This window comes from Enterobacter cloacae complex sp. P40C2, from assembly GCF_014930695.1.
In the GTDB taxonomy this organism is placed as follows: domain Bacteria; phylum Pseudomonadota; class Gammaproteobacteria; order Enterobacterales; family Enterobacteriaceae; genus Enterobacter; species Enterobacter pasteurii.
Genome location: NZ_JADBRP010000009.1, coordinates 114395 through 172065 on the forward strand (window position 1 = coordinate 114395; position 57671 = coordinate 172065).

Sequence of the window (57671 nt, forward strand, 5' to 3'; positions counted from 1 at the left end):
AATATAAATGATAATCATTATTGCTTCTTTTATCATTTTGAGGAGGATGATATGGACACGTCCCTGGCTGAGGAAGTTCAGCACACCGCGACCGCGCTGCAATCAGACAGCTTTTTCTTTATGTCGCCTTACCGCAGTTTTACCACCTCAGGCTGTTTTGCCCGCTTCTCCGAATCCGCCGTCGGCGGAGACGACCCGTCGGGTCACTTCCAGCAGAAATTGGCTCAGGCTTTCCGTCACGCGAAAGACAGCGGCATTGCTCACCCGGTGATGGTAGGGGCAATTCCCTTCGATACCCGCAAACCCTCGTCGCTGTTTATTCCGCAGCGCTGGCAGACCTTTTCGCGCCCGGCGCGCCAGCAGTCGGCACGCTACGCCTCCGGCGCACAGACGCTGAACGTCCGGCAGCGCACCGAAATTCCGCCGCAGCCGGTTTTCGAAGAGATGGTATCCCGCGCCGCGTCGCTGACCGCCACGCCGCAGGTGAACAAGGTCGTGCTGTCGCGCCTGATTGATATCGCCACCGACAGGCGAATCGATAGCGGCGTGCTGATGGAGCGTCTTATCGCCCAGAATCCGGCCAGCTTCAACTTCCACGTGCCGCTGGAAGACGGCGGCGTGCTGCTGGGCGCCAGCCCGGAGCTGCTGCTGCGTAAAGAGGGCGCCCACTTTAGCTCGCTGCCGCTGGCGGGCTCCGCGCGCCGTCAGCCTGACGACGTGCTGGATCGCGAGGCGGGCACTAAGCTGCTGGCCTCCGAAAAGGACCGCCACGAGCACGACCTGGTGACGCAGGCGATGAAGGCCGTTCTGGAGCCGCGCAGCCATCATCTGAGCATGCCCGCTTCCCCGCAGCTCATCACCACGCCAACGCTGTGGCATCTGGCGACGCCGGTAGAGGGTGAAGCGCGTGAAAACGAGAACGCCCTGACGCTGGCCTGCCTGCTGCACCCGACGCCAGCCCTGAGCGGTTTCCCGCACCAGGCGGCAAAAGAGCTGATTGCCGAACTGGAGCCGTTCGACCGCGAGCTGTTCGGGGGCATCGTCGGCTGGTGCGATAGCGAAGGTAACGGCGAGTGGGTGGTGACTATCCGCTGCGCGCGTCTGCACCAGAACACCGTTCGCCTGTTTGCCGGGGCGGGTATCGTGCCGGCCTCCTCGCCGGTGGGCGAGTGGCGCGAAACCGGCGTGAAGCTCTCCACCATGCTCAACGTTTTTGGTTTGCACTAAGGAATACCCATGACCATCCCCTTTACCCGCTGGCCTGAGGATTTTGCCCGCCGCTACCGTGAGAAAGGCTACTGGCAGGATCTGCCGCTGACCCACATTCTGACGGATCGCGCGGACAGCGATGCGGTCGCGATTATCGACGGCGATCGTCACATGACCTACCGCGCGTTTCATCAGGCGGTGAACAACCTGGCGTCTGCCCTTCAGGCGCAGGGGCTGCACCGCGGCGAAACCGCGCTGGTGCAGCTCGGCAACGTGGCCGAGTTTTACGTTACCTTTTTCGCGCTGCTGCAGATTGGCGTCGCGCCGGTCAACGCGCTCTTTAGCCATCAGCGCAGCGAGCTGAACGCCTACGCGGCGCAGATCAGGCCCGCCGTACTGATTGCCGACCGCGGCCACGCGCTGTTCGCGGGCGATGAGTTCCTCAACGCTTTCGTGGATGAACACCGCTCGGTGCGCGTGGTGCTGCTGCGCGGTGACAGGGCCAAACATGCGCTTGAGGCGGCGATTGCCCGCCCGGCGGACAATTTTATCCCCAACCCCACGCCTGCCGACGAGGTGGCGTTCTTCCAGCTCTCCGGCGGCAGCACCGGCACGCCGAAGCTGATCCCGCGCACGCATAACGACTACGACTACAGCATTCGTCGCAGCAACGAAATCTGCGGCATTACCGCCGAAACCCGTTACCTGAACGCGCTCCCGGCAGCGCATAACTACGCCATGAGCTCGCCGGGATCGTTAGGCGTGTTCACCGCGGGCGGCTGCGTGGTGCTGGCGAACGATCCGAGCGCCACGCTCTGCTTCCCGCTGATCGAACAGCACCAGATTAACGTCACCTCGCTGGTGCCCCCGGCGGTAAGCCTGTGGCTGCAGGCGATTGCCGACGGCGCGGGAAACGCGCAGCTGAGATCTCTGAAGCTGCTCCAGGTGGGCGGGGCAAGGCTTTCCGCCACGCTCGCCGCGCGTATTCCGGCGGAAATCGGCTGCCAGCTGCAGCAGGTGTTCGGCATGGCGGAAGGACTGGTGAACTACACCGCGCTCGACGACGCGCCGGAACGCATCATCAACACCCAGGGCCGCCCGATGTGCCCGGATGACGAAGTGTGGGTGGCGGACGAGCACGGTAACCCGCTGCCGCGCGGTGAGGTCGGGCGTCTGATGACGCGCGGGCCGTATACCTTCCGCGGCTATTTCAACAGCCCGGAACACAACGCCAGCGCCTTTGACGCCAACGGCTTTTACTGCTCGGGCGATCTGATCGCCATTGACGAGCAGGGGTACATCACCGTGCAGGGGCGCGAGAAGGATCAGATCAACCGCGGCGGGGAGAAGATCGCCGCCGAAGAGATCGAAAACCTGCTGCTGCGCCACGACGCGGTGATCCACGCCGCGCTGGTGAGCATGGAGGACAGCCTGCTGGGCGAGAAGAGCTGCGCGTATCTGGTGGTGAAACAGCCCCTGCGTGCGGTCGAGGTGCGCCGCTTCCTGCGCGAGCAGGGCGTTGCCGAATTTAAACTGCCGGACCGCGTGGAGAGCGTGGACGCGCTTCCGCTAACGCCGGTCGGCAAAGTCGATAAAAAACAGTTGCGCCTGTGGCTCGCTGAACGCGCCCGGGGCTGAGGAACAGAGAATGGCCATTCCAAAATTATCCGCATACGCGCTGCCAACCGCCGCAGACCTGCCGACTAACAAGGTGAACTGGGCGTTTGAGCCGGAGCGCGCCGCGCTGCTGATCCACGATATGCAGGAATATTTCCTGAACTTCTGGGGCGAAAACAGCGCGATGATGCAGCAGGTGGTGGCGAACATCGCCAGACTTCGCGCATTTTGCAAGGAACACCATATCCCGGTGTACTATACCGCGCAGCCGAAAGAGCAGAGCGATGAGGACCGCGCCCTGCTGAACGACATGTGGGGGCCGGGCCTGACCCGCTCGCCGGAGCAGCAGCGCATCGTAGCCGAACTGACCCCGGACGAAGCGGACACTGTGCTGGTGAAGTGGCGCTACAGCGCGTTTCACCGCTCGCCGCTGGAGCAGATGCTGAAAGAGACCGGCCGCAACCAGCTGCTGATCACCGGCGTTTATGCCCACATCGGCTGCATGACCACCGCCACCGACGCCTTTATGCGCGACATCAAGCCGTTCTTTATCGCCGACGCGCTGGCGGATTTCACCCGCGACGAACACCTGATGTCGCTGAAATACGTGGCCGGGCGCTCGGGCCGCGTGGTGATGACCGACGAACTGCTGCCGTCCGTACCGGCGACCAAAGCGGCGCTGCGTGAGCTGATCCTGCCGCTGCTGGACGAGTCCGACGAGCCGATGGATGACGAAAACCTGATCGACTACGGTCTGGACTCGGTGCGCATGATGGCGCTGGCCGCCCGCTGGCGCAAAGTGCACGGCGATATCGACTTCGTGATGCTGGCAAAAAATCCTACCCTCGACGCCTGGTGGGCGCTGCTCTCCCGCGAGGTGAAGTGATGAGCTTTGACTTCACGGGTAAAACCGTCTGGGTGACGGGCGCGGGCAAAGGCATTGGCTATGCGACCGCGCGGGCGTTTGCGGAGGCGGGCGCGCGGGTGACCGGGTTCGACATGGCCTTCCCGCAGGGCGATTATCCGTTTGCCACCGAGACGCTGGACGTAGCGAATGCCGCGCAGGTAAGTGAGGTGTGCGGGCGCCTGCTGGTCTCGCTTGAACGTCTGGACGTGCTGGTCAACGCCGCCGGCATTCTGCGCATGGGGGCCACGGACCAACTCTCGCAGGAGGACTGGCAGCAGACGTTTGCGGTCAACGTTGGCGGCGCGTTTAACCTGTTCCAGCAGACGATGGGCCAGTTCCGCCGTCAGCAGGGCGGAGCGGTGGTGACGATAGCCTCAGACGCGGCGCATACGCCCCGCATCGGCATGAGCGCGTATGGCGCCTCGAAAGCGGCGCTCAAAAGCCTGGCCCTGACCGTCGGGCTGGAGCTGGCAGGCAGCGGCGTGCGCTGTAACCTGGTGTCGCCCGGCTCAACGGATACCGACATGCAGCGTACCCTGTGGAAAAGCGACGACGCGGAACAGCAGCGCATTCGCGGCTTCGGCGAGCAGTTTAAGCTCGGCATTCCGCTCGGCAAAATCGCCCGTCCGCAGGAGATTGCCGCCACCGTGCTGTTCCTTGCGTCCGACGCCGCCAGCCATATCACCCTGCAGGATATCGTGGTGGACGGCGGCTCCACGCTGGGGGCGTAATGATCTGGAAACGTCATTTATCGCTTGAGGCGCTGAACGCCACCAGCCAGAACACCATGGTGGCGCATCTGGGCATCGTCTATACCCGCCTCGGGGACGACACGCTGGAAGCCGAGATGCCGGTGGATGCGCGCACCCACCAGCCGTTTGGCCTGCTGCACGGCGGCGCGTCGGCGGCGCTGGCGGAAACGCTGGGATCGATGGCCGGTTTTCTGATGACCCGCGAGGGGCAGAACGTGGTGGGCACGGAGCTGAACGCCACGCATCACCGCGCGGTGTCTCAGGGAAAGGTGCGCGGCGTTTGTCAGCCGCTGCATCTGGGGCGTTCCAGCCAGAGCTGGGAGATTGTGGTGTTCGACGAGCAGGGACGGCGGTGCTGCACGTGCCGGTTGAGTACGATGGTGCTGGGTTAATTTTGTGCGGTCTGTTGCCCTCACCCCTCACCCCGGCCCTCTCCCCAAAGGGGCGAGGGAGAAAAGAGGGCGCTGAGCCGTCCCCTCTCCCCTTTGGGGAGAGGGTTAGGGTGAGGGGTAGGGAAAACCTTAGAGCATCGAAACGACCCGCTTCAGTAACCGAATTCGCGGCGCAATGGACGCTTTATCCAGCCACTCCGCGGGGCTGTGGAACCCGGCGCCAATCGGACCGAAGCCGTCAAGCGTCGGGATGCCGAGCGCGGCGGTGTGGTTGGCATCGCTGCCGCCGCCGACCGCCTGCCAGGTAATGGTGATACCCTCCTCCTTTCCGGCCGCTTCAACCAGACGCATCAGCGCCTGAGTGTCTTCACTCGCGGCCATCGCCGGTTTATGGTTAACCCGCGTCAGCGTGGTGGTCACGCCGTCTGAAAAGCCTTTTTCGCATAATGCTTCAAGCGCCTGGTTCACCCGGTTGTACTCGTCGTTTTCCCAGAAGCGGACGTCGAGTTCGGCCACGGCGTGGTCCGCCACCACGTTGGCCGCGCTGCCGCCCTGTATAACGCCAACGTTCAGCGTGGTTCCCCGATCCCAGTTGGTCAGCGCATTGATGGCGATAATGCTGTTTGCCAGCGCGGTAATCGCCGAGCGGCCTTTTTCCGGGTCGTTACCCGCGTGTGCCGCCACGCCGCTGAAGGTGAGATGATAGCCCGCCATCCCCTTACGCGCCTTCACCAGCGAGCCGTCCGCTCTGGCGGCTTCGCATACCAGCACGCAGCGGGAACGTTTAGCCAGCTCGCCGATCCATTCGTGGGAGTAGACCGAGCCGGTCTCTTCATCCGGGTTCATCGCGACGGCAATAGCCAGACGATCTTTGTCTGCGGCATCAAGCTCGCGCATCGCCCACAGTATATTCAGAAGTCCGCTCTTCATATCCGAGACGCCGGGGCCGTACAGCCGGGTATCGTCTTCGCTCATCGGGCGCCCGGCGACGGTGCCGGGCGCAAACACGGTATCCAGATGCCCCACCAGCAGCACGTCAAACCGTTCAGCCTGAGGTTTGTTGCTGACAAACACGCCGGGACCAACCTTTTCGCCAAGATCTACCCGTTCAGTATGCCAGCCTTCGCGCTGCCACAGCTGCTGCATGATGTCCGCCACGGTTGCGACACCCGCAAGGGTCTGGGTGCCGCAATCCACGTTCACAAGGGTCTTCAGCTCTGTAATATAATCATCAAGTTTCATATTCACGTCCTGTTCAGAGAATAATGCGCATCAGCAGCATGGCTAAGAAAGCGTTGATCGCCGAGATGGCGATCATCAGCGGAATACGTTTGGCGCGCGTGCCGATCACGCCCAGAATGCGGCCCAGATACTGCACCTGCGAGCCCATCAGGTAGATAGCGGGCGCCAGGATAGCCAGGTGCTCGCCGGTAAGAATGCCCTTATCAAACAGGCCGATGGCAACGCCGATCCCGCCGCCCATCGACATCCAGCCGCCAATCAGCACGGCGGCGGCCTCACCCGGCAGGCCAAACAGCCCCATCAGCGGGGCGAAGACCAGGCCCAGCCCTTTCAGGGCTCCGGTAATTTCCAGCGCCTTGATGATGATAAACGCCATCACCACGTTGGGCAGGGTGCTGCTGGTGGCAATGCCCCAGCCTTTGCGCGCGCCTTCGATAAACACATCGGTAATGACGGGATTAGACTGTGGGGCACTCATGCGGCGTCTCCTTTACCGGTAAACGACAGGAACAGTCGGAGCAGATTTGCGCCCACGATTTTCATGATGAACATGACGGCAATGCAGGCGCCGATGGAGGCGGGAACCGCTGCCGTGCCGTCTGCGGCCACCAGCGTAAAGAGGATTGCACCCGATGAGAAAAAGTTGGTGATCATCGCTCCGGCAGAGAACTGGAACATAGCGAAGACGTCTTTCTCTTTTTCGCTTATTTGCCCTTCATCAGACAGGTTGCGGGTGAGGGACGCGCCCACGTCGGTGCTTTGCAGGCTGCCAATCAGCGCCAGCCCGGCGGTGCCGGGAATGCCCAGCAGCGGGCGCAGCAGAGGGGTCAGGAGCTTGCGGGCGGCGCGCAGGGCGCCGTAGTGCTCCAGCACGTTGATCGTCCCCAGCGCAAACATAACCGCCGGAATTAAACCAAGCGCGAAGAGAAAACCGTCCATCGCGCCGCTGCCGCCGGTGCCGCGAAAGGCGCTACTGGCGGTTGTCAGGGTGCCATCCTCCAGACTGGCTTTACTGACCACTTTGCCAAACGCGCCGTTGAGGGTGGTGAAATCAAAGACGCCATACCACTCCTTTCCGCCCAACAGGCCGGAGAAGAAAACGGCTGCAAACGCCAGCGCGAAGTACGCGCCGGGCCCGACCTTACTATCCTGAGGTACTGTACTGTTCATATCCTTTTCCTTGTATGCACGCGATTGCGCAGGATCATTCTGGCGAGGTTATGACCAAAAAAAATGATACAAATCATTCCGTAAGACGGTGCCTGGACGAAAAAGGCAAAAGTGTGACGGATGACGTCACGAAAGTGATCGGCTTAACACTGTGGTGTAAATCTCTGGTTTGACCACGCATTATTGCGTTTCAAAGTTGTTAAATCTTATCCGTTGTTCTAGAAACAAAATGTAACATCTCACCGTTTCACAACACCGGACAACAGCTATGAATAACTCAGGGAAATACCTTACATGGGCGGTGCTCTCCGTTGTGGGAGCCTTTGCCCTGGGCTATATCGCCCTCAACCGGGGGGAGCAGATCAACGCGCTGTGGATCGTCGTTGCCTCCGTCTGCATTTATCTGATCGCGTATCGTTTTTATGGCCGCTATATCGCGAAGAACGTCTTAGGGGTTGATGCCACGCGCATGACGCCCGCGGTCCGTCATAACGACGGGCTGGACTACGTGCCGACCGATAAAAAGGTGCTGTTCGGTCACCACTTCGCGGCCATCGCCGGAGCGGGCCCGCTGGTGGGGCCGGTGCTGGCGGCGCAGATGGGCTACCTGCCGGGAATGATCTGGATCCTCGCGGGCGTGGTGCTGGCGGGCGCGGTGCAGGACTTTATGGTGCTGTTCGTCTCCACCCGCCGCGACGGCCGTTCTCTGGGTGAGCTGGTGAAAGAGGAGATGGGCGCAACCGCCGGGGTGATTGCGCTGGTGGCCACCTTTATGATCATGGTGATCATCCTTGCGGTGCTGGCGATGATCGTGGTGAAGGCGCTAACCCACAGCCCGTGGGGGACGTATACCGTAGCCTTCACCATTCCGCTGGCGCTGTTTATGGGGATCTACATTCGCTATCTGCGTCCTGGCCGCATTGGTGAAGTGTCGGTGATTGGCCTGGTGTTCCTCGTGTTCGCCATTATCTCCGGCGGCTGGGTAGCGGAAAGCCCGACCTGGGCACCGTTCTTCGACTTTACCGGCGTACAGCTGACATGGATGCTGGTGGGCTACGGCTTCGTGGCGGCGGTGCTGCCGGTGTGGCTGCTGCTGGCCCCGCGCGACTATCTCTCAACGTTCCTGAAAATCGGTACCATCGTCGGGCTGGCGATCGGCATTCTGATTATGCGCCCGACCCTGACCATGCCTGCGCTGACTAAGTTTATCGACGGCACCGGCCCGGTCTGGACCGGCAACCTGTTCCCGTTCCTGTTTATCACCATCGCCTGCGGCGCGGTCTCCGGCTTCCACGCGCTGATTGCCTCGGGCACTACGCCGAAGATGCTGGCGAATGAAAATCAGGCCTGCCTGATCGGCTACGGCGGCATGCTGATGGAGTCCTTCGTGGCGATCATGGCGCTGGTCTCCGCCTGCATTATCGATCCGGGCGTCTACTTCGCGATGAACAGCCCGATGGCGGTGCTGGCCCCGGCCGGAACCGTTGACGTGGTTGCCTCTGCCGCACAGGTGGTGAGCGGCTGGGGCTTTGCGATTACCCCTGAAACGCTGACGCATATCGCTAACGAGGTGGGCGAGCAGTCGATTATCTCCCGAGCGGGCGGGGCGCCTACGCTTGCGGTGGGTATGGCCTACATTCTCCACGGCGCGCTGGGCGGGCTGATGGACGTGTCGTTCTGGTATCACTTCGCCATTCTGTTTGAAGCGCTGTTTATCCTGACGGCGGTGGATGCGGGTACCCGAGCGGCGCGCTTTATGCTCCAGGATCTGCTGGGGGTGATCTCCCCGAACCTGAAGCGCACCGATTCGCTTCCGGCTAACCTGCTGGCGACGGCGCTGTGCGTGCTGGCGTGGGGCTACTTCCTGCATCAGGGGGTGGTGGATCCGCTGGGCGGGATTAACACCCTCTGGCCGCTGTTCGGTATCGCCAACCAGATGCTGGCGGGCATGGCGCTGATGCTCTGCGCGGTGGTGCTGTTCAAGATGAAGCGCCAGCGTTACGCGTGGGTGGCGCTGGTGCCTACCGCGTGGCTGCTGATCTGTACCCTGACGGCGGGCTGGCAGAAAGCCTTCAGCCCGGACAACAAGGTGGGCTTCCTGGCAATTGCTGACAAGTTCCAGGCGATGATCGACAGCGGCGCGATCCCGCCGCAGTATACGGAGTCGCAGCTGTCGCAGCTGGTGTTTAACAACCGTCTGGATGCCGGGCTGACCATCTTCTTTATGGTGGTGGTTGTGGTGCTGGCATTGTATTCTCTCAAAACCGCGCTGGCGGCGCTGAAAGTCGACAAGCCGACGGCGAAAGAGACACCGTATGAGCCGATGCCTGAAAACCTGGACGAGATTGTGAGCCAGGCTAAAGGGGCGCATTAATTTACCAGATTTACCCCTCACCCCGGCCCTCTCCCCAAAGGGGAGAGGGTGTTGTAAGTTCCCTCTCCCTTTAGGGAGAGGGTTAGGGTGATGGGAAAACAAACGAGAAATGACCTATGTTCGACACCCTTTCCAAAGCAGGTAAGTACCTGGGCCAGGCCGCCAAAATGATGATTGGCGTGCCGGACTACGATAACTACGTTGAGCATATGCGCGTCAACCATTCGGACCAGACGCCAATGACGTACGAAGCATTTTTCCGCGACCGCCAGGACGCGCGCTACGGCGGCAAGGGCGGGGCGAAGTGCTGTTAACCCTCTTTCGGTAAGTAGAGGCTGATCTGCTCCTGCTTACAGCCGTAAATCGCCGCCAGCTTCTCACGGGTGCGCTTTTGCGGACGGGAGTCCAGCGCTTCCAGCTGTGACACGGCGGACTGGCTGATGCCGAGTTTCTCCGCCACCTCCTGCTGCGACATGCCGCGCAGGATGCGCCATGCGGCCTGCAGGCTGACGTTTTGGCTGTGCATTACGTTGCAGACCTCTCCCGGTAGGCCTACGTTATCGTAGATGTCTGACTCATAAGGAATATCCTCCCAGTCGTTTTCATCGTCGTCGTCGTACTCCAGCATGGCTAAGCGCATACGAAAGTATTCACCGTAAGGAATGACGACATACTGGTTTTTTCCTTCTTCATCCTTTATGAACTGAATAGCCATATTCCGTATGTTCCTCATGAAGGTAGGTGGTAGTTGTTCGGCGTTTTACTGCCACTACGTAGCAGGTATCGCCCGGCGGATCCCCAAAGGTGTAGATGACCCTGTAATCACCTAAACGCAGCCTGCAGTGGTTTTCGGGAGAAGATAATTTCTTGATATCCGATACAGGTGAAGCTTTATCGTCCATCTTCTCCAGCCTGAATTTAATGCGGTTCTGATACCGGTTATCGATTTTAGAAAATTGTTTCTCTGCCGTTTTTGACCAGACAATCTTCATCCATACCTCCACTGTACGCCCACACAAAACATAAGGAAATAATAAGACTATTAGATAAATTCCGAATTTCTTATGGGGGACTGTAGACCGGACAAAAAGCGGAAAAAAGGGGCAAAACGCAAACCGTCGGGGCGGCTCGAAAACGCCTCTGCCGGGCGACAGAGGCTTACAGAAAATGTGCGATCAGGCGTTCAAACCGCCGTCCACGTCCAGCCCCGTACCGGAGATCTGTCCGGCGGCCGGGCTGGCGAGGAAGGTGACCGCCGCCGCGATGTCTTCCGGCTGGCCGTAGTGACCGACGGCAATCATCCGGCGCTGGGCTTCCGCCTGCTCCCCATCCTCCGGATTCATGTCGCTGTTTGTCGGTCCCGGATGAACAAGGTTAACGGTGATGCCGCGCGGGCCTAAATCGCGCGCCAGGCCGCGGGTAAGGGAGTTCAGGGCAGATTTGGTCATGGAGTAGACGGCAATGCCGGGCTGCGCCACGCGGTTCGCCAGACAGCTGCCGATATTGATGATGCGCCCGCCGTCGGACATGTGCACCAGCGCTTCCTGAATGGCAATCACCACGCCGCGAATGTTGACGTTGATAAGCGCGTCGATGTCCGCCAGCGTCATGGACTCCAGCGGGCCACCGCGCGCAATCCCGGCGTTATTGACCAGAATATCCAGCCCGCCGAGGGAGCGTGCCGCCTGGGTGACGGCGTCCTGAATCGCCTGCGCGCTGGCGCTGTCAGCCTGAATGGCCTCGCCGTGCCGCCCCAGCGCTTTTATCTCATCGGCGACCGCCTGGGCTTTATCGACGGACTTTTCATAGGTGATAACCACATCGGCACCGGCGCGCGCCAGCGACAGCGCGATAGCACGGCCCAATCCCCGGCTGGCGCCGGTAACCAGCGCTTTCTTACCTGATAAATCGATCTGCATGATGACCTCGTTGCGAGAGTGGTGAGAATCATCATTAGGTATAGCCCGTCGGCGCGATTAACGGCTGAAGGATTCCACCTTTTCAAACGCGGCGCGCAGAACGTCTGGCGTTAATGTCACCGGCAGATAATGAATAGACTCCACCGGGCGCAGGGTGTGGGCAATGACCTTGTCCAGCTCGTCGCGGTTATGGATATCGACCTCCAGCGCGCGAAGCGTGGTCGGCAGGTTAAAGCGCTGATAGGCCGCTACCAGCTGGCCCAGCACGTCGTCCTGGCCGAGCAGGGCGCTCTGCACCAGAATGCCGTAGGCCACCTTCGTGCCGTGGAGGTATTTTTCCGTCTGCGGCAGCACGGTTAAGCCGTTGTGCACCGCATGTGCCGCCGCCACGCGGGTATAGCGTTCGCCCAGACCGCCGACCATACCGCCACCGGCGATAACGGCGTCCACCACGTCCCGAAACGCCTGCGTCTGGTCGCCGCGCTGCTGGTCGGCCAGCGCCTCTTCGCTGCGCTCCAGTAGCACGTCGCGGATCGCCAGCGCGGCGTTGAGGCCAAGACGCACGGTCAGCGGCAGGTTTTCAGGCTGCGGCGCGAGTACGACCGCCTCATACCATTTCGCCAGCGTATCGCCGATCCCCGCCAGCAGGTACTCCGCCGGAGCGTTAAGGATGATCTGCGGCTCCACCAGCACCAGGAAGTTGGCGTCGTCAAAAATCTCGAACTGCAGCGCCTGACCGGCATCGTTGTACCAGACGGAGAGCGGCGTCCACGCCGCACAGGTAGCGGCAATAGTGGGAATGCCAACGAACGGCACCCCTAAACGACGCGCCACGGCCTTAACGGTATCCATCACCGCACCGCCGCCGATGCCGATCGCCACGCGGGTATCGCTGCCGGCGTCGTTCACCAGACGGGTGACGTCGCGCTCGCTGCAGTGGCCCTTAAACAGCAGGTGCTTTGCTCCCGGCGCGCTAAAGCTCTCCGGCAGAAAAGGGCGCGCGCCTTCGATAGCGCGCTCGCCGTAGATCCACACCGCGCGGGAAAGCTGCTCCGGGGTAAAAAAGTCATTCAGACGCGCAAGGCTTCCAGGGTGCGAGAAGTAGTTCGCCGGGCCGGGTACGACGTGGATATCGGTATTGCTCATGAGGTTGTCCTTTTTTAGCAAGCGCTAACCCGATGTTATGTCTGGACATCCGGACGGCTAATAATATTTCGCTTTATCTTATGCCTTTTCCGTCGTTGTCAGTCAACCGGAGCTGTGAAAAATTCGATAAATCAGAAGAGTAATGAAGGATTTACGCGGATGGTTTCCAGTCGCCTTGAGATGCGCGGTATCAGCCTGGCCTTTTCCGGCTTTCAGGCGCTGTCGCGCGTGGACTTTACCCTGAACGGCGGATCGGTGCATGCGCTGACCGGCGCCAACGGCGCGGGGAAATCAACGCTGATGGCGGTGCTGTGCGGAACGCACGGTCATTACGAAGGCGAAATCTGCATCAACAACCAGCCGGTAAGCGTGCGTGAACCGCTTGACGCGAAGCGGCTGGGCATTCACCTCGTGCAGCAGGAGGTGGACGTGGCGCTGATCCCGGGGTTAAGCATCGCCGAGAACATTATGCTCGACCAGCTGGCGCAGCCGGGGCACCGCTACAGCTGGCGCGCCGTTCGTCAGCAGGCGCGGCAGGCGCTGGCGCAGCTCGACGTGGCGCTGGACGTGCGCCGTTCCGTCGACGGCTGTTCGCTGGCCGAAAAGCAGCAGATTTTGCTGGCGCGGGCGCTGTCGCACCACTGCCGTTTTTTAATTCTTGATGAGCCGACCGCGCCGCTGGACGCGCACGAAAGCGAGCGCCTGTTTGCGGTGGTGAGGCGCTTAAAGCAGCAGGGTATCGGCGTGGTATTTATTTCTCACCGCATCCACGAGCTGAAGGCCATCTGCGACACCCTGACGGTGCTGCGCGACGGCAGGCTGATTGAGTCTGGCCCGATGGCGGACCTCAGCGGCGAAGCGATCGTCGAGAAAATGCTCGGCCACGTGCTGAGCGATATCTATCCGCCCGCGCGCCCTCCGCACGGTGAAGAGACGCTGCTGCGGGTGGAGGGGCTGCATGACGACGCGCTGCTGAAAGATATCTCCCTGCACCTGCGCAAGGGCGAAATCCTCGGGATTGCCGGGCTGGCGGGCGCGGGGAAAACCGAGCTCTGCAAGGCGCTGTTTGGCGCCACCAAAAGCCGCACGGCGCGCGGCGAGCTGAATCATCAGCCCTGGAAACCACGCGATCCGGCCGACTCTGTGCAGCGCGGGCTGGCGCTGGTGCCGGAGGAGCGGCGCAAGGAAGGCATCTTTATTGACGAGCCGGTGAGCATGAACCTTGCCGTGTGCGCCGATAACAGCTTCTCGCGCTGGAGCCTCTTCGGCCATCGCCAGGCGTGGCGCTGGGCGGAAGAGGTCATTGCCCGCGTCGGCGTGCGAACGCGCGGGCCGGGGCAGGTGCTGCGTCGTCTTTCCGGCGGCAACCAGCAGAAGGTCGCGATCGGCAAATGGCTGCGCAATGATGCCAGCGTGCTGATCTTCGACGAGCCGACCAAGGGCGTGGACGTAAAGGCCAAAACCGATCTGTTTCAGCTGATCGACGGCCTGGCGCGGGAAGGCAAAGGGGTGATTTACGCCTCCGGCGAGTTTGCCGAGCTGGTGGGGCTGTGCGATCGCATCTGCGTGCTGTGGGACGGGCGCATCGTGGCGGAAATCGCCGGAGCCGAAGCCCGGGAAGAGACACTACTTTTTTATTCAACCGGAGGAACGGCGTCGTGAGCAAGGCCCTTTCAGTAACGGCGACAGTATCTGGCCGTCAGCAACTTTTCGACTTTCTCTACAGGTGGGGCATGCTGCTTACCGTCGTCGCGCTGGTGGCCATCTTTGGCCTGGCGTCGGACAGCTTCCTCGACCCGAACAACATCATCAACATTCTGCGCTCGATCGCCATCGTGACGGTGATCGCCGTCGGCGTGTCGATTTCGCTGACCGTTGGCGGGTTCGATCTTTCCGTTGGCTCCACGGCGTCGCTGGCGAACGCGCTGGTGATTTCGCTGTTCGTCTGGCACGGCTTCGGCACCACCGAGTCGATCCTGATCACCCTCGCGCTCTGCACGCTGGTCGGCCTGTTTAACGCCTTTCTGATCGTCATCCTGCGCATCCCGGACATGCTCGCCACGCTTGCCAGCCTGTTCGTCATTCAGGGCGTGGCGATGACCTACAGCTACGGCGGCTCGATTACCGAAAACATGGTGCTGCCGAGCGGCGACATGGCGGAAGGCACCATTCCGGCAGCGTTTGGCCTGCTGGGGCAGGTGCCAACCATCGTCATCATCATGCTGGCGGTGACGCTTCTGGCGCAGCTTGGGCTGTCGCTGACCACGCACGGCCGACGCATGTACGCCATTGGCGGCAACCCGGAGGCCGCGCGTCTCTCCGGCATTCGCACCACGCGCTACAAGGTGACGGCCTACGTGATTGCCTCGCTGCTGGCGGGGCTGGGCGGCATTCTGCTGGCCTCGCGCATCGGTTCGTCGCAGGTGAATGCGGGCGGTGGCTATCTGATGGACGCGGTGGCGGCAGCGTGGATCGGCTTTTCGCTGGCCGGGTCCGGCAAGCCGAACGCGCTGGGGACGCTGGTGGGGGCGGTGATCCTCGGCGTGCTGTCGAACGGGCTGGTGATGCTCTCCGTGCCGTATTACGCCATGGACATTATAAAAGGGCTGGTGCTCGCCGTGGCGCTGGCCATTACCTACATACAAAAACGCTGACAACGCAACGGGATAAAAAATGAAAAAGATTGCACGCTCTCTGGTAGCGCTTGGGTTACTCACTTCTCTGCCGGGCTTTGCTGCCGTGCCGGTGCCGGCGGCCATTGCGAACCACGACGGCCCGATCCGCATCGCGGTGATCCGCAACCTTGGCTCCGACGACAACACCACGCAGTTTGTCGCCGGGGCCATTCAGGAAGGGAAGAAGCTTGGCTTTAAGGTCAGCACTTTTTTGAGCAACGGCGATGACGCCAAATTCCAGGACTTTGTGAACCAGGCCATCAGCCAGAAATATGACGGGATTATTCTCTCTCAGGGACGCGACCCGTACTCGACCGCGCTGGTGAAGAAGGCGGTGGATGCGGGGATCAAAGTCGCCGTGTTTGATACCGCGGTTAACGGCGACATCCCCGGCGTAACCGTCACCCGGCAGGACGATGCCTCCCTGACGACTCTCTCCTTCGGCCAGCTGGCAAAAGATTTCAACGGCAAGGCCAATATCGTCAGGCTGTGGGTGGCGGGCTTCCCGCCGATGGAGCGCCGTCAGGCGGCGTATAAGGAGCTGCAAAAACAGTACCCGGACATCAAAGAGCTGGAGTCCATCGGCGCGGTCTCCTCTGACGTGCAGGGTGATACCGCCAACAAGGTGGGTGCGATCCTGGCGAAATACCCGAAAGGCAAAATCGACGCTATCTGGGGCACCTGGGACGCCTTCAGCCAGGGGGCGTACAAGGCCCTCAAAGAGAACGGCCGCACCGAGATCAAGCTCTACAGCATCGACATCTCCAACCAGGATCTGCAGCTGATGCGCGAGCCGGGCAGCCCGTGGAAGGTGAGCGTGGCGGTGGATCCGAAGCTGATTGGGGCGACCAACGTGCGCCTTATTGCCAACAAGATTGCAGGGGAAGCTACGCCTGCGACCTACGACTTCAAGGCCGCCGCGATCCCGCAGGCGCTGCTGACCGCCCAGCCGGGCGCGGTGAACGTGGCGTCGCTGGGGAAAATCATTCCGGGCTGGGGCCAGACGGAAGATTTTATTGCGCCGTGGTTTGCGACGCTGGAAGCGAAAAATAAATAAACCAGTTCCGGTGGCGTCAGGTGCAGCCTGATGCCCGCATCCTGGCCTCTTCGACAGGGAGAGGGGCAAAACCAACAGGAGCTAACGGTGACGACACTGCCACCCCCAGAGTACAGCCGCAATATGCGGCTGATTGGCCATAGCGACCAGGGCGGTCGACCGGACGGCGTGCAGCTGATGGTGCATCGCGGTTTCGCCTATATCGGCCATATGGTGTCGCAGGGCTTTTCCATTGTGGACGTGCGCGACCCAAAAAATCCAAAACCCGCGGGCTACGTGCCCGCGCCGCCCGGCACCTGGAACGTGCACCTCCAGGCGCACGACGATCTGCTGCTGGTGATTAACGCCCGGGATCTGTTTGCCGATGCCCGCTTCGCTGACGAGAAGGTCTACTACACCCGTCAGGTGGGGGAGACGGTCAGCGACGTGCAGGACAAAGGCTGGAGCGCGGGCCTGCGCGTATTTGACATCTCCGTGCCGGACGCGCCGCGTGAAATCGGCTTTCTGTCGCTGAGCGGCATTGGCATACACCGTATCTGGTACGTCGGCGGGCGCTGGGCGTACGTGTCGGCGCTAATCGACGGTTTTACCGATTACATCTTCCTGACCATCGACCTGGCGGATCCGCGCAGGCCCGAGGTGGCGGGGCGCTGGTGGCTGCCGGGGATGAATCAGGCCGAAGGTGAACGGCCTGACTGGCCGGAAGGCAAACGCTACGCGCTGCATCACGCCATCATCGCCGGGGATACCGCCTACGGCAGCTGGCGCGACGGCGGCCTGACGCTGCTGGACGTGAAAGACCGCGCGCAGCCGAAGCTGATTAGCCATCGCAACTGGAGCCCGCCGTTTGGCGGCGGGACGCACACCGCGCTGCCGCTGCCGGACCGCTCCCTGCTGGTGGTGCTCGACGAAGCGGTGCTGGATAACCAGCAGGACGGCGAGAAGCTCATCTGGCTGTTTGATATCCGCGAGCCGGCTAACCCGGTGAGCATCTCCACCTTCCCGCAGCCGGATGAGCGTGACTATGTGGCAAAAGGCGCGCACTTCGGCCCGCATAACCTGCACGAAAACCGGCCGGGGAGCTTCGTCAGCTCAACGCTGATTTTCGCGACGTATCAGAACGCGGGCGTGCGCGCGTACGACATTTCGAACCCGTACCGGCCGGTAGAAACGGGGGCGCTGGTACCTGCTGCTCCTGAAAGGATGATGGATACGCGCCCGAACCGTCCGCAGGTGATCCAGTCGTGCGACGTGTTTGTGGATGCGCAGGGGATTATTTACAGCACGGATTATAATGCGGGTTTATCGGTGATTGAATATTTGGGATAAAAAGGAAGGAGGCTGAAATATATATTTGGTGAATGATTATATTTATGGATTCTTAAAATAAACGCACCGACTTTATCTTTAAGTCCTGATACGTACTATGGCTCTTTTTTATTCAAGGATGAATGTAATGAGCCTGAAAAAATGTGCAGCCTGGTTGCAAATAGCACTGCAGCTGCTTCCGCCGTCGTTATTTTCGCTGGGAGCGACGCCCGTCGCCGCTCAGGATAAGGTATCCGAGCCGCAAAGCACCGAGCGGGTGGTAGCGCAAACCGCCGTGCAGGCGGGGTCGCTGCTGGAGAGCGGCAGCGGCCGTTCTGTCGCCAGCGCAATTACGTCCCAGGCAACAAATACCGCCACGCAGGAAATTGAGTCCTGGTTAAATCAATTTGGTACCACGCGTCTGAATATTGTTACCGATGAGCATTTTTCCATTCAGGACGCGGAGCTGGATCTGCTTATCCCTTTATATGAGCAACAGTCCTCGCTGGTGTTCACCCAACTGGGCGGGCGTCGTCACGATGACAGAAATATCGTTAATGCCGGATTGGGCTACCGCGAATTTAATTCCAGCTGGATGTGGGGCGTGAACGCCTTTTACGATCGTCAGGTGTCGGCGAACCAGCATCAGCGGCTGGGCGTGGGGGCTGAGGCTGGCTGGGACTATCTGCGGTTTTCTGCGAACGGCTATTATCGCCTGAGCGACTGGATGTCGTCTTCACGCTATCAGGATTTTGACGAGCGCGTGGCGAACGGTTTTGACCTGCGTGCAACCGGCTATCTTCCAGCCTATCCGCAGCTTGGGGCGAACCTCATCTACGAACAATACTATGGCGAGCACGTCGGGCTTTTCGGAGACGATGAAGACGATCGTCAGAAAGATCCTTACGCGGTGACGGTTGGTCTGAACTACACGCCCGTTCCGCTGATTACCCTGGGCGTAAACCAAAAAATGGGCAAAGGCGAGGCGTCGGACACGCAAATAAGCTTCGCCCTGAACTGGGCGCCTGGCGTGCCGCTGAGTGCCCAGCTTGACGCAGATCGGGTAGGGGCTCAACGCACGCTGATGGGGTCACGCAAGGCGCTGGTGGAGCGTAATAACAATATCGTTCTTGATTATCGCAAGCAGGAGCTGATTTCGCTCTCGCTGCCCGAAAACATTGCCGGTGAGGAGAACGCCCGGCAGACCGTCACGGCAAAAGTGACGTCAAAATACGGGCTCGAGCGCATCGAGTGGAGCGGCGACAGTCTGATCCGCCACGGGGGGAAAATTACCGTGGGTGCCGATCCGGCCCAGGCGGTAATTACGCTTCCTGCCTGGCAGAGCAGCGGCTCAAACGTCTATCCGCTAACCGCTACCGCCACCGACAAACACGGCAATACCTCTAATACCGCGCGAATGGAGGTGAGCGTTAACGGCATGGACGTTAACGCCTTACAGTCCAGCCTGACGGCATCACCCGCCAGGCTTCCGGCGGATGGTACTAGCCAGTCTGCGCTAACGCTGACGCTGAAAACCGCCTCAGGAGAAGTTGCCACCGGCCTGGCGGAGCGCATCAGTACAGCACTTACACTAAAGAATAGCGTGGCGTCTGCTGCCGCGGCGGTAGCGCCAGAGGTAAGCCAGTTCCGCGAATCGGCGCGCGGCGTTTATACGGCAACGTTCACCAGCGGCACCACGCCGGCGACCATCACGGTGCAGGCGCTGATCGACGGAACGGTTAAACTCGCTACCGCGTCTGTTACTGAGGAGGCGATTTCCGTTAATCCTGAGATCGCTACCCTTGAGCCGTCGACGCTGAGTGCGCCAGCAGATGGGGTAACGCCGGTCTCGATTGTCGCACGCGTAGTCGACCAGTATGGCGCTCCGCTGTCAGGGCAGGTCGTGATGTGGTCTGCGGATAATGCAGCGGCTCTGCTGTCAGACAAGCAGTCCACCACCAACGAACGCGGGGAGGCCAGCATCCGGCTGACCAGCCGCGATGTGATTTCAACCGTGGTGAGCGCGCAGCTGGAGGGGGGAAACACGCTCTCGACACCAGCCCTGAAATTTATTGCGGATGTTGCCAGCGCCCGGGTGGAAACGGTAACTGCCGATAAGCAGAAGGTCGTGGCGAATAATAGCGACAGCGTAACCTACACCGCACTGGTTGCTGACGGCAGCGATCATCCCCTTGGCAACGTTACGGTCAACTGGACCGTTAAGCGTGAGGATGGGACTCGGGTAGCGAGCAAAACCTCAGTGACGGACAGCGCGGGTAACGCCACATTATCTTTATCGTCGGCAAAGACAGGCGTTGTCTGGGTTTACGCTGACGTGAACCAGCAAAATGCCGTGAAAGCCGAGGCCGTGACGTTCGTGGCCGATACCAGCACGCAGCGCATTGCCGCGGTAACAGCAGATAAACATGAGGCTATAGCAAACGGCAGCGACGGTATTACCTGGACGGCGCAGGTGCGCGATCTGCAGGGTAATGCGATTTCGGGCGTGGCGGTTAACTGGTCGGCAGATAACGCTGACGTTAAGCTCGCCGACAACGCCACGCTGACGGATGCGCGGGGAAATGCTTCGCTGGTGGTTACCTCGCTGAAATCAGGCAGCGTGGTTATAACGGCCCGGACCGCGGAAAGCGCGCCCGTTCGTGCTGACAGCGCAACCTTTACAGCCGATCTCACGACCGCGAAACTGACGGAGATGGCCGCCGACAGCGTGACCGCGGTTGCCAACGGCACCGACGGTATTACGGTGAGCACGACCGTTGTGGATGCCAATAATAACCCGGTAGTCGGGGCGCAGGTTGACTGGGAGGTGAGCCCTTCCGGCGCGACGTTATCCGATACGGCCAGCGTTTCGGATGCAACCGGTAAGGCGAGCGTGACGTTACGCTCTGACACGGCCGGGAACTATGCTCTTCAGGCAACGCTTGGCAGCAGCAGATCAAGCGTGTTGAATCTGACCTTCACGGGTGACACCACGACGGCAAAGATAGCTACCGTAACTGCGGATAAAACGACCGGCATCGTGGCCGACAGCGATACCGTAGTATTAACCGCAACCGTGGTGGATAGCCATCAGAACCCCGTACCCGGCGCCGCCGTTAGCTGGAGCAGCACTCATGCCGCCGACGTGACCCTGACGCCAGCTTCAGCAATGACCAATGCGCAAGGGCAGGCTGAAATACGCTTCTCATCGCGCAAGGCGGGAAACATCACCGTAACCGCGACGGTTAACGGTAACGGCCAGACCCTTGCTCTCTCTGTGATTGGTAATCCGGCGACAGCGCAATTTACGAGCCTCAGTGCGGATAAAAAAGAGGCGGTGGCTGACGGGAACGCGACCATACGCTGGACCGCCACCGTCGAGGACGCCAACCATAACCCGCTTAGCGGTGTGGATGTTGCGTGGCGTGTAGATAACAGCAGCGTGAAGCTTGCCAGCGCCAGCACGAAAACCAATGAAGCGGGTCAGGCGGCTGTAACGGCGTCAACGACAACGGCCGGAACGGCAACGGTTAGCGCAACAGTTGTCGGTTCAACGGCGGCGATAAACGCGGAGCCAGTAACATTCACTGGCGATGCGACCACCGCCAGGGTTGAGAGCCTCAAGGCCAGTTCTGACCACGCGGTAGTCAACACCGACCGCATTACCTACACCGCGGTGGTGAAAGACGTAAACGGTAATGCCGTTAAAAATGCGACGGTCAGCTGGAGCACCACGCTTAATACGCTTTCAGCGCAAACCAGCGTGACTAACGGCAGCGGCGCAGCGACCGTGAAGCTGAGCGGCCCGGATACCGGTACGGCAAAGGTGAGCGCTGCAATCAATAACGCCGCTAAAACCGATCAAACGGTGGTGTTTATTGCCAGCTATTCAGCCATGTGGAGCATCACCGGTTCGACAGGGGCATTCAGTACGGGCGCAATATTTGGCTTCCCTTCGCTGGGGTTCGTGGCTACAGGAAGCACAAAGGGCCCCACCTCCCTGGTATGGACCGCAGAAGGCTACAGCACGCTTGTCGTGCCGATGAAGGACGAACAGGGCAATACCCGGGACGTGAAAATTCGCGCGCAGCGCGGCTCTGACTGTTCCACCCGCCCGTTCAACGTGGCGGTTTTGTGTAGCACCTGGGAAACCACGGGCTATCGCGCAAGCCTGAAGTATGTTCAGGCCGATAACCCGGATCTCCCGAGCGGGGTATACCGGGGAGATATCAAGTTTGCCGGTAAGGACTGGCATTCGTCGTGGTCACTTGATTACACCGTGTCCACCACGCTCACCCAAAAATGACGCCTAAACCTCCCGACAGGGAGGTTTTTTTTAGCCGTACTGACGCACTCTCGCCACCAGCTCTTCCGCGCTGTCGATACGGTCGGCAACGACTATCAACGCCTTGCCGAGCGTAATCGCGTGGCGCAGGCATTCGTGGCGCATGGCGTCATCCGCAATGGTGTCGATATCCGCAACGTGAGAAAGCCCCACGCTGCGGCGAATCAGCTCGGTGCCGCAGAAGCCGATGGCGTCGTGCCAGACCTTTTTCAGAAACGCGGAGGCATAGCCCGGCGCGCTGAGCGCGGCGTCGCGCGTTTTCTCACGTGCCAGCGCCTGGAAGCGTTCCGCGAAGGTATTCCACAGTTCCTGAATATCGCTCAGGCGCTGCTCGCGCGCGGCGGCGGCATCGCGAATGCCCAGATGCCCCGGCAGGCCGCAGAAGTTCAGCAGCAGGTTGCCGATGGCGGTGCCCACGTCAAAGCCAATCGGGCCGACGTAGCCGAACTCGGCGTCGATGGCCTTCAGGCTACCCTCTGCCACGAAAATCGATCCGCTGTGAATATCGCCGTGCAGGAGCGCTTCGGCGTGCGAGAAGAAGCGGTGCTTCAAGGAGGCCACGGCAATTTTCAACTGGGCGTCGTCGCGCAGGGCGGCGACGTCATTTTCCAGCTCGGCAGGGTAGCTGTTGCGCTCGTGGATCAGGTACGGATCGTTGAAGAACAGATCTTCGGTGATCTCGCACATCTCCGGGTTAATGAATTTCGCCACCAGCGCCTTTTTGTCGTGCGGGTGCAGGTAAAAGTCGCTGGTGTGGAACAGCACGTACGCGAGGTATTCACCCAGCTGACGCGCTGCCTGCGGGTAGTAAGTGTTGTTAATCAGCTCGCCGCGCCAGATGCGGTAGCTGGAGAGATCTTCCATCACCATCACCGCCAGCGCCGGATCGTAGTGGTGGATTTTCACCGTATGCTGCGGGCTGTGCCGGTAATGCTCGACCAGGGTTTGCGCCTCAAGGCGGGCGCGGTCCAGCGTCAGCGGCCAGGACTCGCCGACGCAGCGCACGTAGGGCAGCGCCTGCTTAACGATGATGCGGCTTACACCCTGAGCATCGAAAATTTTGAAAACCAGATTGAGGTTGCCGTCGCCCACTTCCTGCGCCTCTACCAGCGATGACGGATCGTCAAGACCGCCAAACTGCCTGGCATACTCCACGGCGTCCTGTGCGGTAAAGGTACGGTATTGCGACATGGCCTGCTCCTCACGAGTTTTACTAATTAAGACATGTAGACGTCTATACATCTGGATTTCATCCTGACACAATGTGCTACAACAACGCAACAGGGAATTAACGACATGCAGACAATACAGACGACCAGCCTGCGGGTGGCGGATAACCGGCTCTTTATTCTCGACCAGCAGGCCCTTCCGCAGGAGAAACGCTGGCTGGACGCTTCTACGGTAGAGGCGCTGGTCGGGCATATTCATGCCCTGCGGGTGCGCGGCGCGCCGCTGATTGGTCTCTCTGCAAGCCTGCTGCTGGCGCTGCTGGCGGAAAACGGTAAACCCCGCGACGAACTGGCGGTGGCGCTGGAAACGCTTCGCGCGTCCCGTCCGACCGCGGTGAACCTGATGAACAATCTCGACCGCATGAGGCTTGCGCTCCGGCAGGACGATTTTGTTTCAGCGCTCGCGACCGAGGCGTTACGCCTGATTGATGAGGACAAGCGGCTTTGTGACGCCATCGCACGGGCGGGCAGCGCGCTGGTGAAGCCCGGCAGCCGCCTGCTGACCCACTGCAATACCGGCGGGCTGGCTACGGCGGGCGTCGGTACGGCGCTGGGGGTGATTGCCCGGGCGCATCAGGAAGGTAACGTCAGCAACGTCTGGGTGGATGAGACGCGCCCCTTGTTACAGGGCGGGAGGCTGACCGCCTGGGAGCTTGGCGAGCTGGGCGTGCCGTATCGGCTGATTACCGACTCCATGGCGGCCAGCCTGATGGCAAAAGGGGAGGTGGATGCCGTGTGGGTGGGGGCAGACCGTATTGCCGCCAACGGCGACGTGGCGAACAAAATTGGCACCTACTCGCTGGCGGTGCTGGCGAAATTCCACAGCATTCCGTTCTACGTCGCCGCGCCGCATACCACGCTCGATCCGGACTGCCCGAACGGTGAGGCGATCCCGATTGAGCAGCGCGCCGCCAGCGAAGTGACCGGCGTGGCGGGAAGTTTCGGCGCGGTCCAGTGGGCGCCGGGAAACGCGCAGGTTTATAACCCGGCCTTTGACGTCACGCCAGCCTCGCTGATTAGCGGCTGGGTGCTGGATACGGGCGTGGTCACGCCGCAAGAGGTGGCGAAAGGGAAATTCGCCTGAGTCCGGCTATCCTTTAAGGGGTTCCCTTAAGAGGACGTTATCGTGACGCTCGATCCTGAAACTGACTTAAAACTGGAACGCGTGGTGGACGCACCGCGCGACCTGCTATGGCTCTGCTGGACCACGCCGGAACACATCAAGAACTTCTTTATTCCTGCCCCCCATAAGGTGATCGAATGCGACCTCGATCTGCGCGTGGGCGGACGGTTCAATACCGTTTTCGACGTGGACGGGCAGCGGATGGATAACCGGGGCGTGTTCCTTGAAATCGATCCCGGCAATAAGCTGGTCTTTACCGACGGCTATACCGAAGGCTGGAAGCCGGCCGGGAAGCCGTTTATGACGGCGATTTTATTGCTGGAAGATGTCGGAGAAGGCAAAACCCGCTATACGGCGATTGCGCGCCATCCAACCCGGGAAATTCGCGAGCAGCATGAGCAGATGGGCTTTCATGAAGGGTGGGGGATAGTGCTGGATCAGCTGGTGGGGTATGTGAAGGGATTGAAGGGGTAATGCGCGCTGATGCCCTCACCCCAGCCCTCTCCCACAGGGAGAGGGAGCAAACATTAAAAACCGCAGCTATAGCTGCGGTTTTGCTTTCAACTAGGCCAGGCGCGGATACGCATCCGCAATCGCATCACCGGTAAACTGGGCCACCCAGCCTTCCGGGTTATCGAAAATACGGATCGCCGTAAAGTTAGGCTCGGAACCCATATCAAACCAGTGCGGCGTGCCCGCCGGTACGGAGATCAGGTCGTTTTTCTCGCACAACACCTGATATACCTCATCGTCAATGTGCAGGCAGAACAATCCCGCGCCTTCCACGAAAAAGCGTACTTCGTCTTCCCCGTGGGTATGCTCGTTCAGGAACTTCGCGCGCAGCGCGTCTTTCTGCGGGTTGTCGGCGCCCAGGCTAATCACGTCCCAGCTCTGATAGCCTTTTTCCGCCACCAGCTTATCGATCGCATGCTGATAGGCTTCGATCACCGCCTCGGGTGCGGGATCCTGTCCTATATCACGATCCGCCGCCCAGCGCTCAAAACGCACGCCTTTGGCGTTGAGCCGTTGGGCGATTCCGGCAGCGTCGGTGCTGTGCCACAGGGGCTTACTCGCGTCTTTATCAGAATAAATGGTCAATGCGCTCATGAAGGGATCTGCTCCGGGTTAATCTCGTCAAACTGGTGAACCTGATGGTGATGGCTCGCGCCGTCATCTTCACCGCGAATCAGCTGCAGGGTGCGGAAACCGGCCTGTTCAGCCGCGTCAAGCTCCTGATGAATATCCGACAGGAACAGGATCTGCGACGGTGCGATGCCCGTCTGCGCCGCTATGTTCTGATAAGACTGCACCTCGCGCTTGGCACCAATGTGCGTATCAAAATAGCCGCTGAACAGATGAGTAATATCACCTTCGTCGCTGTAGCCAAATAACAGTTTCTGCGCGGCCACGGAGCCAGAAGAATAAACATACAGATCAATACCCTGCGCTTTCCATTTTTCCAGCGCGGGCAGTACGTCCGGGTAGAGATGGCCGGTAAAGTCGCCGTTCACGTAGCCGTCCTGCCAGATAATTCCCTGCAGGGCCTTCAGCGTCGTGGATTTACGATCTTCATCCATAAAGGCGAACAGCGTATGGATAAGGTCGCTGATGCTGGCGTGGGGAGCGTCGATTTCTTCGCGCAGGTTGTCCAGAATTGATTTGACCGGCTCGGCGTACTGCTGCGCGGTCACAAAGGCCGCCAGCCGCTCACGCGCGTAGGGGAACAAAACGTCATGGACAAAACGAATATCGCTGGTGGTCCCTTCAATATCCGTCACAATCGCGCGAATCATACTCTCTCCAGTTGTCGTAAACGCATTTCGCATTCAAATAAGAATTCTAGTCCTTCCAGATGACGGCGGGCTTCGGCCACGTCACGTCCCCAGCAGGTTAAGCCATGGCCGCGCAGAAGAAAACCATAATTAAGCGGGCGTTCCTGCGCGTATTGGGCGATTCGCGAGGCGAGGGCGTCGATGTCCTGGTCGTTATCAAACACCGGGATGGCGACCGTATCCAGATGCGTTGTCTGCCCGGTGAGGGATTTTTGCATCTCAAAACCGTGGATCTTGAGCTCGTCCTCGTTGACCAGACGCGACAGCACCGTGGCGTTCACCGTGTGAACGTGCAGCACGGCGTTGGCCTCCGGGAAAAGGCGATAAATCAGGGTGTGCAGCCCGGTCTCTGCCGACGGCTTACGGCCAGACGGCGCGCGGCTGGTGGCTATCTCCACCTGAAGAAAATCGTCGGCGGTGAGGCTACCCTTGTCTTTGCCGGATTCGCTGAGCCAGCACAGACGTTCGTCCTGACGCACCGACATGTTGCCGCCGGTGGCGGGTGCCCAGCCTCTGGCGCCAATCCAGCGGCAGGCCTCCACCAGCTGTGTGAGTTGCAGGTTGTCTGTCATTTCCTTTCCCTCCCGGGCGGCCGGGAATATTGATATAGTTTAGACGTCTAAGCGTCTTGATTGCCAAAGACTAACATCGTGTTATAGTGTCAGCAACATAAGTATTACATGCAGGTACTGCACCGTGAGCGATAACGCATTGATTCCGCAGAGTAAGCTACCCAGCCTCGGCACCACGATCTTTACGCAGATGAGCGCCCTGGCGCAGCAGCATAACGCCATTAATCTCTCGCAGGGGTTCCCGGATTTTGACGGCCCGACCTTTTTGCAGGAGCGTCTGGCGTACCACGTTGCGCAGGGATCGAATCAGTATGCGCCGATGACCGGCGTACAGGCGCTGCGCGAAGCCATTGCCGATAAGACGGCTGAGCTGTACGGCCACAGGCCCGATGCGAACAGCGAGATCACGGTAACCGCAGGGGCGACCGAAGCGCTGTATGCGGCTATAACCGCCCTGGTGCGTACGGGCGATGAGGTTATCTGTTTTGACCCGAGCTACGATAGCTACGCCCCGGCGATCGCGCTTTCAGGGGGCGTGGTAAAACGCGTGGCGCTCCAGCCGCCGCATTTCCGCCCCGACTGGCAGGCGTTTGCCGCGCTGCTGAGCGACAAAACCCGGCTGGTGATCCTGAATACGCCGCACAACCCCTCGGCGACGGTGTGGCAAAAGCGCGACGTTGAAGCCCTGTGGCAGGCCATCGCCGAACGTGAAATCTATGTTCTGAGCGACGAGGTGTATGAGCACATCTGCTTTGCAGAGGAGGGGCACGCCAGCGTGCTGGCTCATCCGCAGCTTCGCGAGCGTGCAGTTGCGGTGTCGTCATTCGGTAAAACTTACCATATGACCGGCTGGAAGGTGGGGTACTGCGTGGCGCCCGCCGCCATCAGCGCTGAGCTGCGCAAAGTGCACCAGTACCTGACGTTTGCGGTGAACACGCCAGCCCAGCTGGCGCTGGCGGATATGCTGCGCAGCCAGCCCGGACACTACCGCGAGCTGCCGGATTTTTACCGCGCGCGTCGGGATCTGTTTGTAAATGCCCTGAGCCAAAGCCGTCTGGAGATCCTGCCGTGTGAAGGCACCTACTTCCTGCTGGCCGACTACAGCGCCATTTCCGATCTGGATGACGTCAGCTTCTGCCGGTGGCTGACGAAAGAGGTGGGCGTAGCGGCGATCCCGTTATCCGTTTTTTGCGCCGATCCCTTCCCGCACAGGCTGATTCGTCTCTGTTTCGCGAAACAGGAATCGACGCTGCTGGCGGCGGCTGAACGCCTTAGCGCGCTCTGATTATTTTACCGTCCAGGCTTCGGAGTAACGACGGTCTGCAAAGAGTTCCAGCAGGCCGTTGATTTGCTTGAGCCGCAGCACCTCGTCGCTGTCCATCCCCAGCTCCTGACTGATTTTCACGTCGTCCCAGCCAAGCTGCACCAGTTCACGCACGATGTCTGACATGGCGTGAATCTGATGCCGGCCGCGCGCGCGATTGTGGCGAATGGTGGCCGCCATCCGGTCGAACTTTTTCTGCCGCTCTTTGCGCAGGCAGGTGACCGGAAGATACCCTTTAAGCTGGCGTTTCAGCCCCGCCCGGGTGGTCCCAATTTCATGACGATGGAAGCCATCGACGATTTCATAGTGGCGGGCACCACTTTCCGTCACCACGATGGGCTGAGTGAAGCCGTCCATCTCCAGAGAACGGCACAGCAGCCGCTTTTCAGGAGGCGCGACGTTATTGGGGTTGTAATCGTTCGCGCCGATCTCGTCCTGTTTGATCCACAGCACGCAGTCGACAGGCTGTTCACGAAAAGGGCTATTTTCATGGATGGCCTGACGAAAGGCGTTAATGGCTTCAATACGTTCATCTTCGGAAAGCGACTGAAGATAGTTATTCAGTTCGCTTATTAATCGCTGTTGCATAAGATCCCCCACTCCTTGCGTTTAGATTTGATCCGTTCGCTGTACCGCTGATAGTGCTTCGGTTTATTGGGACTAAATGAAAGGGCACGACACCAGTAGTCATTATTGAGCAATACTTTGCACACCCGTCGCCAGGACGGAATATCCCTGGCGCCGATATCGCCCTCCTGGGTATCGGGAATATCGGCCATGCCTCTCTTCTGATACCAGTGCAGATAAACGGCGATTTTATTGCGGTAATGTTCCGCTGTGGGCTGCGGCATACTGTCCAGGAGCAGCATGGCGTACGCTCGCCAGCTGAGCGCGTCGGGTTTCAGGATTTTGCGGTGGCCATAAAAGTGATTGTCCTGCCCGGCGTAGATGCCGCCGCTGCGCACGCCGCTTGCGCGTTCGCACATGGTTGCCCAGCGCTCCGGCTCGACGACGTGATACAGCCACAGGCCCTGACGCTGCTCGGGACCGAAGGGTTCGCAGATGCGCATATAGCGCGGGGGGACGCCGGCCTGAAACATCAGGTCATACAGTGGGTTATAGCAGCCGCCCGTTTTGGCAAACCATGTCCAGATATCGGCGGTTTTCCAGTCGTAAAGCGGATAGACGTACCAGGCGTGGCCGCCGGGAGCGACGGTCGTCCAGGGTTTGTCATCCGCAAAGCGCTGCTTTCGCGCGTTGGCGATAGTCAAAAAGCGATTGTAGGATTCGTCGGCGCGAATGCCCACCATCATGGCGGCAGGGCGTTTTTTGGCAAACCAGTCGGAAAAGGCGCGGACGAAGGCTTCAAACGTCATGCCCGGCTGATAGAAATCAAAGTAGTCCGGGCTGGTCACCGCACCAGCAGGCGGCTGGCGCACCCAGTTTTTACCCGGCTCCCAGCACTGCCATTCTGGCTGGAATTGTGAAAGCGAGTTCTGCGTGGTCAGCGGCAGGGCTACCCACCAGCTTTTCTCGATGATATCCGCGTACAGCGCGAGCATGTTATTCACATGATCAATAGTGGAGGTGAACTGCGCTTCCCAGTCAATAAAGAGCACGTGGATTTTCTTTCCCAATTTTCGGGCCTGCTGCGCCGTTAAATGGAGCATGACGGTGGAATCCTTGCCCCCTGAAAATGAAACGCAGACTCTGGGTAAATGCTCAAGTGCCCACGTAATGCGCTCTGTCGCGGCTTCAAGGACATTTTGACTGAGTGGATACTTATAAATTGACAAGGGCAAACTCCTCCTGGAAATAAATACCGGATGGTTGTGTCAATACAGGAGAGAGAATAATAATAGTGAAAATAAAGGCAGGTAAATCAAAAATAAAAATGTTTTCGATAACTATAAGTGGGAGTGATATTTAAGAGCAATGAACTGGCTGTGAAGGCCACAGCCATATCACGTCATTTCTCGGTAATTTCATCAATGAATTTTGAGAATACAGAGCTGTTAAGCGCGGAACGGTTATAGATCATAAATACCTCGATAGGCGGCAGCGTGAAGGGCGTTTCAATTCTTTTAAGGCGTAATACGTCCTGATATTTGGTGAACAGCGCTTCTGGCACATATCCAATTAAATGAGACGCGCTTACCATAGCCATGATTGAAAACAGCGAGTCGGTGCGAAAACCGATCGTCCTGTCAGAATGGACCTCATCCGCTTTTGACTGATAGTGTTTGACGCCCGCCGCATCGCTCATAAACATCGTAAATTTTTCGGCCTGAAGTTCTTCTAAGGTCGCAAAATCCTTTATACGCGGATGATCCTGGCTGCACACGTGTATCACGTCGAAGCGAGCATAGGGAACGCAAACCATAGAGCGGTTGCTGACGGGAGCCATCGAGAAAATGAGGTCGGCTTTGCGGTACGCAAGCAGGTCTTCGGCGGAGTCAGCAGAGAGCAGCATATCGTGGAGTTCAATCTCGTAATTATCCTCCCTCATCAATAATTTCATGGGGTTAATCAGATTGTTGGTTGTCAGAACCTGAAGGCAATAGATAACAAAATTCTTCTTAAGCGCTGACCCATGCATAATATTGATGGTTTGCTCAAGCTGATTAAGGTTTTGCTCAAGATGATGATGAAGATTGACTCCTACGGTCGTGGGCGTGATCCCTTTGCCCGAGCGGATAAACAGCGGATCGTTGAGCTGGTTACGCAGCCGCTGTAGCGACTGGCTGACCGCTGATGGCGTAATGTAGAGCGTTTCCGCTGCCTTACTGATGCTGAGATGTTGGTATATGCATTCGAATATGACCAGCAGGTTAAGGTCGAATTTTTTGAGATCGTAGAGGTTTGCCATTTTTCATCCTGAGCGTGCTGCGTTGCGTTATCTCATCACTGATAACTATAGAACTTAGTTAACCATTTACCATCCTGGTGGTTAACTCGCTTAATTATCATTAAATATGGGCTTAATATATCACGATGATAGATTAATGAAATAGTTCTTCAAAGAGTATTAAGGTATTTTTATCTTTAAAAGAGAAAACAGAATTGAATAAAAATAGTGTCATTTATATATAGACAAGTATTTATCACTCATTCTTATTTCTCCCGCCGGTGCGTCTGTACGGCATCATATGCAGCGTTCGGTAAAACCTATCACAGCCATAGACACGAATGCCCCTCTGGCGGATTGCTCCGTGCCGTTGGCGGTGTTGTAATCAACGTGCTGTTACGGCCTTGATATAAAGGTATGTAGAGCGCAACGCAACGCCAGCTCCGGCTGGCACTGAAAGTTCCTGTGGGAAGTTCAGGTATCAGGGCCGCCCCAAGGGGCGGCCTTTTTACTTTTGCGCCTTTCCCGCATTTCGTTCACATGGTTGTCTTGTTCGGGTTGTTAGGTTTGGCTGATTGATTTGATAAAGCATACGCATTAGCCCCGATGAAGAAAGTTGGTTACCTTACATCTCAACGAAAACACGGAGGAAGTACAGATGTCCTTGATTAACACCAAAATTAAACCTTTCAAAAACCAGGCGTTCAAAAACGGTGAGTTCATTGAAGTAACCGAGAAAGATACCGAAGGCCGCTGGAGCGTGTTCTTCTTCTATCCGGCTGACTTCACCTTCGTTTGCCCGACCGAACTGGGCGACGTGGCAGACCACTACGAAGAACTGCAGAAGCTGGGCGTAGACGTTTACTCTGTGTCTACCGACACCCACTTCACCCATAAAGCGTGGCACAGCAGCTCTGAAACTATCGCGAAAATCAAATACGCGATGATCGGCGACCCGACTGGCGCCCTGACCCGTAACTTCGACAACATGCGTGAAGATGAAGGCCTGGCTGACCGTGCTACCTTCGTTGTTGACCCGCAGGGCATTATCCAGGCTATCGAAGTTACCGCTGAAGGTATCGGCCGTGATGCGTCTGACCTGCTGCGTAAGGTGAAAGCGGCTCAGTACGTTGCGTCTCACCCAGGCGAAGTATGCCCGGCGAAATGGAAAGAAGGCGAAGCGACGCTGGCTCCATCCCTGGACCTGGTCGGCAAGATTTAAGCCTGCAAAGCCCGGCGGCACTACGCCTGCACGGGCCTACACATGGGCGCACCTGCGCCCATTTCATTCCAGCACCATGATGCAAGTTGCATTCAGGCGGCCCTGTAAGGCGGCTTGCATGATGACGTTTTAAGAGAGGGAAGAATAATGCTCGACGCTAACATGAAAACCCAGCTCAAGGCCTACCTTGAGAAACTGACCAAACCAGTTGAGCTGATTGCCACGCTGGACGACAGCGCGAAATCGGCAGAAATCAAATCGCTGCTGACGGAGATCGCCGAGCTGTCGCCGAAGGTGACCTTCAGGGAAGATAACGCGCTTGCCGTCCGTAAGCCTTCTTTCCTGATCGCCAACCCGGACTCTGACCAGGGGCCGCGTTTTGCCGGCTCTCCGCTGGGACATGAATTTACCTCACTGGTTCTGGCGCTGCTGTGGACCGGTGGTCACCCGTCTAAGGAAGCGCAGGCGCTGCTGGAGCAGATCCGCGATATTGACGGTGATTTTGAGTTTGAAACCTATTACTCACTCTCCTGCCACAACTGCCCGGACGTGGTGCAGGCGCTGAACCTGATGTCGGTTCTGAACCCGCGCATTAAGCACACGGCGATTGACGGCGGTACGTTCCAGAACGAAATCACCGAACGCAACGTGATGGGCGTTCCGGCGGTTTATCTGAACGGCCAGGAGTTCGGCCAGGGCCGCATGACGCTGACCGAAATCGTTGCCAAAGTGGATACCGGCGCAGAAAAACGCGCGGCGGAAGAGCTGAGCCAGCGTGATGCATACGATGTGCTGATTGTCGGTTCCGGCCCGGCGGGGGCGGCGGCTGCGGTTTATTCCGCACGTAAAGGGATCCGTACCGGCCTGATGGGCGAACGTTTCGGCGGCCAGGTGCTGGATACCGTAGACATTGAGAACTACATCTCCGTACCGAAAACCGAAGGCCAGAAGCTGGCAGGCGCGCTGAAAGCCCACGTCAGCGATTACGATGTGGACGTTATCGACAGCCAGAGCGCCAGCAAACTGGTTCCGGCGGCGGTGGAGGGTGGCTTACACCAGATTGAAACCGCCTCTGGCGCGGTGCTGAAAGCGCGCAGCGTGATTATTGCCACCGGTGCGAAATGGCGCAACATGAACGTGCCGGGTGAAGATCAGTATCGTACTAAGGGTGTGACCTACTGCCCGCACTGCGACGGCCCGCTGTTTAAAGGCAAGCGCGTGGCGGTGATCGGCGGCGGTAACTCCGGCGTGGAAGCGGCTATTGACCTGGCCGGGATTGTTGAACACGTTACGCTGCTCGAGTTTGCGCCAGAGATGAAAGCGGACCAGGTCCTTCAGGACAAAGTCCGTAGCCTGAAAAACGTCGACATTGTGCTGAATGCCCAGACGACGGAAGTGAAGGGCGACGGCAGCAAGGTGACAGGCCTGGAATACCGTGACCGTATCAGCGGCGATGTGCATAGCGTCTCGCTTTCGGGGATTTTCGTACAGATTGGTCTGCTGCCTAACACCACCTGGCTGGAAGGCGCGATTGAGCGCAACCGCATGGGCGAAATCATGATTGATGCCAAATGCGAAACCAGCGTGAAGGGCGTATTTGCGGCGGGCGACTGTACTACCGTACCGTACAAGCAGATTATCATCGCAACCGGCGAAGGTGCGAAAGCCTCTCTGAGCGCGTTTGATTATCTTATCCGCACCAAAACGGCATAATAAAAGAAAGTAAGACGACACCTGCAATACAGGAGGCCACCCAAAGGTGGCCTCTTTTTTTTATCTGACGACCATCACCGGAATGTGGGTGTGGCGGATCACGCTGGACGCGTTCGACCCCAGCAGGTGAGTCGTGATAGACGGGTTGCGCGAACCGATCACCACCACGTCCGCGTTCAGCTCCCCGGCAAGCTCGTTAACGGCGTCGCGTACGCTACCGAAGCGGACGTGCGTTTTAATGCGGGAAGGATCGATGCTGAAATGCCCGACCATGGTTTGCAGGCGCGTTTCGGCTTCGTGCTGCAAATGCTCTTCGAAGCGACGCACGTCGGCGGCAAAGCGGTGCAGGCTCAGGCTGGCCGAGCCCGGCAAAACGTGCAGAAGATGAATAATCCCGTCCTGCTGCGCGAGAAATTCCGCGTGACGTACAGCCTTATCACTCAGTTCCATTTCGAAAACATCAACCGGCATAATGATTGTTTGATACATAACCGTTTCTCCTTGTTTATGAACGCTGTAATCATTCAACCACAAAATATAAATGGTTTCTGTAATCCCGACAGCACTTTTTTATCTCGCCAGGATAAATCTCAAAACAGCCGGATTCCGGGGCAGATCCCGTGAGGTAGCTACCCTTTTATAAGCTTACCCACACCCTTTCGGAGGTTGCATGAAAGCTCTTACCTATCACGGTCCCCACCATGTTCGGGTCGATAATGTTCCCGATCCCGGCATTGAACAGCCGGACGATATCATCCTGCGCGTAACCGCCACGGCAATCTGTGGCTCCGATCTGCATCTGTATCGCGGAAAAATTCCTAAGGTTCAGCACGGCGATATCTTTGGTCATGAATTTATGGGCGAAGTGGTGGAGTGCGGGAGCGAGGTGAAAAACGTGCAGAAGGGGGACCGGGTGGTGATCCCGTTTGTGATTGCCTGCGGCGACTGCTTCTTTTGCCAGATGCAACAGTACGCGGCCTGCGAAAACACGAACCGCGGGCAGGGCGCGGCGCTGAACAAAAAGCAAATTCCCGCCCCTGCGGCGCTGTTTGGCTACAGCCATCTTTACGGTGGCGTACCGGGCGGACAAGCGGAGTATGTGCGCGTGCCGAAAGGCAACGTGGGGCCGTTTAAAGTACCGCAGCTGCTGTCTGACGACAAAGCGCTGTTCCTGTCGGATATTCTGCCTACCGCCTGGCAGGCGGCGAAAAATGCCCAGATCCAGAAAGGCTCCAGCGTTGCCGTATTCGGTGCCGGGCCGGTGGGGCTATTGACCATTGCCTGCGCGCGTCTGCTTGGGGCCGAGCAGATTTTCGTGGTTGACCATCATCCTTATCGGCTGCGGTTTGCCCAGGAGCGCTACGGCGCCATCCCCATCAACTTCGATGACGATAACGACGCGGCGGAAAAAATTATCGAGCAGACGGCCGGGCAGCGCGGGGTGGATGCGGTGATTGATGCCGTCGGATTTGAGGCCAAGGGCAGCACGACGGAAACGATCCTCAGTAACCTGAAAATTGAAGGCAGCAGCGGCAAGGCGCTGCGCCAGTGTATCGCTGCGGTGCGCCGCGGCGGCGTGGTCAGCGTACCGGGCGTCTATGCCGGCTTCATTCACGGCTTCCTGTTTGGCGATGCCTTCGATAAGGGGCTGAGCTTTAAGATGGGGCAGACGCACGTGCATGCCTGGCTGGGGGAACTGCTGCCGCTTATCGAAAAAGGGCTGTTGACGCCGGAGGACATTGTGACCCATTACCTGCCGCTTGCGGATGCGGAGCGTGCCTATAAGATTTTCGAAAAGCGGGAGGAGGAGTGCCGCAAGGTCATTCTGGTGCCCGGGGCAGATACGCCGGAGGCAGCGCAGCAGCAGGTGAAGGGGCTGGTGAATGCCTTCCCGGGCGGCGTCGTGTGAGGTCGCTCACCGGTGGCGTTTAAGCTACAGCACCGCCGCGACGAGGTTGCGGAAAGAGGATGCAGGTGCATCCTCTGTGCAAAGCGGGAGCGCTTGTTCAGAAGGGATTAACGCAGGTAATCGCCGGCAGCTTCGGGCTGGTAGAGCAGCTCGAGCACTTCGAGGTGGGCTGAGGCTCCGCCCGGCAGTTCCCAGTGGATGGTATCGCCCGTGCGTAACCCAAGCAGCGCCGCGCCCACGGGAGCCAGAACCGAAAGCTGCGTGCTGCTGTCGGTCATCTGCGCCGGATAAACCAGCGTGCGGGTCAGCTCTTCCCCGGTAGTCAGGTTACGGAACCTCACCCGGCTGTTCATGGTGACCACATCGTGCGGCATGGTCTCAGGCGTACACATCTGCGCCCGGTCTAACTCCTCGTTCAGCGCATCGGCGACCGGCAGAGCGGCAAATTGTGGTTTTTCCAACAGGCGGTCAATACGTTCTGCGTCGAGTTCGTTGATGATAATTGTGGGTCTGGACATTTTTACTCCATGTCGTTAATGCTGCGCGTAACGCAGAAACCAATCCAAAAGAAAACCCTCGCCGTCTGGCAGCGAGGGTTTAACGTGTCTGATGATACTGTCTGAACCGGTAAGTTTGAAGTGATGAGCGTCACATTCATGCGCCATATGAATTTTTGGCAATAATCCAGGCGTTCCGGTTCACGCTGCACTGAAATTTGGTTACGCTGGGGAAACAGAACCAGGGCAACGCGCATAGCAGCCCCACCGCAGAGAGAGCAATATGTACTTTTACCAACCTTCTCAGGGACACGGCCTGCCGCACGACCCGCTGAACGCCATTATCGGCCCGCGTCCCATTGGCTGGATCTCGTCCTGCGATAAGGCCGGCCAGCTGAACCTCGCCCCGTACAGCTTCTTTAACTGCTTTAACTATCGTCCCCCGATAATTGGATTTTCCAGCAATGGCTGGAAGGACAGCGTGCGCAATATTACCGAAACGGGGGAGTTTGTCTGGAACCTCGCCACGCGCGCTCTGGCCGGGGCGATGAATGAAACGTCCGCCACGCTTGCGCATGGTGAAGATGAATTTACCTTTGCAGGCCTGACGCCCGCAGCCAGCCAGCTTGTGGGCGCGCCGCGCGTGGCTGAAAGCCCGGTCAATTTTGAATGCCGTTTATCACAGTGCATTCAGCTTACCGGCGCCGATGGCACGCCGATTGATACCTGGCTGGTGCTTGGCGAAGTCGTTGGCGTTCATATTGCCGAAACGTTGCTGGAAGAGGGGATTTACCAGACCGCGAAAGCGCAGCCCATACTGCGTGCGGGCGGGCCGTCGGCCTACTACGGCATCAGCGACAGCCACCGTTTTGACCTGGTGCGCCCGGACGCGCGTCGGGGCTGAGATGCCGCACCGTGCGGCATCTGCCCGCAGGTGCGTCAGTAACCGGCTTTATCAATCACAAACTGTTTGCCGCAGTTGCCCGGATGCGGCTGTGGTGCAAAAGAGCCGGCAGAGAGCGGATTGTTAATGGTGTCGGACTTAAGCGAGATCTGCATTTCGGTCAGATAGGCCGGATTGCCATGGCAGGTGAGCTTGAACGCTTTCACGTTCTGTTTGCCCCAGCTTTTAGCCACGGCGGCATCAAAGTCGCTGCGGCGCACGGTTTTGCCATAGTTTTCCGCCAGAAATTTCCCTGCCGCGCTGCTTTTCACTTCCTGATTCAGGCGCACCATGGTGCCGAAGTAGGCGTCTGGATCAAAACCGAAGCAGACGCCATGTTTCGCATATTCGTAACGTTCAAGGCAGGAATTGCCGCCCGCGCCGGGCATCACGCTGTTCAGCTTCGCCGCGCCCGACAGGGATAGCCCGGTCTCTGCGGCGGCGCATTTGCGGCTGGCTTTTGCTTGCGGCATGTCGGGCACGGGGCGGGTTGCGCAGCCGAAGCGCATCCAGCGGCGCTCATCCACCCCGCGCGCGGCGATGGATTTAGGCAGGCCGGGCCACAGGCCGTGGACGGTCAGAAAATCGGTTTTATTGCTGCTCTCTTTTTGCAGCCGGCATTCGTCCGGCTCGTCGCGGTTACGTTCGACCATGCTCTGGCAAAATCCGGTTTGCCAGGAAAGGGCCAGAACGTAGCGATCGAAATCGGCATACTGCGTTGCCCTGAGCGGGTCTGCCTGCGTTGAGAATACGCAGAGTGCAAGCGCTACTGCGCCAGACGGGATAACGATATCCTTCCTGAACATTTTCTTTCCTGATTGGTTGGGCGCGATTAATTTCTGGGGGTTATTAAAGCACAAAAAGCGCCAACAGGCGCTTTTTGGAAATCAGGAATTTCGCTTAGGCAGCGCCGGGGACCAGCACTTCGGTAGCGATAATGACGATAATCAGGCCAACCAGCACCGGCACCGACGTGCGTTTTACCACTTCAAATGGCGAGATTTTTGCCATACCGGCAACCGCCACCACCACGCCCGATACCGGAGAGATGGTACGACCCAGGTTAGAGGCCTGAAGCATCGGAATGGAGAGATAAGCCGGGTTGATGCCGGAGGAGTGTGCCAGTTTAGGGATCATCTCGACGAAGGCGTAGAACGGGGCGTTACCGGAACCGGTGGTCATTGCCGCCAGCATGGTCAGCACGACCAGCACCAGCATCAGGATAATGCTGGCCGAGCCGAACGAGGTGGCGATGGAGATCAGACTCTGGATAAAGCCGATGGTGCTCAGCCCCTGGGCAAAGACGCCTGCGGCCACCAGCAGCATTACCACGCCCGCGAAGGCATCGGCCATTCCGCGGTAGGCGACTTCCAGACCGGAGAATACTTTCTGCGTATTGAAGCCACGCACAAATTCCAGCAGGGCCGCCAGCAGCATGCAGATCACCAGAATGGTGATGATGTGCAGCTGCGGGCCCCATTTGCCGTCAAAGATAAGCACGCCAATAATCGGGGTGAACGGCAGGATGGAATAAAACGCCGGGGCAGTGGTGGTGATTTCACTCACGTCCATCATCTCGTGGCTGATGTTCTCCTTCTTGTCGAGATAGCGCTGCCAGAAGAAATGCGCCACGCCCATGCCGAGAATGGCCGTAATCGAGATCGGCAGCGTGGTCTTGAAGGCGAAGTCAATCAGCGACATTTCCGCCGCTTTCGCGGCCAGCACTACGTCACCTGAAGTAGGGGAGAGGATAATCGCCGCCGGAGAGGCGCAGATAGCCGCCGCCGCGCCGCGGCTGATCCCGACGTTGACCATCACCGGGAACAACGTCGCCATTAGCAGCACGCCGAGACCCGTGGCGGAGGAAACGGCTAACGACATCAGGCAGGCCAGGAAATAGGCTGCGACCATCAGCAGGTAGGGAGAGTTGATATATTGCAGCGGCTTAGAGGCCAGCTTCACGACCATATCATTGGCGCCGATATGGGTCATATAGGCCGCAAAGCCGCAGAGCATCATGATCATCATGCCCAGATCGCCGCCGCGGCTCATCAGCAGAATTTTAATATATTCCACAATATCGGTGGCGGTATATCCGGTGCTGGCTTCGCTGGCCGGTAAAACCTGATGGCCCATTAGCGCGCTGATAATCAGCAGCGTCAGGCCGCCAACGAAGAGCACGCCGGTGGCCGAGTAACCTTTAATGATGTAGCGCGCTACACCGACAATGACCACGACTCCGATGAGGAGTTCGAGAAAAGTAAGCATGATTTCCCCTGTATCCTTGCTGCCCGAGAGCACAAATAATCAATAAAAAAAGAAGCCTGAAATGTGCCGAATAAATGGCCTGTTCTTGCTGATTAAAATCAAGAAAGCGACTACTAAAGGCGATGATGACGATATTTTTGCTAACCCTGCATCATTTATATTAAGTCGTTATTGACCTGATTAATAGCGATTACATGTCATTAATTTGAGGGTGAAGTGTTAAGCTTTTGAGTATTACTTGCCGTTTGCCCTACCGCAAGCCAGAGCGCGTTTGGCAAAGCCGGTCGGGCAGACGCGGCAACCGCATCCGCGCCGGCGTTTTCGTTGGTGAGGCAATCCCGGGAGGCGATAGCCTGGATATCCTCGCGCTCCCCCTGATCTTAAACGGGCTACGTCTACGCTCAAAATAGCCCTGCCTGTTGCGCTGATATTTATAATCTTCATTGTATGGTTAACGCTTTAAGCGGATAACCGGTGTCCTGATAATAATAGCGGCCTTAGCGGTCTGGTTTATTTTTTTTCCGGAATGGTGGAAGGGTTTGACCTAATTATGGTTCTCTTTGAATATTGCTCATAATAAATATTCCAGCGTTAAGCCTGAGGTGAAATACCGTGCCGCGCGAGTGTCCGAAGATAGCCTCCGCTATGGGAGGGGCTGTCGTGTAGGGCGGTGGGCGTGGTCCGGAGCCGAACCGGCGCGTCGCCGGGCTGTGTGAAATGTTACGCCAGCGTTAAATATGTCAACTGCTCGTGCTTATTCAGGCACGCTGGTCTTATCTTATAAGAGTGTTCTTAATAGTACGTGAGTAATTAGGAATAACACCAATGCCGTTAAGCATTCATTCAAGTATTCTGTGCTAAGGTCTGTACCGAATACTAAATATGGTAATGGCATTGTGATTGTACGAATTAAATTCCCCCTGATTTTATTGTTTATTATTGGTCAGCTCTCTTTCGCATCCGTTGTTAATGCGCAAAGCAGCACTGCGGATAAAGGCTGGTTCTCCACGTTCACCGACAATGTTGCGCAAACGTGGAACGAACCCGAGCATTACGATCTCTACATTCCGGCCATTACCTGGCATGCACGTTTTGCCTACGACAAAGAAAAAACGGACCGCTATAACGAGCGTCCGTGGGGAGCCGGTTTTGGCCAGTCTCGCTGGGATGAAAAAGGCAACTGGCATGGCCTGTACCTGATGGCGTTTAAGGACTCCTACAACAAATGGGAGCCCATTGGCGGCTACGGCTGGGAAAAGACCTGGCGGCCGTTATCAGACGATAACTTCCGTCTGGGGCTGGGCTATACGGCTGGGTTTACGGCGCGCGATAACTGGAAATATATTCCTGTTCCGGTGCTTCTGCCGCTCGCCTCTATCGGTTATGGCCCGGCAACGTTCCAGATGACCTACATACCGGGCACCTACAACAACGGAAACGTTTACTTCGCCTGGATGCGTTTTCAGTTTTAACTGAATTTGCACGTTGAGCTGGACAAAAAATGCACTGGTATTGAATTGTAAAGGATAAAAATCGGACAGCGAAAATTAACGCGACTTTTGTCACTTTTTATCAAAGATCCGCTGGACAAAACGCCTCACAATTGTTGTACTGATACCCGACACAGCATTTGTGTCGTTTTTTAATGTAAAGGTAATTTTGATGTCTAAGATTAAAGGTAACGTTAAGTGGTTTAATGAGTCCAAAGGATTCGGTTTCATTACTCCTGAAGATGGCAGCAAAGACGTGTTCGTACACTTCTCTGCAATCCAGTCTAATGGTTTCAAAACTCTGGCTGAAGGTCAGCGCGTTGAGTTTGAAATCACTAACGGTGCCAAAGGCCCTTCTGCTGCTAACGTAATCGCTCTGTAATTCAGACGCGTCAGCAAGAATTTCAAAACCCGCTCACTGAGCGGGTTTTTTTCGTTCTGAATCAACCTGTAAGATAGATTTTCAGAAAGCTGGCGACGATTAACACGCTCAGCACTACCATTCCCGCGCTTAGCAGATTTTCCTTCATGCTATCACCCTCGTTCAGTTTTGCGCCAAGAGTGACAGAGAAAAATTAAGCCAACATTAAGGCTGGCGGGCTCAGTGCGCGCTGGCGGTAGAAAATAACCAAAACGCGATCGCGGTCATCGCAAACGATCCAAGCATGTTAACGGCAATGTTCGCCAGCGCCCAGCCCACGCGGCCTTCCTGAAACAGAAACACGACTTCCGCAGAGAAGGTCGAAAACGTCGTTAAGCCGCCGCAGAACCCGGTCGTGATCAGCACTTTCCACATTGGGTCGATAGACGTCATGCGGTTAAACCAGGCCAGCCCCATTCCGATAATAAATGCGCCAATCAGGTTTGCTGCCAGTGTGCCCATCGGTATGGCCTGATGCAGAGGGTTAAACCGCATGCTTAAGAGCCACCGTGCAACGCTACCCGTGCCCCCACCAATAAAAACGGCTATAAGTAGTTGTAACACTGTCAATACCTGCTATTTGATGTGTGAGTGCGTCGAGTGTAACGCTGTTTTTAACCGGGAGACAATTATGTATGTTGCGGTAGGGCAGTTTGCGGTAACGCCGGACTGGAATGAAAACGCGCGTAAATGCGTCTCCCTGATGCGTCAGGCGAAGCAAATGGGGGCGTCGTTGCTGGTGCTGCCTGAGGCGTTACTGGCACGCGATGACAGCGACCCGGATCTGTCGGTAAAGTCTGCGCAAATGCTGGAAGGGGCGTTTTTGAAGCTACTTCTGGCCGAGAGCGTCGGCAACTCGCTCACCACCATATTAACCATACACGTGCCCTCCACGCCGGGGCGTGCGGTCAACACGCTGGTGGCCATACGTGAAGGTGCGATTGTTGCGAGCTACGGCAAACTACATCTGTACGATGCGTTCAGCATTCAGGAGTCGCGCCTGGTCGATCCGGGCAGCGTTATTCCGCCGCTGATTGAGGTAGCGGGTTTTAGCGTCGGGCTAATGACCTGCTACGATATTCGTTTTCCCGAGCTGGCGCTTAACCTTGCGTTGCAGGGAGCCGAGGTGCTGGTTCTGCCTGCTGCCTGGGTCAAAGGACCGCTTAAGGAGCACCACTGGGCGACGCTGCTTGCCGCACGCGCGCTGGATACCACCTGCTATGTGGTAGCCGCGGGGGAATGTGGTAACAGGAACATCGGGCAGAGCAGGGTAGTCGATCCGCTGGGGGTTACCGTTGCCGCGGCGGCGGAAGCGCCCGCGTTACTGATGACGGAGATAAGTTCAGCGCGAATAGCGCTTGCGCGTCAGCAATTACCTGTTCTGCGTAACCGCAGGTTTGCGCCACCGCAATTAATATGATGTTTTTTTCAACAATGCTTGATTCACCTTGTTACAGATTGCTATTGTGTGCGCGCGCCAAATGTCCGTTAATACGTTCAGGTTTTTGGCGCTGACTTGCAGCCTGTTTCATGTAAAGAAGGTATTTATGGGTGAGATTAGTATTACCAAACTGCTGGTGGTTGCCGCACTGGTCGTCCTGCTGTTCGGTACCAAGAAGTTACGCACGCTGGGTGGAGACCTGGGTGCTGCCATTAAGGGCTTTAAGAAAGCAATGAACGATGATGACGCGGCAGCGAAGAAAAGTGCCGAAGACGACATCACGGCACAGAAGCTTTCCCACAAAGAGTAATGGCAATGCTGCAAGGCTTGCATAAAAAAACCGGCTAACGAGGCCGGTTTTTTTTATAACTGTAAAAAAGTATGTCAGGGCTTATTTTACTTCTTCGCCTTTCGCCTGCATATCGGCGTGATATGACGAGCGAACGAAAGGACCACAGGCCGCGTGGGTAAAGCCCATCGCCATCGCTTCGGCTTTCATCTCGTCGAACTCGTCCGGGCTCACGTAGCGCTGCACGGGCAGATGGTGACGGCTTGGCTGCAAATACTGGCCCAGGGTCAGCATCGTGACGCCGTGGCGGCGCAGATCGCGCATCACTTCAATGATTTCGGCATTCGTTTCCCCCAGGCCAACCATCAGGCCAGACTTGGTAGGAATATGCGGATGTGCTTCTTTAAAGCGCTCCAGCAGCTTCAGGGACCAGTTATAGTCCGCACCAGGACGCACCTGACGATAAATACGCGGTACGTTCTCGAGGTTGTGGTTGAACACGTCTGGTGGCGTTGCGGTCAGGATATCGAGCGCGCGGTCCATACGTCCACGGAAGTCCGGAACCAGCGTCTCAATCTTAATGTTCGGGCTTTTTTCGCGGATCGCGGTAATGCAGTCAGCAAAGTGCTGAGCACCGCCGTCGCGCAGGTCATCACGGTCGACGGAGGTGATAACAACGTAACGCAGCGCCATATCGGCAATCGTCTGCGCCAGCTTCTGCGGTTCATTCGCGTCAGGCGCAACGGGACGGCCATGGGCAACGTCACAGAACGGACAGCGGCGGGTACAGATGGCACCCAGGATCATAAACGTCGCGGTACCGTGATTGAAACATTCAGCAAGGTTAGGGCAGGAGGCTTCTTCACAGACGGAGTGAAGGCCATTTTTGCGCATCGCCGCTTTGATCCCCTGGATACGCGAAGAGTCAGCCGGAAGTTTGATTTTCATCCATTCCGGTTTTCTTAACAGCGCCTCGCGCTCTGTAGCCACGTTTTTAACCGGGATAAGGGCCATTTTATCGGCATCGCGGTATTTAACACCGCGTTCCATCACAATGGGTTTACTCATAGCGTGCGTGTTCCAGTTGCGAATATCGAAGGAAAGCGTTTCATTTCAAGGGAATGTTGTAATTATCAACTATTTTTGAACGAACGACAGGCAGTATATCATTTAAAGGGGCGATAAAGCAGCCTGCCAGGTCGCCAATTTGTAAAATAGTTGTTGTTTTGTGCCTTTTGCCCCGCGTGCGGCAGGGGCTTGTGCTGAAAGGCGGGATCAGAAAGCCTGGCGGATAACGTTAATGACGTTTTCCAGTACCGGATCGCGAAGGCTTAGCTTGTTGTAATGCAGTGAGATTTCAACAGATTCTGTATTAAGCTGACCCAGCGGAATGTTCTCTAGTGGCCAGCATTTCTGTAGCAGATCGAAGAGCCTTACGGGCATGATACAGAGCAGGTCGCTGCTGCCAATCAGGGCCGCAACGGTAAACATATTGTAACTGCTGAAGCTAACCAGACGGTCCGGGAACAGCTCCTCAATCCGCTGTCGCAGCGGATCCTGCCTTTGTCCCTCGGCCATAAATGACGCATGTTCATACTGGCGCAAATTTTCTGGCGTCAGCGGCGCGCCTAACGCCGGATGGTGTTGACGGCAAACGAGCGCCAGGCTGTCGGAATAAAGGACGTGCTGCCCCAGCGCCCTGGCCTGGAAGCTGTTGCTGTCGATGATCAGATCCGTCTGGAACTGCGCCAGCTGGGTTTCCGGATCGCTGACGGGCACGTTGCGGATCAGCAGCTGTGGCGCATGCTGCTTTATCGCCTGATAGATAGCCGGCATTACCAGAACGCCCACCGAGGGAGAGGTGCCAATGGTGATAGTTCTTTGCTTGTCATAGCTGCCGGTAAGATCCAGCGCGCCCAGAATCGATTCCAGACCCTGGCTGATATACTCATGGAGGTGAGTGGCGTACGCGGTTGGCGTTACCCCCTGGCCTTTACGAATAAATAAAGGGTCGGGAAATATAGCGCGCAATTTTTGAATGGACTGGCTAATAGCGGAGGGCGTGAGATTAAGAATTTTCGCAGCATTAACGATACCTTTATGGACATATACCGCCTCAAAAATAGTCAATAAATTGAGATCAATATTACGTAAAGTCCGAAAAATTTGCGGCTTATCTTCGCCGCTGGTTTCATTCAGGCGTTTGGCTGGTAAATTAGTAGGCTCCACGCTCTTACTCCGTATCCATTCACAATATGAATGATAGTTGAATTTATTTAATATGCTTGCAGAGATTCGTAAAGTGTTCGGTATGTTTCCCTTAATTATCGAAAACAAGCAGTTGGGTGATTGTCACGCATGTTACAGGCTACCGTCGATGGTACTATTAAGGTTCTAATTAATATGTAGCGCTAATATATGGGCGACTCGAAAATATAGAATATGCGGTTTATTGTAAAGCGTAAATGCGGGAATTAAGCAGTGGCTCAGCAAATAAATGAGCCACTGTCGGAAGCAGGTTAAGCAGCAATATATTCGTGGGCAGGATTGTTAAGCAGCGCTAAAAAGTTCTTCAGAAGCACGGGCCGGATAACCTCAGGCGTGGCGCTTTCGACCCACTGGCACATTTGCGTCATCTCCATGCCGGCGTATCCGCAGGGGTTGATGCGCTGGAAGGGGGCGAGATCCATATTGATATTCAGCGCCAGGCCGTGGAACGAGCAGCCCTTTCGGATACGCAGGCCCAGCGAACAGATCTTCATTTCACCCACGTAGACGCCCGGCGCATCCGCGCGGGGGTGAGCGTCAATGCCGTACTCAGCGAGCGTGTTCACTACGGTTTGTTCCAGCAATGTCACCAGCTCGCGCACGCCCAGCTTTCTGCGTTTCAGGTTAAGCAAAACATACATAACCTGCTGTCCCGGACCGTGGTAGGTTACCTGTCCACCGCGATCGCTCTGGATCACCGGGATGTCGCCCGTCATCAGCAGATGTTCGGCTTTTCCTGCCTGGCCTTGCGTGAACACCGGCAGGTGTTCAACCAGCCAGATTTCATCAGGGGTGGCGTTATCGCGCGTATCGGTAAAGTCATGCATAGCCTGAGAGACAGGCTCGTAAGGCTGTAGCCCAAGATGGCGGACAAGAATTTTATCCTGGTACAAAAGGATGTCTCCGAAGACAGGGGAGAATAGGTAGCGGGGATTATATCACAGCGGGAAGAGGGGTTACCCGGCAAACCGGGCAACCGCAGAGGGACTACAGCACCATACGAACAATTTCGATGTTGCCAAGCTCTTCGTACAGCGTTTCAACCTGCTCAATGTGCGTGGCGGTGATGGTGATTGAGACCGAGTGGTAGTTACCTTTGCTGCTCGGTTTTACCGACGGAGAGTAGTCGCCCGGCGCATGGCGCTGTACCACTTCAACCACCTGATCAACCAGCTCAGGTTTCGCCAGACCCATCACTTTGTAAGTAAATGGAGTAGGGAATTCAAGCAGTTCGTTAAGTTTGGTTTTCATGTCAGCTCCGGCGTGTGTGTAAAAAATAATAACTCCCGCCACGGGGCGGGAGTTTTACTGATACGTAGTATATGGGGATCAAAATCACACTTTCAAGTGTTCAATTTTTAACCAAACCAGTGGTGGAACATCAGCTTAATGTAATCAATGATTTTGCCGAAGAAATTGCCTTCCGGGATTTCATCCAGCACCACCAGTGGACGCTGATCGATGGTTTTGCCATCCAGCTGGAAGTTGATGGTGCCAACGACCTGGTTTTTATGCAGCGGCGCGTGCAGCTCGGTGGTGTTCAGCACGTAGCTGGCTTTCAGATCCTTCATGCGGCCGCGTGGGATAGTCAGATAAAGATCTTTATCGACGCCCAGGGAGGCGCGGTCATTGTCGCCAAACCAGACGGGTTCTGAGGCAAACTCTTTACCGGCCTTCAGCGGATTCACGGTTTCGAAGAAGCGGAAGCCCCAGGTCAGCAGCTTTTTGCTTTCCGTTTCGCGTCCTTTAAAGGTGCGACCCCCCATCACGGCAGAGATCAGGCGCATCTGGCCTTCGGTCGCGGAAGCCACCAGGTTATAACCGGCTTTGTCGGTGTGGCCCGTTTTAATGCCGTCAACGTTCAGGCTGTTATCCCACAGCAGGCCGTTACGGTTAGTCTGACGGATGCCGTTAAAGGTGAACTCTTTCTCTTTGTAGATAGAGTACTCGTTCGGCACGTCACGGATCAGCGCCTGACCAATCAGCGCCATGTCACGCGCAGAGCTGTACTGGCCCTCTGCGTCCAGGCCGTGTACGGTCTGGAAGTGAGTATTTTTGAGGCCCAGCGCGGAGACGTAGCTGTTCATCAGACCGACAAACGCATCCTGGCTACCCGCCGCAAAATCGGCCATTGCCACGCAGGCGTCGTTACCGGATTGCAGGTTAATACCACGGATCAGCTGAGAGACCGGAACCTGCATGCCTGGCTTCAGGAACATCAGGGATGAACCTTTAAACACCGGGTTACCGGTTGCCCACGCGTCGTTACCAATAGTCACCAGGTCGGTTTCTTTGAATTTACCTGCCTTCATTGCCTGGCCGATAACGTAGCTGGTCATCATCTTGGTCAGGCTGGCCGGATCGCGACGGACATCGGCATTCTGTTCTGCCAGAACTTTGCCAGAGTTGTAGTCAATCAGGATGTAGGATTCCGCGTCGATCTGCGGAACGCCAGGGATCATGGTCTTGATGTTCAGGTCATCCGCGTGTGCTGCGGAGAGTGCAGCAGCGCAAAGGGCCGTGGTCAGCGCGATGCGCTGCACAAAACGAGCAGAAAAAGTGGTCTTCATGGTCAGAACTACGACATCCGTGATGGAATTAAAAAAAGTGCCTTACTATAGCAAAAGCTATACAGGCAGGCATCCGACTTTCATCATGAGAGTGTTAACGTCATTTACACAAACTGACATTTCGGATACCACCGATTAATTACTTCGCAACAGTGATAAACGACTGAAGTTGCGCCTCGCTCTGCAGGCGCTGCTGCAGTGACGCAGCCTGCGATTTACCGGCAAACGGACCCATCTGGATACGCCATACCGCACCGTTTTGCTCTACGCGGCCAGGCACGCCAAACTGCTGGCTTAAACGCTGCTGATACTGCTCTGCACGGGCTCGATCGCTGACGGCGCCCACCTGAACTACGTAGCTGCCGCTTGCCGCAGCGGGTGCAGCAGTTTGGGTAGCAGCAGGGGCGGTCACCGGAGCGGGTTGTGCTGCGGGGGCCGCAACGACGGGCGCGGGAGCGGGTTCATCTGATTCAATCACGCCAGAGGCTAACGTGGTGGGAGCGCCGAGAAAGCCGCTGCTTTTCACCGGAGCGCCTGTCGCATCGTCGCTTTGCAGCGTATCGTTGCTGATGGCGCGCACTTCGCCCTGCGGCTGAGCAGGCTCTGAAGGCGTTGACGCGCCTCCCATGCCGCCGCTCAGGTCCGGACGAGCGGGCAGGGCGTAGGTCTGTTTTGCAACGGTGGTACAGGCGGTACCCGGGCCGGACAGCGTACCGTCCTGCGCCACGATGATTGGGTCAATACGCACTTTGGTATTATTAGAGGTGTTGAGACGATCGGCCGCCGCGCGCGACAGAGAGATAACGCGGTCGTTACCGTAAGGGCCACGGTCGTTAATACGCACTACGATCATGCGACCATTCGCCAGGTTAGTGATGCGCGCGTAGCTTGGGATTGGCAGCGTCGGGTGTGCCGCCGTGATCTGCATCGGATCGAAGGTTTCACCTGACGCGGTCAGGTTGCTGCCTGGCTCAGCATCATAGATGGCGGCAAGACCGGCCTGGCTGAAACGGGCGGGATCCTGAACGATTTTGTAGCTATTGCCGTCGCGCTGATAGTCCTGATTCACGCTGGGGTTCAGCGGTTCATAAACGGGATCGGCACCGCTAATTTCAACAATCGGGCCGTTACAGACCGCAGGCTGCGGCGGCGCGACGGTTGCCTGTTGCTGACCATCATCACTTGTGCAGGCTGCAAGTAAACTTGCAGCGATGCAGATCCCCAGCCACTGCTTACGCATTGCGATCCCCTTATTTTTATACGCTTTTGGACAACATTTTCCTGTGGGTATGGATCGACATTACGATACCAAACCCGGCCATCAACACGATCAGTGCCGAGCCCCCGTAACTCACCAGCGGCAGCGGCACGCCTACAACCGGCAGAATACCACTCACCATACCAATATTTACGAAGACATAAACGAATAAAATTAACATTAATCCACCCGCCATTACCCGGCCAAAGGTGGTCTGCGCCCGTGCGGCAATATAGAGCCCGCGCATGATCAGCAGCAGGTACAGTCCAAGCAGAACCAGGATGCCAACCAGCCCTAACTCCTCAGCCAGAACGGCAAAGATAAAGTCAGTGTGGCGTTCCGGTAAGAATTCAAGCTGTGACTGCGTACCGTGCAGCCAGCCTTTTCCGCGCAGGCCGCCGGAGCCAATCGCAATTTTCGACTGAATAATATGATAGCCTGCACCCAGCGGATCGGTCTCTGGATCGAGCAGCATCATCACGCGCTGGCGCTGATAGTCATGCATCAGGAAGAACCAGAGAATAGGGATGAAGGCAGCCAGCAGGACGACCGCGATGCCGATCAAACGCCAGCTCAGGCCGGACAGGAACAGTACGAACAGACCGGAGAGGGCGATAAGAATCGAGGTGCCGAGGTCCGGCTGCGCGGCCACCAGCAGCGTTGGCAGGAAAATCAGCACCAGCGCAATGGCGGTATTTTTCAGCGACGGCGGACAGACGTCGCGGTTGATAAAGCGTGCAACCATCAACGGGACGGCGATTTTGGCAATTTCCGACGGCTGGAAGCGAACAATCCCCAGATCCAGCCAGCGTTGCGCGCCTTTGGATATGGCACCGAACGCATCGACTGCCACCAGCAAAATAATACAGAAAATATAGAGATAGGGCGCCCAGCCTTCATAGACGCGGGGCGGTATTTGCGCCATCACCACCATAATGACCAGGCCCATAGCGATCTGGCCGATTTTACGCTCCATCATGCCGATGTCCTGACCGCTGGCGCTCCAGATAACCAGAGCGCTGTAAACCAGCAGAGCCAGCAGGATCAGCAGCATGGCAGGGTCGATGTGGATCTTATCCCACAACGATTTTTTATTTGGATTATCCGTCATGATTATTGGTCCTCCGCCGCAGCGGCTGCCGGGTTTTCGGCTGGCAGTACGGTGTTGTTATCGCCCAGCATGATGTGGTCGAGGATTTGACGCATGATGGTCCCCACCGCCGGGCCTGCGCCGCCGTTTTCCAGAATCATCGCCACCGCAACCTGCGGGTTATCATAAGGGGCAAACGCTGTCATGAGCTTATGGTCACGCAGACGTTCGGCAATTTTGTGCGCGTTATAGGTTTCATTCGCTTTCAGACCAAAGACCTGTGCAGTACCCGATTTGGCCGCGATTTTGTACGGTGCGCCAGCGAAGTATTTGTGCGCCGTCCCGTTAGGGCGGTTGGCGACGCCGTACATTCCGTCTTTCGCGATTTCCCAGAAGCCTGAGTGGATATCGCCCACCGGCGGCTCGTGCGGCTGTATCCACGGCACTTTTTTGCCGTTTTCAACGGTACTTTGCAGCAGGTGCGGCACTTTCACCACGCCATCGTTAATAAGGATCATCATCGCCTTATTCATCTGCAACGGCGTTGCCGTCCAGTAGCCCTGGCCGATCCCTACCGGAATGGTGTCACCCTGATACCAGGGCTTTTTAAAGCGCTTCTGTTTCCATTCGCGGGTTGGCATATTGCCGGAGCGCTCTTCCGCGAGATCGATACCGGTGTAGTGCCCGTAGCCGAATTTGCTCATCCATTCAGAAAGACGGTCAATACCCATGTCGTAGGCGACCTGATAGAAGAAGGTATCCGCAGACTCTTCCAGCGATTTGGTTACGTTCAGATGGCCATGGCCCCATTTTTTCCAGTCGCGGTAGCGTTTTTCAGAGCCAGGCAGCTGCCACCAGCCCGGGTCAAACAGGCTGGTATTGCGGTTAATGACGCCCGCGCTCAGGGCAGAAACGGCGACATACGGTTTAACCGTTGAGGCCGGAGGATAAACCCCCTGCGTCGCGCGGTTCACCAGCGGGGTGTTTGGATCGTTGAGCAGGCCGGAGTAGTCCTTGCTGGAGATGCCGTCCACGAAGAGGTTCGGATCATAGCTTGGCATAGAAACCATCGACAGGATGCCGCCCGTTCTCGGGTCGGTCACGATAACGGCAGCACGGCTACCCGCCAGCAGCGTTTCGATATACTGCTGAAGCTTCAGGTCGATCGTCAGATAGACGTCATGCCCCGCCTGCGGCGGCACCTCTTTTAGCTGACGGATCACGCGGCCACGGTTGTTTACCTCAACTTCTTCATAGCCGGTCTGGCCGTGCAGAACATCTTCGTAATAGCGTTCGATCCCCAGCTTGCCAATGTCGTGCGTGGCGGCGTAGTTGGCCAGCTTGCCGTCTTTATCAAGGCGTTCGACGTCTTTATCGTTAATCTTGGAGACGTAGCCAATCACGTGCGTCAGCGCGGAGCCGTAAGGGTAGTATCGGCGCTTATAGCCTTTAACTTCCACCCCGGGGAAACGGTACTGGTTAACGGCAAAACGGGCGACCTGCACTTCCGTCAGGTTGGTTTTAACCGGAATCGAGGTGAAGCGGTGAGAACGTGCGCGCTCTTTTTTGAACGCGGCGATGTCGTCGTCATTGAGGTCAACGACGCTTCTCAGCGCGTTCAGCGTATCCTGCACGTTATCGACTTTCTCCGGCATCATCTCTATCTGGTAGATGGTGCGGTTTAGCGCCAGCGGGGTGCCGTTACGATCGTAGATAATGCCGCGGCTGGGCGCGATGGGCACCAGCTTGATACGGTTTTCGTTTGAGCGGGTCTGGTAATCGGTATAGCGGACAATTTGCAGATTGTAGAGGTTGGCGATCAGCACGCCGGTAAGCAGCAAAATCCCCGTAAAGGCGACCAGCGCCCGGCGCACAAACAGCGCGGACTCAGCCGTATAGTCGCGAAAAGAATTCTGTAGTTTCATCCGCTGCTTAAATTACCCTGGTCAGTCATTACTCGCGGTGATAAGGGTGGTTGGTAGTAATGCTCCATGCGCGATACAGACTTTCTGCCACGAGAACCCGCACAAGCGGGTGGGGCAGCGTCAGCGCAGAGAGTGACCAACTTTGTTCTGCTGCCGCTTTGCAGGCGGGAGATAACCCTTCCGGTCCGCCAATCAACAGGCTGACGTCACGGCCATCCTGTTTCCAGCGCTCCAGTTCGTGCGCCAGCTGCGGCGTATCCCAGGGCTTGCCCGGGATGTCGAGAGTCACGATGCGGTTTTTGCCTGCGGCAGCCAGCATCAGCTCTCCCTCTTTATCGAGAATACGTTTGATATCCGCGTTCTTGCCGCGCTTTCCTGCTGGGATCTCCACCAGTTCGAACGGCATATCTTTAGGAAAACGACGCAGATATTCAGTAAAACCGGTTTGTACCCAGTCAGGCATTTTGGTGCCGACGGCGACCAGCTGCAACTTCACGCATTAACCCCAGAGTTTTTCCAGCTCATACAGGCGACGGCTCTCTTCCTGCATGACGTGGACAATAACATCGCCGAGATCGACAACCACCCAGTCAGCGGTCGTTTCACCTTCAACGCCCAGCGGAAGCAGCCCTGCCGCGCGCGATTCCTGAACAACATGGTCAGCAATCGAAACAACGTGACGAGTTGAGGTACCGGTGCAGATGATCATGCAGTCGGTGATGCTGGATTTACCCTTAACGTCGATAGCGATGATGTCCTGACCTTTCAGGTCATCAATTTTGTCGATAACAAAATCCTGGAGTGCTTTACCCTGCAAGTTTTCCCCCTGGGTGAATGAGATTGTACAACTGTGAATTCGTGGTCAGACAGTATACCTGAACTGACGTCAGCCGCGGGACAAATGTCACCGCCCGGCTTTTGAAGGCGGGTATCATCCCACCCTCCGCCTGAGATTGCATCGCCATTTTTGTAAAACAATTTCTGTAAAGCAACGACTGGCGGGAAAGTCTGGCAGCGGAGGATATCAGTATGGCTTAGCCTGTCAAGGCAGGATAATCAATAACAGACAATTTCGCCGACGATGTTCAGGCCTCTGTATTTTTCTGATACAGCCCCTGTGCGTGGATATACGCCAGCACGGGTGGGGGCAGCAGATCGCTACAGTCTAAACCCTGCTGGAGCCGCTCGCGGATGAGCGTTGCGGAAATATCAAACCATGGCGTTTCAGCGAGATAAATTTTACCGGCGGGCAGCCTGTGCAGGTCTTCGATATTGTCCGTCAGGTGCGCGTCCAGCCACTGCTGATGCTGCGCTTCACGCATGGTCAGCGGATAGCCCGGACGGCGGCAGACCAGCAGATGGCTGTTTTCCAGAATGGTGTCGTACTGATACCAGCTGGGAAAGTTGAGCAGGGAATCCTGGCCGATAATAAACGCCAGCGGTTTCACTGGGCCCTGTTCAGCGCGCCATTCGCGCAGCGTCTGCGATGTCCAGGATGGCGTATCCCGGCGCAGCTCGCGCTCGTCAAGCGTAAAGAGGGGCTTATCGGCGATGGCCAGGGCGAGCATCGCTTTGCGCTGTGCGCTGGTCGCTTCTGGCTGAGGACGGTGCGGCGGAACGTTATTGGGCATGACGATCACCCGCTGCAAACCAATCAGATTCGCGAGGATTTCAACCGGCTTAAGATGCCCATAGTGCACCGGGTCGAAGGTTCCGCCATACATTGCCTGTAAAGATTGCATATCACCCTTCGATAAATACATCTGCCAGCGCCTTATGGCAGAGCAGCAAAGAAAGGCTTTCCAGCTCCGCCCAGACGGACTGGCCATAATCCTGCTTCAGCGTCAGCTCGGCGCGCATCAGAAGCTGTACGGCCTGACGCAGCTGCTCGTGGCTCAGGCGGTTTATCGCCTCCGTCGTCATCGCCCGGCGGTTTTGCCAGACGCGATGCTTGTCGAACAGCGTGCGCAATGGCACATGGGCGGACTGGCGCTTGAGGTTGTTCAGCAGCAGTAACTCACGCTGGAGCGTGCGGAGCAGGATGACCGGCTCACTCCCTTCGAGTCGCAGCTGTTGCAGAATATGCAGCGCTCGCTTGCTTTTCGCCGACAGCAGCGCGTCAACCCAGTGGAAGGGAGTAAAGTGCGCGGCATCGTTCACCGCCTGTTCGACGCGCGGCAGCGTCAGCTTTCCGTCAGGCCACAGCAGGGAGAGCCTGTCCAGGGCCTGCGCCAGCGCCAGAAGGTTGCCTTCATAGCAGTAGCAAAGAAGCTGATTGGCTGCATCATCCAGCTGCAGATTGTGCTGTTTCGCTCGCGCGGCAACCCATTTTGGCAGATGCGCCTGTTCTGGCGTCTGGCAGGTGACCAGCACCGCGTTAGTGGCGAGCTGGGTAAACCAGGCCGCATTCTCCTGCGTTTTGGTAAGCTTGTTGCCGCGCACGATCAGCAGCAGATCGCTATGTAGCAAACTCACCAGCATGGCCAGCTGTTCATTGATGGCGGCGTTAGGGCCGTTCTCCGGCAGCAGGATCTGAATAGTCTGGCGCGAAGCAAAGAGGCTCATGGCCTGACAAAGCGAGAAGACAGCGTTCCAGTCGGTGCTGTTATCAATCTGGAAAGTGTGGTGCTCGTCAAAGCCCTGCGCTGCGGCCGCATGGCGAACAGCATCAAGGCTTTCCTGAAGCAAGAGCGGATCGTTACCGAGTAGCAGATAGGCCGCGCGCAGCCCTTCGTTGAGCTGCGCGCGGAGTTGTTCAGGATACAACCTGATCATCAGTTACCCAGCGACGTTGGCATATCCGGCGTGCGGGCATCCGGTGTTTCGATAACGTCAGAGCCTGCCTTCGTCGACGCTGTGATAGTAGGCAGCTTACGGATCAGCTGATCCGCCGCCCTATCGTACATCTCCTTGATGATAATCTGCTGTTCGGCATCTTTTGCCAGCGCCGTTTGCGGGTTATCAAAGAACGAGCGGTAGACTTTGGTACTGATAGGATAAATGTCTTTACCCGGGATCAGGACCGCTGCGTTAACGGTCAGCACCATCTGATATTCCGCCGTTCGCCCGTCCTGGAAGATCGACGCCGTGTCTTTTGCCAGGGACGATGACAGGACGCGAAGCGAAGGCACATCCTGGCGCAGGGTTCCTTTCTCAATTAGCTCAACGTCGTTCAAACGCAGCTGATTACGGATAGCCCGGCTCAGCGGTCCGTTTGGATCGGACGAGTCGAAGATCATCGTTTTCATCTGAGGTGGCACTGCCGTAGTGTTGCGCAGGTGCCAGCCGCAGCCAGCGGTGACAAGCACCGCCAGAGATAAGAGTATTGTTGCCAGTTGTCGCACGTTTCCTCCCGCGCTTAGCCAACGACCAGATTCAGCAGTTTACCCGGTACGTAGATCGCTTTACGTACGGTAACGCCCTCAAGGTATTTCGCGACCAGATGCTCCTGGCCTGCGCGCTCGCGAACCTGTTCTTCGGTTGCGTCGACCGCGACGGTGATTTTACCGCGCACTTTACCGTTAACCTGCACCACAACCAGGGTGGTGTTTTCCACCATAGCGGATTCATCAGCCACCGGCCACGGCGCGTTGTCGATATCGCCTTCGCCCTTCAGCTCCTGCCACAGGGTGAAGCTGACGTGCGGAGTGAACGGGTTGAGCATGCGAACAACCGCCAGCAGCGCTTCACGCATTAATGCACGATCCTGCTCGCCGTCCTGCGGGGCTTTCGCCAGCTTGTTCATCAGTTCCATAATAGCCGCAATTGCGGTATTGAAGGTCTGACGACGACCAATATCATCGGTCACTTTCGCAATTGTTTTATGAACATCACGACGCAGCGCCTGCTGATCTTCCGTCAGAGCAGCCACGTTCAGCGCTGGTGCCTCACCCTGAGAGGTGTGCTCGTATACCAGTTTCCAGACGCGTTTCAGGAAGCGGTTTGCCCCTTCCACGCCGGATTCCTGCCATTCCAGCGTCATATCCGCCGGGGAGGCGAACATCATAAACAGACGCACGGTGTCGGCACCGTAACGCTCAACCATCACCTGCGGGTCAATACCGTTGTTTTTAGACTTGGACATCTTGCTCATGCCGGTATACACCAGTTCATGACCTTCAGCGTCCTTCGCCTTAACGATACGGCCTTTCTCGTCGCGCTCAACGATCGCATCAACCGGAGAAACCCAGTTGCGCTCGCCGTTTGCGCCAACATAGTAGAAGGCATCTGCCAGCACCATGCCCTGGCACAGCAGCTGTTTCGCTGGCTCGTCAGAGTTTACGAGTCCTGCATCACGCATCAGCTTGTGGAAGAAGCGGAAGTAGAGCAGGTGCATGATGGCGTGTTCAATACCACCGATGTAGATGTCTACCGGCAGCCAGTAGTTTGCCGCTTCGGAATCCAGCATGCCTTCCTTGTACTGCGGGCAGGTGTAGCGCGCGTAGTACCAGGAAGATTCCATAAAGGTGTCAAACGTGTCGGTTTCACGCAGCGCGGGCTGACCGTTAACGGTGGTTTTTGCCCATTCAGGATCGGCTTTGATCGGGCTGGTGATGCCGTCCATGACCACATCTTCCGGCAGGATCACCGGGAGCTGATCTTCTGGCGTTGGCATTACGGTGCCGTCTTCCAGGGTCACCATTGGAATTGGCGCACCCCAGTAACGCTGACGGGAAACGCCCCAGTCGCGCAGGCGATAGTTCACCTTACGCTCGCCGACGCCCAGCGAGGCCAGCTTGTCGGCGATAGCGTTGAAGCCCTCTTCGAAGCTCAGACCGCTAAATTCGCCAGAGTTGAACAGGGTGCCTTTTTCGGTCAGCGCCTGCTCAGACAGATCGGGTTCGGAACCGTCTGCGGCCAGGATAACGGCTTTGATCGGCAGGTTGTATTTGGTGGCGAACTCGTAGTCGCGCTGATCGTGACCCGGAACCGCCATTACCGCACCGGTACCGTACTCCATCAGAACGAAGTTTGCCGCCCAGACCGGGATCGCTTCGCCAGTCAGCGGGTGCTTAGCATAGAAGCCCGTCGCAACGCCTTTTTTCTCCATCGTCGCCATGTCCGCTTCGGCCACTTTGGTGTTGCGGCATTCGTCGATGAAGGCTGCCAGTTCCGGGTTGTTTTCTGCCGCTTTCTGCGCCAGCGGGTGACCGGCGGCAACTGCCAGATAGGTCGCACCCATGAAGGTGTCCGGACGGGTGGTGTAGACGGTCAGGGTCTGGTCGTAATTCTCGACGTTGAAGGTAATCTCCACGCCCTCGGAACGGCCGATCCAGTTGCGCTGCATGGTCTTAACGGTGTCAGGCCAGTGATCCAGCGTGTCCAG

Annotated in this window: 56 protein-coding genes (1 of these 56 cut by a window edge); 23 read left to right on the plus strand and 33 right to left on the minus strand. The window is 57.4% G+C overall.

The features are described from left to right. Positions 1-51 precede the first annotated feature (51 nt). Genes entC through entH form a run of 5 tightly spaced genes read left to right on the plus strand, consistent with a single transcriptional unit; the run spans position 52 to position 4877 of the window. Positions 52-1227 (plus strand): isochorismate synthase EntC, encoded by a 1176-nt coding sequence (gene entC / locus IM304_RS15990; protein WP_193355999.1) that lies wholly within the window; start codon positions 52-54, stop codon positions 1225-1227. A 9-nt stretch (positions 1228-1236) separates the two neighbouring features. Further along, on the plus strand, positions 1237-2847 hold the full coding sequence (gene entE, locus IM304_RS15995) for a (2,3-dihydroxybenzoyl)adenylate synthase EntE (protein WP_193356000.1): 1611 nt from the start codon (positions 1237-1239) through the stop codon (positions 2845-2847). Between the two features lie 10 nt (positions 2848-2857). After that, a complete protein-coding gene (locus tag IM304_RS16000; RefSeq protein ID WP_193356001.1) occupies positions 2858-3712 on the plus strand; it encodes an isochorismatase in 855 nt (284 codons plus the stop codon). Then, positions 3712-4464 (plus strand): 2,3-dihydro-2,3-dihydroxybenzoate dehydrogenase EntA, encoded by a 753-nt coding sequence (entA, locus tag IM304_RS16005; RefSeq protein WP_193356002.1) that lies wholly within the window; start codon positions 3712-3714, stop codon positions 4462-4464. Before IM304_RS16000 ends, entA begins: the two co-directional genes overlap by 1 nt. Continuing rightward, positions 4464-4877 (plus strand): proofreading thioesterase EntH, encoded by a 414-nt coding sequence (gene entH / locus IM304_RS16010; protein ID WP_148419281.1) that lies wholly within the window; start codon positions 4464-4466, stop codon positions 4875-4877. The genes entA and entH overlap by 1 nt, the downstream gene beginning before the upstream one ends. 129 nt (positions 4878-5006) lie before the next feature. On the opposite strand, the gene IM304_RS16015 is transcribed toward entH, so the two are convergent. From IM304_RS16015 to IM304_RS16025, 3 genes are read right to left on the minus strand one after another with little or no spacing between them, the layout of a single operon-like run. Continuing rightward, positions 5007-6119 carry a M20 family metallopeptidase gene (locus IM304_RS16015; protein WP_193356003.1) on the minus strand — a complete coding sequence of 371 codons (1113 nt, stop codon included), beginning with the start codon at positions 6117-6119 and terminating at the stop codon, positions 5007-5009. 13 nt (positions 6120-6132) lie between these two features. After that, positions 6133-6597 (minus strand): YjiG family protein, encoded by a 465-nt coding sequence (locus tag IM304_RS16020; protein ID WP_148419277.1) that lies wholly within the window; start codon positions 6595-6597, stop codon positions 6133-6135. Then, a complete protein-coding gene (locus IM304_RS16025; protein WP_193356004.1) occupies positions 6594-7289 on the minus strand; it encodes a nucleoside recognition domain-containing protein in 696 nt (231 codons plus the stop codon). Before IM304_RS16025 ends, IM304_RS16020 begins: the two co-directional genes overlap by 4 nt. 268 nt (positions 7290-7557) lie before the next feature. On the opposite strand from IM304_RS16025, the gene cstA reads away from it, so the two are divergent. Together cstA and IM304_RS16035 are read left to right on the plus strand one after the other, a co-directional pair. Continuing rightward, on the plus strand, positions 7558-9663 hold the full coding sequence (gene cstA / locus IM304_RS16030) for a pyruvate/proton symporter CstA (protein WP_193356005.1): 2106 nt from the start codon (positions 7558-7560) through the stop codon (positions 9661-9663). A gap of 116 nt (positions 9664-9779) precedes the next feature. After that, positions 9780-9977, plus strand: a complete 198-nt coding sequence (locus IM304_RS16035) for a YbdD/YjiX family protein (protein ID WP_193356006.1) — start codon at positions 9780-9782, stop codon at positions 9975-9977. On the opposite strand, the gene IM304_RS16040 is transcribed toward IM304_RS16035, so the two are convergent. From IM304_RS16040 to IM304_RS16055, 4 genes are all read right to left on the minus strand, one after another. Beyond that, on the minus strand, positions 9974-10378 hold the full coding sequence (locus IM304_RS16040; protein WP_176610920.1) for a helix-turn-helix domain-containing protein: 405 nt from the start codon (positions 10376-10378) through the stop codon (positions 9974-9976). The genes IM304_RS16035 and IM304_RS16040 overlap by 4 nt on opposite strands. Next, positions 10353-10655, minus strand: a complete 303-nt coding sequence (locus tag IM304_RS16045; RefSeq protein WP_193356007.1) for a type II toxin-antitoxin system RelE/ParE family toxin — start codon at positions 10653-10655, stop codon at positions 10353-10355. The genes IM304_RS16040 and IM304_RS16045 overlap by 26 nt, the downstream gene beginning before the upstream one ends. Before the next feature lie 183 nt (positions 10656-10838). Then, entirely contained in the window at positions 10839-11582 is a 744-nt protein-coding gene (locus IM304_RS16050) for an SDR family NAD(P)-dependent oxidoreductase (protein WP_176610918.1), read from the minus strand. A 57-nt stretch (positions 11583-11639) separates the two neighbouring features. Beyond that, the gene (locus IM304_RS16055; protein WP_193356008.1) at positions 11640-12728 is read right to left on the minus strand and encodes an oxidoreductase; all 1089 of its coding nucleotides are present in this window, start codon (positions 12726-12728) and stop codon (positions 11640-11642) included. A gap of 159 nt (positions 12729-12887) precedes the next feature. Here IM304_RS16055 and IM304_RS16060 point away from each other — a divergent pair, with 159 nt between their 5' ends. The 5 genes from IM304_RS16060 to IM304_RS16080 all read left to right on the plus strand — a co-directional run bounded on the left by IM304_RS16060 (position 12888) and on the right by IM304_RS16080 (position 22074). Continuing rightward, positions 12888-14390 carry a sugar ABC transporter ATP-binding protein gene (locus IM304_RS16060; protein ID WP_193356009.1) on the plus strand — a complete coding sequence of 501 codons (1503 nt, stop codon included), beginning with the start codon at positions 12888-12890 and terminating at the stop codon, positions 14388-14390. Then, positions 14387-15382, plus strand: coding sequence for an ABC transporter permease (locus IM304_RS16065; RefSeq protein WP_193356010.1), 996 nt, complete (start codon positions 14387-14389; stop codon positions 15380-15382). The genes IM304_RS16060 and IM304_RS16065 overlap by 4 nt, the downstream gene beginning before the upstream one ends. A 19-nt stretch (positions 15383-15401) precedes the next feature. Beyond that, positions 15402-16460, plus strand: a complete 1059-nt coding sequence (locus tag IM304_RS16070) for a sugar ABC transporter substrate-binding protein (protein WP_193356011.1) — start codon at positions 15402-15404, stop codon at positions 16458-16460. Positions 16461-16547: 87 nt separating this feature from the next. Next, entirely contained in the window at positions 16548-17789 is a 1242-nt protein-coding gene (locus IM304_RS16075) for an LVIVD repeat-containing protein (RefSeq protein ID WP_193356012.1), read from the plus strand. A gap of 127 nt (positions 17790-17916) precedes the next feature. Beyond that, positions 17917-22074, plus strand: coding sequence for an Ig-like domain-containing protein (locus IM304_RS16080; protein WP_193356013.1), 4158 nt, complete (start codon positions 17917-17919; stop codon positions 22072-22074). Between the two features lie 30 nt (positions 22075-22104). On the opposite strand, the gene mtnK is transcribed toward IM304_RS16080, so the two are convergent. Beyond that, the gene (mtnK, locus tag IM304_RS16085; protein WP_193356014.1) at positions 22105-23304 is read right to left on the minus strand and encodes an S-methyl-5-thioribose kinase; all 1200 of its coding nucleotides are present in this window, start codon (positions 23302-23304) and stop codon (positions 22105-22107) included. 105 nt (positions 23305-23409) lie between these two features. Here mtnK and mtnA point away from each other — a divergent pair, with 105 nt between their 5' ends. Both mtnA and IM304_RS16095 read left to right on the plus strand, forming a co-directional pair. After that, positions 23410-24426 carry an S-methyl-5-thioribose-1-phosphate isomerase gene (gene mtnA / locus IM304_RS16090; protein WP_193356015.1) on the plus strand — a complete coding sequence of 339 codons (1017 nt, stop codon included), beginning with the start codon at positions 23410-23412 and terminating at the stop codon, positions 24424-24426. 42 nt (positions 24427-24468) lie between these two features. Next, positions 24469-24939: an SRPBCC family protein gene (locus IM304_RS16095; protein WP_193356016.1), complete on the plus strand. Its 471-nt coding sequence runs from the start codon at positions 24469-24471 to the stop codon at positions 24937-24939. Between the two features lie 90 nt (positions 24940-25029). Here the strand turns inward: IM304_RS16095 and IM304_RS16100 are convergent, their stop codons facing one another. From IM304_RS16100 to IM304_RS16110, 3 genes are read right to left on the minus strand one after another with little or no spacing between them, the layout of a single operon-like run. Next, the gene (locus tag IM304_RS16100) at positions 25030-25572 is read right to left on the minus strand and encodes an acireductone dioxygenase (RefSeq protein WP_193356017.1); all 543 of its coding nucleotides are present in this window, start codon (positions 25570-25572) and stop codon (positions 25030-25032) included. Beyond that, positions 25569-26258: an acireductone synthase gene (mtnC, locus tag IM304_RS16105; protein WP_148419250.1), complete on the minus strand. Its 690-nt coding sequence runs from the start codon at positions 26256-26258 to the stop codon at positions 25569-25571. The genes IM304_RS16100 and mtnC overlap by 4 nt, the downstream gene beginning before the upstream one ends. Further along, complete coding sequence (locus tag IM304_RS16110; RefSeq protein WP_193356018.1) at positions 26255-26869, minus strand: methylthioribulose 1-phosphate dehydratase; 615 nt, start codon at positions 26867-26869, stop codon at positions 26255-26257. Before IM304_RS16110 ends, mtnC begins: the two co-directional genes overlap by 4 nt. A 124-nt stretch (positions 26870-26993) precedes the next feature. On the opposite strand from IM304_RS16110, the gene IM304_RS16115 reads away from it, so the two are divergent. Beyond that, positions 26994-28154 carry a pyridoxal phosphate-dependent aminotransferase gene (locus IM304_RS16115; protein WP_193356019.1) on the plus strand — a complete coding sequence of 387 codons (1161 nt, stop codon included), beginning with the start codon at positions 26994-26996 and terminating at the stop codon, positions 28152-28154. Here IM304_RS16115 and IM304_RS16120 read toward each other — a convergent pair whose 3' ends face one another. From IM304_RS16120 to IM304_RS16130, 3 genes are all read right to left on the minus strand, one after another. After that, on the minus strand, positions 28155-28781 hold the full coding sequence (locus tag IM304_RS16120; protein WP_148419244.1) for a ParB/RepB/Spo0J family partition protein: 627 nt from the start codon (positions 28779-28781) through the stop codon (positions 28155-28157). It lies immediately after the preceding gene. Next, complete coding sequence (locus IM304_RS16125; RefSeq protein WP_193356020.1) at positions 28766-29989, minus strand: phosphoadenosine phosphosulfate reductase; 1224 nt, start codon at positions 29987-29989, stop codon at positions 28766-28768. The genes IM304_RS16120 and IM304_RS16125 overlap by 16 nt, the downstream gene beginning before the upstream one ends. A 173-nt stretch (positions 29990-30162) precedes the next feature. Beyond that, positions 30163-31062 (minus strand): LysR family transcriptional regulator, encoded by a 900-nt coding sequence (locus tag IM304_RS16130; RefSeq protein WP_193356021.1) that lies wholly within the window; start codon positions 31060-31062, stop codon positions 30163-30165. A gap of 637 nt (positions 31063-31699) precedes the next feature. Here IM304_RS16130 and ahpC point away from each other — a divergent pair. Together ahpC and ahpF are read left to right on the plus strand one after the other, a co-directional pair. Further along, entirely contained in the window at positions 31700-32263 is a 564-nt protein-coding gene (gene ahpC / locus IM304_RS16135) for an alkyl hydroperoxide reductase subunit C (RefSeq protein ID WP_014882974.1), read from the plus strand. A gap of 147 nt (positions 32264-32410) precedes the next feature. Beyond that, the gene (gene ahpF / locus IM304_RS16140) at positions 32411-33976 is read left to right on the plus strand and encodes an alkyl hydroperoxide reductase subunit F (RefSeq protein WP_193356022.1); all 1566 of its coding nucleotides are present in this window, start codon (positions 32411-32413) and stop codon (positions 33974-33976) included. A 60-nt stretch (positions 33977-34036) separates the two neighbouring features. Here the strand turns inward: ahpF and uspG are convergent, their stop codons facing one another. Then, positions 34037-34465 carry a universal stress protein UspG gene (gene uspG, locus IM304_RS16145; protein ID WP_047052967.1) on the minus strand — a complete coding sequence of 143 codons (429 nt, stop codon included), beginning with the start codon at positions 34463-34465 and terminating at the stop codon, positions 34037-34039. A 181-nt stretch (positions 34466-34646) separates the two neighbouring features. On the opposite strand from uspG, the gene IM304_RS16150 reads away from it, so the two are divergent. Then, on the plus strand, positions 34647-35885 hold the full coding sequence (locus tag IM304_RS16150) for a zinc-dependent alcohol dehydrogenase (protein ID WP_176610902.1): 1239 nt from the start codon (positions 34647-34649) through the stop codon (positions 35883-35885). A 107-nt stretch (positions 35886-35992) separates the two neighbouring features. Here IM304_RS16150 and rnk read toward each other — a convergent pair whose 3' ends face one another. Then, positions 35993-36403 (minus strand): nucleoside diphosphate kinase regulator, encoded by a 411-nt coding sequence (gene rnk, locus IM304_RS16155; protein ID WP_148419232.1) that lies wholly within the window; start codon positions 36401-36403, stop codon positions 35993-35995. 262 nt (positions 36404-36665) lie between these two features. Here rnk and IM304_RS16160 point away from each other — a divergent pair, with 262 nt between their 5' ends. After that, positions 36666-37286 (plus strand): flavin reductase family protein, encoded by a 621-nt coding sequence (locus tag IM304_RS16160; protein ID WP_193356023.1) that lies wholly within the window; start codon positions 36666-36668, stop codon positions 37284-37286. 35 nt (positions 37287-37321) lie between these two features. On the opposite strand, the gene rna is transcribed toward IM304_RS16160, so the two are convergent. Beyond that, positions 37322-38131 (minus strand): ribonuclease I, encoded by an 810-nt coding sequence (gene rna, locus IM304_RS16165; protein ID WP_193356024.1) that lies wholly within the window; start codon positions 38129-38131, stop codon positions 37322-37324. Positions 38132-38225: 94 nt separating this feature from the next. After that, positions 38226-39593: an anaerobic C4-dicarboxylate transporter DcuC gene (gene dcuC, locus IM304_RS16170; protein ID WP_148419226.1), complete on the minus strand. Its 1368-nt coding sequence runs from the start codon at positions 39591-39593 to the stop codon at positions 38226-38228. 896 nt (positions 39594-40489) lie between these two features. On the opposite strand from dcuC, the gene pagP reads away from it, so the two are divergent. After that, the gene (gene pagP / locus IM304_RS16175) at positions 40490-41065 is read left to right on the plus strand and encodes a lipid IV(A) palmitoyltransferase PagP (RefSeq protein ID WP_148419224.1); all 576 of its coding nucleotides are present in this window, start codon (positions 40490-40492) and stop codon (positions 41063-41065) included. A 190-nt stretch (positions 41066-41255) separates the two neighbouring features. Beyond that, positions 41256-41465, plus strand: a complete 210-nt coding sequence (gene cspE, locus IM304_RS16180; RefSeq protein WP_002439184.1) for a transcription antiterminator/RNA stability regulator CspE — start codon at positions 41256-41258, stop codon at positions 41463-41465. A gap of 219 nt (positions 41466-41684) precedes the next feature. Here cspE and crcB read toward each other — a convergent pair whose 3' ends face one another. Beyond that, complete coding sequence (gene crcB / locus IM304_RS16185; RefSeq protein WP_176610900.1) at positions 41685-42068, minus strand: fluoride efflux transporter CrcB; 384 nt, start codon at positions 42066-42068, stop codon at positions 41685-41687. Between the two features lie 67 nt (positions 42069-42135). Here crcB and IM304_RS16190 point away from each other — a divergent pair, with 67 nt between their 5' ends. Beyond that, the gene (locus IM304_RS16190) at positions 42136-42924 is read left to right on the plus strand and encodes a deaminated glutathione amidase (protein WP_176610899.1); all 789 of its coding nucleotides are present in this window, start codon (positions 42136-42138) and stop codon (positions 42922-42924) included. Between the two features lie 127 nt (positions 42925-43051). Then, positions 43052-43255: a twin-arginine translocase subunit TatE gene (gene tatE / locus IM304_RS16195; RefSeq protein ID WP_003858723.1), complete on the plus strand. Its 204-nt coding sequence runs from the start codon at positions 43052-43054 to the stop codon at positions 43253-43255. A gap of 81 nt (positions 43256-43336) precedes the next feature. Here tatE and lipA read toward each other — a convergent pair whose 3' ends face one another. From lipA to leuS, 14 genes are all read right to left on the minus strand, one after another. Continuing rightward, positions 43337-44302, minus strand: coding sequence for a lipoyl synthase (gene lipA, locus IM304_RS16200; protein WP_006809637.1), 966 nt, complete (start codon positions 44300-44302; stop codon positions 43337-43339). A 207-nt stretch (positions 44303-44509) separates the two neighbouring features. Beyond that, positions 44510-45463: a YbeF family transcriptional regulator gene (locus tag IM304_RS16205; protein ID WP_193356025.1), complete on the minus strand. Its 954-nt coding sequence runs from the start codon at positions 45461-45463 to the stop codon at positions 44510-44512. A 290-nt stretch (positions 45464-45753) separates the two neighbouring features. After that, positions 45754-46395, minus strand: a complete 642-nt coding sequence (gene lipB / locus IM304_RS16210) for a lipoyl(octanoyl) transferase LipB (RefSeq protein ID WP_193356026.1) — start codon at positions 46393-46395, stop codon at positions 45754-45756. Between the two features lie 94 nt (positions 46396-46489). Beyond that, positions 46490-46753, minus strand: a complete 264-nt coding sequence (gene ybeD, locus IM304_RS16215) for a DUF493 family protein YbeD (protein WP_003858718.1) — start codon at positions 46751-46753, stop codon at positions 46490-46492. Between the two features lie 107 nt (positions 46754-46860). Continuing rightward, positions 46861-48072 carry a D-alanyl-D-alanine carboxypeptidase DacA gene (gene dacA, locus IM304_RS16220; RefSeq protein ID WP_148419212.1) on the minus strand — a complete coding sequence of 404 codons (1212 nt, stop codon included), beginning with the start codon at positions 48070-48072 and terminating at the stop codon, positions 46861-46863. Positions 48073-48211: 139 nt separating this feature from the next. Next, positions 48212-49312, minus strand: a complete 1101-nt coding sequence (rlpA, locus tag IM304_RS16225; RefSeq protein WP_193356027.1) for an endolytic peptidoglycan transglycosylase RlpA — start codon at positions 49310-49312, stop codon at positions 48212-48214. Positions 49313-49328: 16 nt separating this feature from the next. Beyond that, positions 49329-50441 carry a peptidoglycan glycosyltransferase MrdB gene (gene mrdB, locus IM304_RS16230; protein ID WP_148419208.1) on the minus strand — a complete coding sequence of 371 codons (1113 nt, stop codon included), beginning with the start codon at positions 50439-50441 and terminating at the stop codon, positions 49329-49331. Positions 50442-50443: 2 nt separating this feature from the next. Next, positions 50444-52345 carry a peptidoglycan DD-transpeptidase MrdA gene (gene mrdA, locus IM304_RS16235; protein ID WP_148419206.1) on the minus strand — a complete coding sequence of 634 codons (1902 nt, stop codon included), beginning with the start codon at positions 52343-52345 and terminating at the stop codon, positions 50444-50446. A 28-nt stretch (positions 52346-52373) separates the two neighbouring features. After that, positions 52374-52841 carry a 23S rRNA (pseudouridine(1915)-N(3))-methyltransferase RlmH gene (gene rlmH / locus IM304_RS16240; RefSeq protein WP_003858701.1) on the minus strand — a complete coding sequence of 156 codons (468 nt, stop codon included), beginning with the start codon at positions 52839-52841 and terminating at the stop codon, positions 52374-52376. Between the two features lie 3 nt (positions 52842-52844). Then, positions 52845-53162, minus strand: coding sequence for a ribosome silencing factor (gene rsfS, locus IM304_RS16245; RefSeq protein ID WP_148419205.1), 318 nt, complete (start codon positions 53160-53162; stop codon positions 52845-52847). Between the two features lie 268 nt (positions 53163-53430). Next, positions 53431-54087, minus strand: coding sequence for a nicotinate-nucleotide adenylyltransferase (gene nadD, locus IM304_RS16250; RefSeq protein ID WP_148419201.1), 657 nt, complete (start codon positions 54085-54087; stop codon positions 53431-53433). Between the two features lies 1 nt (position 54088). Beyond that, complete coding sequence (gene holA, locus IM304_RS16255; RefSeq protein WP_193356028.1) at positions 54089-55120, minus strand: DNA polymerase III subunit delta; 1032 nt, start codon at positions 55118-55120, stop codon at positions 54089-54091. Further along, on the minus strand, positions 55120-55689 hold the full coding sequence (lptE, locus tag IM304_RS16260; protein ID WP_193356029.1) for an LPS assembly lipoprotein LptE: 570 nt from the start codon (positions 55687-55689) through the stop codon (positions 55120-55122). The genes holA and lptE overlap by 1 nt, the downstream gene beginning before the upstream one ends. A 14-nt stretch (positions 55690-55703) precedes the next feature. Next, a protein-coding gene (gene leuS, locus IM304_RS16265; RefSeq protein WP_148419195.1) for a leucine--tRNA ligase crosses the window boundary here: on the minus strand, positions 55704-57671 show its 3' portion. The gene runs 615 nt beyond the window's last position; 1968 of the gene's 2583 nt are visible here — the last part of the coding sequence; its start codon lies beyond the right edge, outside the window — the gene reads right to left on this strand; it ends in the stop codon at positions 55704-55706.

Bases quoted from the DNA above. Each gene is read 5' to 3' on its own strand.
- entC (WP_193355999.1), top strand. From the start codon at position 52: ATGGACACGTCCCTGGCTGAGGAAGTTCAGCACACCGCGACCGCGCTG.
- entE (WP_193356000.1), top strand. From the start codon at position 1,237: ATGACCATCCCCTTTACCCGCTGGCCTGAGGATTTTGCCCGCCGCTAC.
- IM304_RS16000 (WP_193356001.1), top strand. From the start codon at position 2,858: ATGGCCATTCCAAAATTATCCGCATACGCGCTGCCAACCGCCGCAGAC.
- entA (WP_193356002.1), top strand. From the start codon at position 3,712: ATGAGCTTTGACTTCACGGGTAAAACCGTCTGGGTGACGGGCGCGGGC.
- entH (WP_148419281.1), top strand. From the start codon at position 4,464: ATGATCTGGAAACGTCATTTATCGCTTGAGGCGCTGAACGCCACCAGC.
- IM304_RS16015 (WP_193356003.1), bottom strand. From the start codon at position 6,119: ATGAAACTTGATGATTATATTACAGAGCTGAAGACCCTTGTGAACGTG.
- IM304_RS16020 (WP_148419277.1), bottom strand. From the start codon at position 6,597: ATGAGTGCCCCACAGTCTAATCCCGTCATTACCGATGTGTTTATCGAA.
- IM304_RS16025 (WP_193356004.1), bottom strand. From the start codon at position 7,289: ATGAACAGTACAGTACCTCAGGATAGTAAGGTCGGGCCCGGCGCGTAC.
- cstA (WP_193356005.1), top strand. From the start codon at position 7,558: ATGAATAACTCAGGGAAATACCTTACATGGGCGGTGCTCTCCGTTGTG.
- IM304_RS16035 (WP_193356006.1), top strand. From the start codon at position 9,780: ATGTTCGACACCCTTTCCAAAGCAGGTAAGTACCTGGGCCAGGCCGCC.
- IM304_RS16040 (WP_176610920.1), bottom strand. From the start codon at position 10,378: ATGGCTATTCAGTTCATAAAGGATGAAGAAGGAAAAAACCAGTATGTC.
- IM304_RS16045 (WP_193356007.1), bottom strand. From the start codon at position 10,655: ATGAAGATTGTCTGGTCAAAAACGGCAGAGAAACAATTTTCTAAAATC.
- IM304_RS16050 (WP_176610918.1), bottom strand. From the start codon at position 11,582: ATGCAGATCGATTTATCAGGTAAGAAAGCGCTGGTTACCGGCGCCAGC.
- IM304_RS16055 (WP_193356008.1), bottom strand. From the start codon at position 12,728: ATGAGCAATACCGATATCCACGTCGTACCCGGCCCGGCGAACTACTTC.
- IM304_RS16060 (WP_193356009.1), top strand. From the start codon at position 12,888: ATGGTTTCCAGTCGCCTTGAGATGCGCGGTATCAGCCTGGCCTTTTCC.
- IM304_RS16070 (WP_193356011.1), top strand. From the start codon at position 15,402: ATGAAAAAGATTGCACGCTCTCTGGTAGCGCTTGGGTTACTCACTTCT.
- IM304_RS16080 (WP_193356013.1), top strand. From the start codon at position 17,917: ATGAGCCTGAAAAAATGTGCAGCCTGGTTGCAAATAGCACTGCAGCTG.
- mtnK (WP_193356014.1), bottom strand. From the start codon at position 23,304: ATGTCGCAATACCGTACCTTTACCGCACAGGACGCCGTGGAGTATGCC.
- mtnA (WP_193356015.1), top strand. From the start codon at position 23,410: ATGCAGACAATACAGACGACCAGCCTGCGGGTGGCGGATAACCGGCTC.
- IM304_RS16100 (WP_193356017.1), bottom strand. From the start codon at position 25,572: ATGAGCGCATTGACCATTTATTCTGATAAAGACGCGAGTAAGCCCCTG.
- mtnC (WP_148419250.1), bottom strand. From the start codon at position 26,258: ATGATTCGCGCGATTGTGACGGATATTGAAGGGACCACCAGCGATATT.
- IM304_RS16110 (WP_193356018.1), bottom strand. From the start codon at position 26,869: ATGACAGACAACCTGCAACTCACACAGCTGGTGGAGGCCTGCCGCTGG.
- IM304_RS16120 (WP_148419244.1), bottom strand. From the start codon at position 28,781: ATGCAACAGCGATTAATAAGCGAACTGAATAACTATCTTCAGTCGCTT.
- IM304_RS16130 (WP_193356021.1), bottom strand. From the start codon at position 31,062: ATGGCAAACCTCTACGATCTCAAAAAATTCGACCTTAACCTGCTGGTC.
- ahpC (WP_014882974.1), top strand. From the start codon at position 31,700: ATGTCCTTGATTAACACCAAAATTAAACCTTTCAAAAACCAGGCGTTC.
- ahpF (WP_193356022.1), top strand. From the start codon at position 32,411: ATGCTCGACGCTAACATGAAAACCCAGCTCAAGGCCTACCTTGAGAAA.
- uspG (WP_047052967.1), bottom strand. From the start codon at position 34,465: ATGTATCAAACAATCATTATGCCGGTTGATGTTTTCGAAATGGAACTG.
- IM304_RS16150 (WP_176610902.1), top strand. From the start codon at position 34,647: ATGAAAGCTCTTACCTATCACGGTCCCCACCATGTTCGGGTCGATAAT.
- rnk (WP_148419232.1), bottom strand. From the start codon at position 36,403: ATGTCCAGACCCACAATTATCATCAACGAACTCGACGCAGAACGTATT.
- IM304_RS16160 (WP_193356023.1), top strand. From the start codon at position 36,666: ATGTACTTTTACCAACCTTCTCAGGGACACGGCCTGCCGCACGACCCG.
- rna (WP_193356024.1), bottom strand. From the start codon at position 38,131: ATGTTCAGGAAGGATATCGTTATCCCGTCTGGCGCAGTAGCGCTTGCA.
- dcuC (WP_148419226.1), bottom strand. From the start codon at position 39,593: ATGCTTACTTTTCTCGAACTCCTCATCGGAGTCGTGGTCATTGTCGGT.
- cspE (WP_002439184.1), top strand. From the start codon at position 41,256: ATGTCTAAGATTAAAGGTAACGTTAAGTGGTTTAATGAGTCCAAAGGA.
- IM304_RS16190 (WP_176610899.1), top strand. From the start codon at position 42,136: ATGTATGTTGCGGTAGGGCAGTTTGCGGTAACGCCGGACTGGAATGAA.
- tatE (WP_003858723.1), top strand. From the start codon at position 43,052: ATGGGTGAGATTAGTATTACCAAACTGCTGGTGGTTGCCGCACTGGTC.
- lipA (WP_006809637.1), bottom strand. From the start codon at position 44,302: ATGAGTAAACCCATTGTGATGGAACGCGGTGTTAAATACCGCGATGCC.
- ybeD (WP_003858718.1), bottom strand. From the start codon at position 46,753: ATGAAAACCAAACTTAACGAACTGCTTGAATTCCCTACTCCATTTACT.
- dacA (WP_148419212.1), bottom strand. From the start codon at position 48,072: ATGAAGACCACTTTTTCTGCTCGTTTTGTGCAGCGCATCGCGCTGACC.
- rlpA (WP_193356027.1), bottom strand. From the start codon at position 49,312: ATGCGTAAGCAGTGGCTGGGGATCTGCATCGCTGCAAGTTTACTTGCA.
- mrdB (WP_148419208.1), bottom strand. From the start codon at position 50,441: ATGACGGATAATCCAAATAAAAAATCGTTGTGGGATAAGATCCACATC.
- mrdA (WP_148419206.1), bottom strand. From the start codon at position 52,345: ATGAAACTACAGAATTCTTTTCGCGACTATACGGCTGAGTCCGCGCTG.
- nadD (WP_148419201.1), bottom strand. From the start codon at position 54,087: ATGCAATCTTTACAGGCAATGTATGGCGGAACCTTCGACCCGGTGCAC.
- holA (WP_193356028.1), bottom strand. From the start codon at position 55,120: ATGATCAGGTTGTATCCTGAACAACTCCGCGCGCAGCTCAACGAAGGG.